We start from the raw sequence: 57,671 nt of genomic DNA, 5'->3' as shown, positions 1-57,671 counted from the left end.
CGGACTTTAAAGCTTTCGTAAAAGCAAATAGCGAACAACTTCAAAGCAATGAAGTGATTAATGGTCATTTCGTTGAGCTTGAAGCAGCATTGGCTGAAATTGAAGATGGTGCAGATGACTTGTCTGATGCATTACGAGTTCAGTTGAAACAGCTTGGTTTAGAACTTTCTACCACTGATCTTGATGATGAAATCATCAATGACTTCGCACAACAAGCTGAAGCGGTTCGTAAAAACTTCTATGTATTCATGGCGACTGAATACGGTACGATTAAACGTGTTGAACTAGAACAATTCTCTAATGTTCGTTCAAACGGTTTACGTGCGATTGAATTGAATGGCGATGATACTTTAATTGGTGTCGCAATTACCGATGGCGAGCAACAAATTATGTTGTTCTCAAATGAAGGTAAAGCAATTCGATTTGCCGAAACTGATGTACGTTCAATGGGTCGTTCTGCCAAGGGTGTACGTGGTATGCGCGTAACCATTGGTGCAGCACAATCAGAAGATGTTGAAGATGCAGATGTAGATTCGGATGATGAAGATACTACAGATTCAGCGTTGATCAGCCGTATTGTTTCATTAGTTGTGGTTCCAGAAACAGGTGAAGTGCTTTGTGCTTCTGAAAATGGTTACGGTAAACGTACCCCTGTAGACGATTTCCCAACCAAGAAACGTGGTGGTAAAGGTGTTATTGCCATCAAAACTTCAGAGCGTAACGGTCAATTGGTCGGTGCAGTGGCAATCGATTCGACCAAAGAGCTGATGTTGATTTCTGATGGTGGTACTTTAGTACGTACTCGTGCATCTGAGGTGGCACAAACTGGCCGTAATGCACAAGGTGTTCGTTTAATCCGTTTAGGTAATGAAGAGCTTCTTGTTGGTGTTGTTTCGATTGAAGCAGTTGAAGAAGATGAAACTTTTGAGGAAGTTGATGCGATCGAAACTGAACAATTAGTTGATGACTCAACAATTATGGATCAAACTGAAAATGAATCGGACTTAAATGAGCCTGAAGAAGACTAAGTTCTAGATCTGAAAAGAGGGCGCTACGGCGTCCTTTTTTATCGGTGAATTTGCTAATACGATATGAGTACAACATGAGACTAAAATATTTTGCAGTTGTTTCACTTCTAGCTTTAAGTGGGTGTGATCAGATTGGTCAAAAGGCGTTAAATGCAATTCCTGACCCAAGTCAAGAGCAAGCCCAAGTAGCACAGGCGGCTTATGATGAGTTGCGTACAGGTAATTTTGATCAGTTATACACTTATTTTGAGCCCGAGCTAAAAGCTAAGTTTGTACAGAATGAAAAAGAATTGCGTAAATTTGCACGTGGCATTCCAAATCAAGAATATTCACGTAAAAACATTGTGGCTAAGCATATTGAAAAAGCCACAGATAAGCCTTCGTTGTATACTGTGACCTACGAATATGGTTATACCAATAAGAACTTAGTTCAGTACGATGTGAGTTTTGACAAGCCTGCGGGCAGTAGCAAAATTCGTGACTTTAATATTTCAGTTTTTGGTGAAAAGAATTAAACAATTGGAATAAAAGTTTTGAGATGAAAAAAAGGACGCCGAAGCGTCCTTTTTTGAGACAAATATTTATGCCGCTTTTTTCATTTCAGCTTCATAAATTTTTTGTTTTTCAGCATCGAATTGGCCTTCCCATTTACTGATCACAAGAACCGCAAGTGCGTTACCAATCACGTTCAATACAGTACGTGCCATATCTAAAATACGGTCAATACCTGCAATGAATGCAAGACCTTCAAGTGGAATACCAACACTACCCAAAGTCGCTAAAAGTACAACAAATGAAACGCCAGGAACACCTGCAATACCTTTAGAAGTAATCATTAAGGTTAATACCAAAATGACTTGCTGTGTAATGGTTAAATCAATGCCGTAAAGTTGTGCAATAAAGATTGCTGCAATACTTTGATACAAGGTCGAACCATCAAGGTTAAATGAATAACCAATAGGAATGACAAAACTTGTGATTGGCTTAGGTGCGCCATAAGCTTCCATTTTTTCCATGATACGTGGTAAAACGGTTTCAGAGCTTGCAGTCGAGTAAGCCAAAATTAATTCATCTTTCAAAATTTTAATAATTGCCCAAACGCTGAATCCACAGAATTTAGCAACTGCACCTAAAACAATGAAAATAAAGAAGAAGATTGCGCCATATACAAGAATAGCGAGTTTCAGCAATGGAACAAGTGAACTAAAACCAAAGTTCGCAACCGTTGCCGCGATTAAACCGAATACACCTACGGGTGCAAATAGCATAATCATGTGCGTTACTTTGAACATGGTTTCAGAAACAGCAGTTAATACATTGATTAACGGTTGTTTTACTTCCTGATCCAATGAGCCTAAGCCGATGCCAAACATCACTGAGAAGAAAATGATTGGAAGCATCTGACCACTGGTCAATGCAGCGAAGAAGTTTGATGGAATCAGTGAAAGTATTGTTTGAATCAAACCATGAGAGTGTTCGCTCACTTCATGTGTTGTTTCTTGATACTTTGAAATATCGACTTGCGTCAATGCAGACATATCAATGCCGGCACCAGGCTGGAATACGTTGGCTGCAATCAATCCGACTAAAATGGCAACAGTGGTAATAATTTCAAAATAAATAATCGTTTTGAAACCCAATTTACCTAAGTTGCTGCCATGGCTTGTGTTTGCAATACCTAAAATAAGCATCGAAACGACAAGCGGAATAACGATCATCTTAATCAAGTTAATAAAGATCGAACCTAGTGGGGTTAGAAAGTTACTAACTAAAGCATCACGATATTCTGGAGAATAGTGTAGGAAAGAACCAACAAGTATACCTAGAATGAGAGCAATCACGATTTGCCAAGCAAGGCTCACCTTAATCTTTTTCATACATAAGCTCTTATGTCAGATTTGGGAGGAAAAAAGCCCACAGTCATCCATGAAACAAATGCTGCAGACAGACGAAGTCAGCCTTGGCAAAAGCTTCTGAAGAATTTGGGAGAAGAAATACTTGAATATTTTGCAGCTAATATGAGAATACAGCTAATATTTTTGATGAATGATCAACTGATTGGTTGTTAAATTATCATTTTTATTTGGAAATACGATTTAAATTTATACTTTTATTTATGAATATAATAAAAATGAGTTATTAATAACCAGTCTTGAAGATTTTCGTTTTTGAAAAAAACGAGGAAAAAATAAAGCAATTGGTACATTGAACAGAATTTATATAGTAGTTTGATTTATAATTGGGCAATAAATTAATCAGCTAAATTACTTATTTTTTAAGCCGAATATAATTTTAAGATTTCATCTAAAGATTGAATAATAAATAAGAAGGAGCCAGTAGGTGTTAAAACAATTTTTAATCATTTCATGTTTAATTCTACCGATTACAGCATGTGAAAAAATAGGAAGTTACGTAGCTGATAAAATAGATGCAGCTTTACCTGAAGAATCAAATTTGCAGCGGCATAAAGCAGAAAAAATCTATACAGCATTGCAACAACCCAATCAAACAGACTTATTAAGTTTAATTGAGCCAGATATACAAGACGCACTGCGGAAGGACTTAACTTTGTTCGAGCAGATGAAGTTAATGATTCCTGCTGATGAGCAAACATCAGAAGTTGAAGTAAAACGAACATTGGCAACGAATAATTTAACTGAAGGAAAAACCACAACTTTGGTTTATCAATTTAGCTATCCTCAATATGACGTCTATATGAGTATCGTATTTGATGGGCATGATGGTGGTGATAAAGTGCGTGGACTTTGGGTTGAGCGTGAAAATAAAAAATTAACGGATACTGCTGAACTAGATGATGCTCTAGTCAATGAACCAACATCTGACGATGTAACCCTTGCAGACCATGTTGAAGCTGCCTCAACAGTCAGCGTAAACACCTAAAGTTAACTCTGTATGAAATGAGGCATTTGCTTGATCTTAATAAATGAAATTTATGTTCTTGATTCTATTTAGGCAATGTAGTCATTTTATTTCACATTTACCATAGAGCTAGGTTCTAACTTCAAAAATTGCTGCAATTGCTACTTAATTTCTCCTTTGATTTAATCGCCAATAAGCAAGACATAAAAATACAGCTGCGACAGTAGTTAAATAAATCAGTTTTGGAATAATGAAATAAGTTGGGACACCCATTTGATTCAGCTGTATAAACATTTGAATGCCTTGGGTTGAGGGTAATAATTGCGCTATATGTTGCATCCAGATTGGCATTGCAGCATGTGGCCAAGCTGTTCCTGAAAGTAAAAAAAGTGGAATTGAGCTAAAAACGATGACATGTCCAGCTCGTTCAGGCATATCTAAATAAGTCGCTAAAAATAGCGTGATCGCAATGATACTACTTAAAAAAATCGGTACGGCAATGACCATACCCCAAAAGTTGCCGCCACGTGGATAATCATTCAACCAAAAGGTAAAGCCGAAAAGGTACAAGCAGCCAAGCGTACCGATAGTTAAGATCGTAAAAAAGATTCCCCAAAATTGTGTGGTACTTGTACGCCAAGCAAGATTTTGTCGATAGGTCGCAATGAGCATACACAGACCAAGCAAAATGGTTTGATGAATAATTAAGGGGGCAACCGCAGGGAAAATATAACTGCCATAACCGGAGAGTGGATTGAACAGTGGTATTTTATGAATGGATAGTGCAGGGCTGAATTCAGAGATATTTTGAAATTTTTTAGTATGTTCTACTAGTGCATTTTCTATTGAAGTTGCGAGACCCAAGCCAATTTTTTGAGTTTTAAGAAAGTTCGCTGCACTTAAATATAATCCGATGCCACCTGTTTCACCCCGCCGTATGCTGTTGGAAAGGTTACTCGGTAAAAGTAAAATACCGTCGGCTTGTTGCCTACGTAACATGCTTTCAGCTTCTGCAAAATTGCCTGTGATAGCACGTATTTCAACGTTAGGACTATTTGCTACAGTCGTAATAATCCGATTGGTGATCATGCTTTGTTCTTCATCGACCACAATGATGGGCAGTGACTCGGCATGTTCGGCTTGATAGGCAATTGGATAGAAAAAACTATATAGAAATACTGACAGTACGAGAGTGGTAAATATAGAGCTATGTTTAAAGATATCTCTAAACGTCTGTATATAAAATTGAAAGAAAGATGTCATTGCACGGCCTCCTTGGTGATTTTTCGAAGAAAGAACCACGCAAGTCCAAAATAGAACGTGCAGTAAATCATCAATGTGATGAGTGGAGTTATCGAAATATTTAGTGGACTACCAATCACCCATTGTTCTGTTTGTAATTTTGCATAAGGTGTATAGGGAATAATGTTTGCCCAAAATTTGGTGAACATCGGTGCATTGTTTAAAGGTAAGGTCACGCCTGCGAAACTAAGTGATGATCCACCGTAGACTGCAATAAAGCCAAAAGATTTTGCTAGGTCTTTGGTTGCTAAAACGACAGTCGAGCTAATAAATGCATAGGAACTATAGAAGAATAGCTGACCGAGCAGAATGATCCATAATGAGCCTTGAATGAACCATCCACGAAATTCGATTAACCAGAACATCCATGCCCAAGTCCATAAACTGAAAATCAGCACATAGCTTAAATTTTTACTGATTAAGGCACGAGATAAACTTTGCGTTTGCGTCCAATTTTGTAACTTACCCGCTTTAATTTCTTGCCCTACAGAAAACGCCACACAGCAACAGAGGAGCAAATGTAAAATCGCAGGGATCATATAAGGTTCTAGGTAGAACTCGTAATTCAGGCCTGGGTTATATAGGGGAGAAATTTTGACATTCGGCGTTGGGGCATCAAGATAAGGAATGTTATTTTCAAAATAATGATTTCCAGTGAAATCGGCCATCGCTTGTAAAGTACTTAATAGCATTGCAGAAGAAATACTGTTGCCAACACTAAAATAGCTTTGATTATAGGCGATACTTATTTGAGCATCCTTCGCTTGCACCAAACGTTGTTCTGCGCCCGCAGGAATGTGTATATAACCCCAAACTTTTGTTTGATTAATTAATTGTTCAGCTTCGTTAACATTGGTAGTAATCGCTTTGACATTTAGACCATGATTGAGTTCTGTAAAGCGAATAATATTTTGGCTTAAGCTGCTTTGGTCTTGATCGATAATGGCAATTGCAAGGTGTTCAGGCTTGCCTTGGGAAAACATGCTGCTAAAGAGAAGTATGATTAAAGCAGGGGCGAGTGTAACCATACACAAGTCCCATTTATGCTGAATCAAATAGCGGAATTCACGTAGCATGCCCATCCACATTTAGTTGTTCTCTTTAATTTTGAACAGCACACTCATACCAACTTTAAGTCCAGGGATTTTTTGAGCTGGTTTAAGCTGAACTTTAAAGCTGCGAATATCATAACCACCCGTTTGGCGCGTAGTCTTAATGGTGGCAAATTCACCTTCAGCTTCAATATGCTCAATTTTGAATTCAGCAGATTGATTCAAAGCTGGAATAAAGCCAGTTAATGATTTGGCTTGATAAACTTGCGCATATTGGTCTTCACGGACATTTAAACTGATCCACAAGCTATCATCTTGTAGAAGGCTCACAACTGGCACCCCCATAGCAACCAGTTCTGAAACTTTGCCATAAATTTTAGACACTGTTCCCGCAGAAGGCGCAACCAGCTGTGTTTCAGCTTCTAAAGCATTAGCTTCATCTACAGCAGCTTGTGCAATTTTGACTTGTGCTTCGGCTGAGCTTTGCTGTTGAGGGGTACTGCCACGTTTTGCACGTGCATATTGTTGGTAGGATGCTTCTGTCATTTGTGCTGATGAAATGGCAGCAGCTTGCATTTCATCACGGCGTTGTCTAGAAATGACACCTTCCTTAAATAAATTTTGCCCACGTTGAAACGTCGTTTGAGCAAGTTGTTGTTGTGCCTTAAGACTTTGCCAATTAGCATACAGACTATCAATATTTTCTTGTTGAGAACCACGTTCAGTGGTTGATAATAAAGCTTGTGCCGATTGAAGTGTCGCTAGGGCTTGCTGTTTTTTTGCTTCAACCTCAGGACTACTAAACCGCACCATGGCTTGCCCAGCTTGCACTTTCTCACCGTCATGGACATAAATTTCTTCGATTCGACTTGGCACTTTGGTGCTGACATGAATGGTTTCAGCTTCTACACGGCCTTGTAATTCAATTAACTTTGGTTGATAACTTTTCCATAATCCAAATGCAATTAAGCCCACCAGTAAAATCAAAATAATCGCAATAATCAGTTTAATCATATTGGATTTTTGCTTTGGCGGCGTAGGCTGTTCAGTACTTGCTGATGCGTGAGAAGGAGAGCTTCCTTTCTTTGATTTATTTACAGGCTCTGTGTTTGCTAATAGGCCATTATCAGTTTTTTCTTCGGAATCAATGGTTTCTGAAGATTGGTTTAAGTCTTGTTTATTCGACATTTTTTCATCAGCTCTTTCATTGTTTTCAGCTGAGGTTGTGTTTGTATTATCAGTGGATTGCTGATTCATATTTTTTTCCCTCAGTCTAAATTAACGAATAAAATCAGTTTGTGCTTGATTGGCATAACTTTGAAACTGGTCAATCGAGCCATGACTCTGTAATAGGGTGGCGAGTGACATCACATATTTATAAGCATTTAATGCCATGTCACTTTGCAATGTATTCAAAGCATTTTGTGCATCAATGACTTGGCTTGCAGTACCCATATCTTCTTTGAAAGACAATTGTTGAATCCTTAGGTTCTCTTGTGCGGCCTGCATATTCGCCAGTATCAAAGCATGACTTTGCTGAGCCGATGTCACTTCGTTATAGGAACTGTAGATGACAGTTTCAATTTCTTGTTTGGTGCGTTCAGTCATGAGTTCAGAGGCATAACGTTGTAATTCTGCCGCTTGTATATTTTTATTTTTGTCGATACCTGAAAAAAGATTATAGCGAGCAGCCACTCCGACAATCCAATTTTGCTTATCATCTAGACTATATTCTCCAAAGGCAAACACATTGGGTTTTTTCGCTGCACTTTGCGCTTTAACATTTGCATTTGCAAGTTGAGTGTCCATCTGTATTTTACGAATCAGACTCGATTGTTGCTGGTAAGTCTTGAGTAGCGCATTGAGATTTTGATGATTCTGCTGATTAATAAATAAAGGTGTCGTTAAATCAGTGATTTCGCTACTCTGTAATAAATTATTGAGCTTAAATAGACTAGAACGCAAATTTGCTTCAGTGTTTTGCTCACTACGTTGTGCATTATTTTTTGCGACTTCAAACTGCATGCGCTGACCTCTACTGATGAAGCCTTGTCGCTCCATTTTTAGAGCATTGTCATAATGTTGCTGCATGGCTTTTAAGTTGAAACGGCTACTATCTAATAATTTTTTTTGCAGTTGCACATTAAAATAAGCCTGAATTAATTCAAAACGTTGAATGTCTTGTTGTTGCTCGGTGTTTAACTCACTTCTTTGTGCTTGAATATTCGCAATTTCTTTGGCACTGCTCGTGAGGCCACCTGTATAGAGGGGCATCATCACTGAAACAGTCGGGCGTATAACTTGGTCATCTAATACCACTTGAGATGAGTCTGGAATCAGTCCAACACCATCACGAATCGGTTGTTGTAATGCATCTTTTAGTGGATCAGCAACATCGCTTGGCAAGGTCTCATCAATTTTATTATTCACCCCCTGACTTAATGTGTGTTCTAAATTATTTTTCAATGCGCCCAAGGGCACATCGAGTTCATTGTGAAAAGCATATGCTCTGACATTTAAGTCTACACGAGGCAGACCTAAGCCTTTCATGGCTTGCGCTTGTAGTTGGGCAGATTGTTGTAAGGCTTGATTGGCCTGGCTGCTATAAGAGCTTTGTAATAGTTCTTGTTCGGCTTGCGCATAACTGATGCTTTGTGCCCCAGCACTATGACTAATAAAACAAGTGGTACACGTAAGTGAGAGATACAGCACGGAAGATAAATTGAACTTAAGTTTAAAAGGCTGAATTTCAAGTAGAGGCATAGTGCTCACTCACTGCTGGTTTTGCGCCATTATAGGCGGTATTTTATATTCACGTTATACGTATAAGTAGTTGTATTGTTTCATATACATATGTAAATTTTTTGTATTGAGAGTAAGACGAACATTTTCTCTGAGCGCATGGCCTAAATTAGCATCAATCCAATCCATAAAAAATATCAGTAAAGCTAATAATTTGAAATATGAGGAAATAAAGCCAATCTTTATTGAAATTTTAACTTTAAATGTTAGACAGCATTGGAATATTTTCAGCTATATGTACTGCAAGCCCTGCCTAGATGTGGTTAAATGCCATCATTTTATTGTGTTTCACTTTGAAAGGAAAAATCATGCGCGCGTACAACTTCTGTGCTGGTCCTGCTGCATTACCAACTGCCGTATTAGAAAAAGCTCAGGCTGAAATGCTTGACTGGCATGGCAAAGGTCTTTCGATCATGGAAATGAGCCACCGTAGCAAAGACTATGTCGCTGTTGCAGAAAAAGCTGAAGCTGATCTGCGTAAACTCATGAATATTCCAGATAACTATAAAGTTCTGTTCCTTCAAGGTGGTGCATCACTTCAGTTTTCTGCAATTCCATTAAACCTTTTGGGTAAAAACAGCAAAGCTGATTATATCCACACTGGTATCTGGTCTGAAAAAGCATTGAAAGAAGCGCAGCGTTATGGCGATATCAATGTTGTTGAAGCTGGTACAATGGTTGATGGTAAATTAGCGATTACAGATCAAAGCACATGGAATTTATCTGACGATGCTGCTTATGTACATTATGCAGATAATGAAACGATCGGTGGTATTCAGTTTGCGAATATTCCCAAAACTGATAAACCATTGGTTGCTGACTTTTCATCAAGTATTTTATCGGCACCTTTAGATGTTTCTAAATTTGGTCTGATCTATGCAGGCGCGCAAAAAAATATTGGTCCTGCAGGTTTGACCATTGTTATTATTCGTGATGATTTACTAGATCAAGCTAAAGCAGAAATTCCAAGCATTTTGAAATATTCTGCGCAAGCGAAAAATGATTCAATGGTGAACACACCGTCAACCTATGCGTGGTACTTATCAGGTTTAGTATTTGAATGGTTACTTGAGCAGGGTGGTGTAGAAGCAATTTATAAAGCAAACTTGGCGAAAGCTGAATTACTTTATGGCTATATCGACACAAGCGATTTCTATGCGAACCCGATTGCGAAAGAAAACCGTTCAATTATGAACGTACCTTTCACTTTGGCAAAACCAGAGTTGGAAAAACAATTCCTGAAAGAAGCAGAAGAAAATCATCTTCTAAACTTAGCGGGTCACCGTTCTGTTGGTGGTATGCGTGCAAGTATTTACAATGCTGTACCACTTGAAGGCGTACAAGCACTTGTAAACTTTATGGATGATTTTGCAAAACGTAATGCATAATTTGATAAAGTGAAAAAAACCGGCTTAAGCCGGTTTTTTTATGCGTATGGGATGTTTAAAGTCGATGTTAAAGCACAAAATTATGTAAAAAATATGCGCAGATGAGCATGCCTAAGATAAAAAATAAGCAGGACATTGGCTCGATACGGTATCGAGATTCAATTTGATGATCGACTTGCGATAAGTTTTCTTCTTGCACGACTTTCATAGATATTCTTTCCGATCTATTTATCGTTAATTCATATTTCTTAAACGCATTTTTAACATAAATATTTGATTAAATAAAGTACTATCTTAGATAAACTTACCAAACTATTTAATTTGTTTAAAAATACTCAACCTAATACATTAAAATAGTTTCAATTTGCATATATGTTGTTTATTTTTCAGGTTTTTTAAATAATTTCATTTAGAAGTTTTGATTAATTTTGTTGTTTATTTTGAATTTAATATTGTGGATAACTTATTTTAAAATGAATTTAAATCTGGTTTTAAATTTAAACGCTATGGATAAATATTGATCAAAAATTAAAATATTAACTTAGTTGTTTGTTTTTATAGATAAATAAAAAACCGCCACATTCTTCAGTATTTTGAATAATGTAACGGTTTTTGAATTTAAATTAGGCATATTTTGCGTAAATATTTGCCTGAATCCATAGATTTCCACGAATATACTGACCGACAGTAAAATCTTTATGCGCAGCATTGCGAGTTGCAACCCGTACAATGACCGCTTCTTGGTTGTCTTCGTGAATCAAGGTCACGTCATAGAGCGTATATTCTTGATCTTTAAATTGCATATGGGTTTTACCCACAATATGCCCTTGGAACCAAGCTTCATCTTCTTGCCCTAATGTTTCACCATAGAGGTAAGCGACCATTTTTGAAAAATCTACAGTGACAGGTGCTTTGTCATCTTCAGACTTTGGCTGCCATGCTTTAATTTGTTCATGGACATCTGCAGGCGCGACACCGTTATTCGCTGCCAAAATGTCATTGAGTGCACGATGATGTTTAATCGATGCGGGATCATCGACGACCAATTGTTCATGATCGGCAACAGGTTCTAGCTCATATGCCCATGCATTAAGTTGCACGCTATATGAGGCATCTTTTTCATATTGATTGTGGTTGACACTGTACAGACTGTCAAAGGCATACACACTGGTATTCGCACCCAGATCAAGGCAGAGCACCGCTTGTGTATTAGATTTGCAGGTAATAATTCGCTCAATAGTCGCTTTGGTTTTATACGGACTATCAAAGCTTGGAAATGCCGTTTTTACCGCTTTAGGTTTATTATTTTCAACAGCAATGACCTGACACAATTGAATGCTGGCTTTGGCAGGACCTTGAATCAGCCATGAAGAAGCATCCATATCACTTTCTTGTGCACATAAGCCCATTGGCATGATTGGCGCATCGAGTGCTTGTCCTAACCATACCGGCACATCTGTCGCGGGGTTACTGGTAAGTAAATTCCAATGTTCGACATGACTGCCAAAGGTTTGATCTTCAATGGTGATAATTTCAGGGCTATTTTGTTTTTTCATATGCACAATTGATGTTGGGTTGGTTTTATATATAAATCGAGGGTAATTTGTGATTTTCAAGTCACTGAACTCATATTTATCATGAAATCAGTAGATATGGATGCTTAATAGCATTTTTTTATGTAATTCAATTGGCTTATCGGGCGCATTTCATTTCTAGACGATTTCAAACGCAGCATTAGTTTTTCTCGATATAAGAGAATGCTTGTTGTATCAATTTGATCAATGCACCCAAATTGTCATGGGGATTTGTTAAACTGATTTATCTTTGATTGTTGATGGATTTCTCGTGCTGCCATTTAAACTGTGGGTGGATGCAGATGCTTTACCACGTATTTTGCGTGACGTGATTATTCGTGCGTCAGATCGTTACCAATTAGAAGTGACTTTTGTGGCAAATCAAAATGTGGGTATCACGCCATCTGTACGTATTAACTCTATTCAAGTCATGAGCGGGGCAGATGCAGCAGATAAAGAAATTATTCAGCGCATGAATGAAAATGATATCGTGATGACACAAGATATTCCTTTAGCTGCGGAAGTGATTGAGCGCGGTGGAATTGCGATTCATCCCCGTGGGGAAATCTACACCACTGCGAATGTGAAAGCACGTTTACATCTTCGAGATTTTATGGATACCTTGCGCGGTGCAGGTGTACAAACCGGTGGTCCAGCGCCGATTTCAGAGCGAGATAAACGAGAGTTTTCCAGTAGTTTGGATCAAACTATTCAAAAGCAAAAACGCAAAACTGCGCAGAAGTAATCCTCTATGCCTTCTAAAGTAAACTTGGGGATGACCTACGCACTGCTGGTATTTATTTGGTCGACCACCCCTTTAGCCATTGTGTGGAGTGTTAGTGATATTAATGCCTTTTGGGCGTTAGCACTGCGATTCTTTTTAGCACTACCACTTGCGATTGCGTTACTTGTTCTGTTTAAAAATACATTGCCTTTAGATGGTAAATCGCTACATAGCTATTTAGCCGGGGCATTTAGTTTTATTGGGTCACAAGTTTTTACTTACATGGCAACCGCATATTTAAGCTCCGGCATTATTGCTTTGATGTTTGGACTTGCACCCATCATGACAGGCTTAATTGGACGTTTCTTTTTTCAGGTCTATTTGAGCCGATTGCAATGGCTGGGTATGGGTATTGCAGTTGTTGGACTCGGTATCATCTGTCTCGGTGGGAGTGATCAACATGTACATCCGATGGGAATCGTTTTGATGCTGATCAGTGTATTTGTATACTGCGCTTCAATTTTTTGGGTTAAAAAAGTGAATGCACCCTTGCAGCCGATGTCTCAGGCAACGGGTTCCATCATGGTTTCAGCATTATTTTCATTGTGTATGCTGCCGTTTATATGGCATCTTGCACCAACAAGTGTTCCTTCAGCCAAAGCACTACTTGGTTTGGGTTATGCGGTAATCATGGCATCGTTAATTGCGATGTTTTGTTATTTCAAATTGGTTCAAAATATTAAAGCGACTACTTTATCGTTGACGACAGTATTAACCCCCATGCTTGCTATGCTCTTTGGTGCTTTACTGAATGAGGAAAAATTATCATTGATGGTTTTACTTGGTGCTGTGATTCTATTATCAGGCTTGTTTGTTTATTTTTATAAAGATTTTCGGGCGAACAGAGAGCTCGCCCACAAATTAAAACATTGATTAAAAATCACTCTTTGTTTTGGGTCAGTGCGATACACTCTGCAAGTTTGACGCGGTCTTGTGGCAGTAAGGTGACAAAATAAGCGCCTGTTCTGTATAAATTGCTTTCCTCTTCACGGCTGTAAACGACTTGTGCTGTTGTAGCAATGTGAAAGAAATTTTCAGGATGGCTTAAGGTGAGGTGGATATAAGTACCTTCTTTGATTGGACGTTCACTGAAAAAACTTAATCCTGTTTCTGAAAAATTGACATGTTCAGGCACTGGTAACATGCTTTGTACAATTGCGTCATACAAAGAGCCCGTTATCAGGTTTAACTTTTGGTTAAATAAGGATAAGATTCGAGCAATTTGTTGATCTTTTTCAGCTAATTGTTCTAATTCGTAGTTGAGTGCATGATCAAATTGATCTAATTCAGCAAGTAGTAGAAAATAGCGCGGCAACACAAAATTTGGATCGTAAGGATCATTCAGTGCAACATCATCAGAAATAATCTGATAGTTAATGCGCAAGGCAGCATCGATACGCGACATTACACGGCGTTCAGTTTGAACGCTTTGATGCTGTAAATTTTCCATAATTATTACCTCGGACTAGATGGTTATGTTTAAACCAATCTCGCTGTATATAGGGTTGAGATACACTCGCGCACGGCGCAGTAACCACTTTATTTCTTTTATTGCTCTGGTGTCTATGATCGGCCTCACCTTAGGTGTGGCAGTCTTAATTACAGTTTTATCTGTGATGAATGGTTTCGATCGAGAACTTAAAACGCGTGTTTTGGGAATGATACCTCAAGCCACTGTTTCTTCAACACAAATTTTAACAAATTGGCCAGAACTTGCAAAAAAAATTGAACAGCATGAGCATGTTCAAGGTGTAGCACCTTTTACACAGCTACAGGGGATGTTGACAGCTCAGGGACAAGTTTCAGGCATTATGGTTAGTGGTATTGAGCCTGAATACGAAAAAAAGGTTTCAATTATCCAAAACCACATGGTTGAAGGCAGTATTGATAGCCTGAAAAAAGGTGAGTTTGGCATTGTGCTGGGTAAGCAGATGACCGATGCCTTAGGTTTAGGTTTGAATGATAGTGTGACTTTGGTACTTCCTGAAGCGACGCCTTCGCCAGCAGGTGTAGTTCCTCGTTTTAAACGCTTTAAAATCGTGGGTATTTTCAGTATTGGTGCTGAAGTAGATTCGATGATGGGTTATGTCGCATTGAATGATGCATCAACCCTGTTACGCTTACCGGATGGTGCACAAGGCGTGCGCATGAAATTAGATGATATTTTTGCAGCCCCACAAGTATCGCAAGAAATTGTGCGTGATCTACCTGCAAACTTTTATGCATCTGATTGGACCTATACACACGGTAATTTGTTTAGCGCTATTCAAATGGAAAAAGCAATGGTGAGCTTACTGTTGTTCCTTATTGTATTGGTAGCCGCTTTCAATATTGTGTCGTCATTGGTCATGGTGGTAACTGATAAAAAATCGGATATCGCAATTTTACGTACTTTGGGGGCATCTCCAGGCACGATTACACGTATTTTTATGGTGCAAGGTACGGTGATTGGTGTGATTGGTACGGTTTCAGGTGCGATCCTCGGTATTATTGCAGCATCAAGTATCAGTAACTTTGTTGGTTGGTTAAACAACACATTGGGCCTGAATATGTTTGATGCTTATTTCATCAACTACTTGCCTTCATATTTAAGATGGCAAGATGTTGCGGTGATTGTGTCATTATCATTAGGTTTGAGCTTTGTAGCGACAATTTATCCAGCATTACGTGCAGCGAAAGTACAACCTGCGGAGGCATTACGTTATGAGTAATCTCATCTTAGATGCCCGAAATATTACCAAGTCTTTCACCGATGGTAAGTCCAATGTCGATGTCATTCGTGGCTTATCGTTACAGGTTAAAGCAGGTGAGTTTGTTTCAATTGTTGGTTCAAGTGGTTCAGGTAAAAGTACTTTATTGCATGTGTTGGGTGGATTAGACCGCCCAACGTCCGGTGAGGTATTTATTCATGGACAGCGTTTTGACACACTAGGTGAAGCAGAGCGTGGCTATATTCGTAATGAACATTTGGGTTTTGTATATCAGTTCCATCATTTGTTGCCCGAATTTAGCGCACTTGAAAATGTTGCAATGCCGCTGATGTTACGCAAATCGAGTAGCTTCAAAGCAGTGAAACAGCAAGCTGAATATCTACTTGAGCGTGTTGGTTTGTCACATCGTATGACGCATAAACCGGGTGAATTATCGGGCGGTGAACGTCAACGTGTTGCTTTAGCACGTGCTTTGGTTGCAAAACCTAAACTGATGATGGCTGATGAGCCGACGGGTAATCTGGATCGTAAAACCGCTGTAAAAATTTTTGAATTACTGACGGAATTGCGTAAAGAGTTCAACATGGCGATGCTGATTGTCACACATGATGAATATCTCGCCCAATCCGCAGATGCCATTTTACATATGCAAGATGGTTTATGGGTAGAAGAGTAAAGCTTTTTCTTGCTGTGATTTAATGGATTAAGATTGTTTTATTGAAGCTCACCTCGGTGGGCTTTATTATTGCCGCTCATAAAAAATAAAAAGAATATGACATGTTGCAATGGTTTTGTATGGGGTGGATTATTGGTATCTCTCTTATGGGAAGCCATGCTTGGGATCTGCACATTTCAACATGGTTGGTCTTGGCTATTTTTGTGTTATGGCAAAAATTCCAAAGTCACTTTATCCCTGATGTTAAACAGATATTTCCTTTAACCTTACAATTAATATTGAATGTTTTGATTGGCATGGTTTTAGGTTTTGGTTATGCCAATACTCAATTGGATGAACGTTTAGCACTCATCCAACATGAGCAATATGAGGCTGAACTGATTGTCTATTTACCAGAAATTAGTCAGCTTAAAGAACAAAAATTACAGCAAACCATTCAAGTTTTAAATTTAAGCTCTCAAGCACAATATTTTTCTGCATCGATAAGTACGCAAATTTTGCAGGAACAACAATTAAAGCTTGAGCCTGGTCAATATTACCGAATGTGGGGCAGAGTAAAACCCAGTCAAAGTTATGCAACACCAGGTGCATTTGATATGGAAAAATGGAATATCCAGCAAAATCTTCATGCAAGTTTTGACGTGAAACAACTGGAATTTTTGACTGAACAGCAAGTGGCATCACTTGGATTTAATTCAGATATACGTCAGCACCAAGCTATTTTGCATCAATTCAAAATAGCAATTGAAAAACAACGATTGAGATTACGAGAGTTTATTCAAAAGCAACCTTTAAGAAATAATGGGCTGATATTGGCTTTACTAACTGGAGATAAAAGCTTATTAAATAAAGGAACAGAGCAATTATTTCAACGTTTTGGTATGAGTCATCTTTTGGCCATTTCAGGGCCACATGTCTTGATATTTGCTATTTTGGTTTGTTGGTGCATTAGACGTAGTTTAGCTAAATGGCTACCAGATTTGTATCTAAAATGGCCTCAACAATATGTATTGGTCTTGCCATTTATCATGTGTGTGAGCTTATATTGTGCTTTTACAGGTTTTGATATTCCCGCCCTACGTACCTTAATTATTTGTTTGGTCGCAAGTGCCATGCTTTTACTTCAACAGCGAATTCGGCCTTTTGCGTTATTAATATTTAGTGCATCAATTTTATTGTTATTTGATCCTTTTAGTATTTTATCCGCAGCTTTTTGGTTGTCCTATGGAGCCTGCTTTATTTTATTAAGGATTTATCAAACCTTACAGCGTAAGCAAATGAATGCAGAGCAGCTTACATATGCACAAAGCATTAAAAATGCGTTAATGATATTAATAGAGTCACAGTGGAAAATTTTTATCGCACTGTTTCCATTAATGATTATTTTCTTTAAACAAATTGCGTGGATTACACCGTTGAGTAATCTATTTGCCATCCCTTGGCTTGGATTTGTAGTTGTGCCTCTCGATATTTTGGCTGCGTTGGCTTATTTCATTTTTGAACCGCTCTCAAGTGCATTATTTCAGCTCAACGATCTTTTTATAGAATTACTGCATGTCGTGTTATATGGATTAGATCGAATATTTTCGCCGGCATTAGATGCTGTTGCAATGAAAAACACGCAGATTTTATTGCTCATTTTGGCTTTAGTGATTGTATTTTTACCACAAGGACTTATGCCAAAAAGTTGGGGCTGGATAGGACTCATATTTGTGGTCTTGCCTATACGCAATCCTGTGCCTTTTCAGCTTTCAGTCTTAGATGTTGGGCAAGGGCAGTCTATTTTTATTCGTTATCATCAACACACGATGATGGTTGATTTTGGAGGATACTATGATGAATCAAAATTTAGTATTGGAAAGAATATAATTCAGCCCTTTCTCAGTGTGAATGGGGTTCGGAAGTTGGACCAAGTTGTGCTGACACATTTGGATCAAGACCATAGTGGTGGTTTCTTTTCAATATATGAGCAGCTTACTATTGGTCAGTTATATACAAATCAACAGGTTGAGCAAATCGGGGCGGTACCACAGGTGTTGTGTCTGCAAGGGCAAGCATGGAATTGGGATAACCAGGTATTTTTTAAAGTATTGTCCCCGAGTAGAGAACAACAAGAAGCGATTCCATTTAATACCAATGAAAGTTCATGCGTACTCTATGTTTCGGTTCGCGAAAAAAATGGATTTAAAAATTTCTTATTGATGGGTGATGCAGGTTGGGAGACTGAATATAAAATTTTGCAAAATTATCCTAACTTAAGCGTAGATGTATTGGTGCTTGGTCATCATGGCAGCCAATATAGTTCAGCTTATACTTTTTTGCAGCATTTAGAGCCGAAACTTGCGATTGCATCGGTTGGGCGTTTTAACCGTTATGGGCATCCAGCTATGTTGACCCAATCACGTTTAGATAAACTCGGTATCCCATTTTTGCAAACCGCAAAGAGTGGAACAATACATTTTGTAGAAAAGGGTAAAGATATAAAACTGCTTGAAGAAAGAGCCAAATATAAATGGTATGACTACAGCACAAAATCCATTACAGCTGATTAGCTTAGATTTTGTTCACATGTCTGGTTCATTCGCTCACGTTCATATTGTTCACGTACATTATGTACACGCTTTTCAACTTCTTCATCACTGACATTGTATAAATTTCGGAGTTGAGGATTAGCTTTGAAGCGTTTATAACTCCAGTGATAATGTTCAGGATAACGTTGGATTAATTTTTCAATTGCTTTGAAAATCACAATAGAGCCATCATTGGCATTGCCCTGATAAATTTTCTCATCAATGGGTTCAATATACATATCAAAACCATGATCCTCATTTCGAATCGCATATAAAAGTAAAGCACATGCTTTGGTCTTTTGAATGAGTTTTGCACTTAAATTGCTGGTCAATAAGGGAACACCAAAGTATGGGATTAATTCGCCACCAGCATGAGGCGTATGGTCAGGTAGAATAACTGTTGTACCGCCTTGTTTTAGGGCTTTAAAAATCTGACGTACACCAGATTCATCTGTCGGGACTAAAGTTGCTTGTTCACGACTACGTGCAGCACGCACAAAGTTATTGGCTGATTCACTTTTTACAGGTTTGTACATGATGGTCATTTTAGTAAATTGAGCAATCCATGCATTCATGATTTCCCAAGTACCAAAATGTGGCACAACTAAGACCAAACCTTTATTTAGACTAAGTGCATCATGTAAATATTCTGCACCATGTATGCTATGGATACGCTGAATATTTTTTTCAGTACTTGCACCCCAAATACTAAAAAACTCAAAGTAAGACATGAGCTCATTGCGGATAGCTTGTTTCGTGAGTTGTTCACGTTCTTCATCAGATAACTCAGGCAATGCAATTTTGAGATTTCGTTGAATCGTCGCGGATGTTTTAGAAATCTTAAAAATGTTGACAAGCCCAGCCAAACCTTTGGCGATAAATTTTGAAATTTGAATTGGTTGACGGCTGATAAATTTTAACAGGTGATAAGTGGTATCCTGTGAATTCTTGTCGGTCATCGCGTTTTAGTCTGATATTGATAGAAGAAAAAAGTAAAATAATTATAGGGGAAAATGAATTGATTAGACAGTTTTCCGCTGTAGCGTGTATATAATGACAACAAATTTTCGTTAGATAAGGTTTTTTATATGTCCGAATGGCCACCAAAACCTGAAGAAAAACAGCCAAATTCTTCAAATAATATCCATCAGCCTACAGGCAATGAATGGAAGATATTAGAAAAAGCAGTGCTTTCTTCTGTGGAAGAGCAACGTCGTGCCCGTCGATGGGGAATATTTTTTAAATTTTTAACTTTTGCGTATCTACTTTTTATCATCGTTGCGATGGGAAAAAGTTGCAGTACAGCGAGTTCTGATCCGACAGCAACAGCAGGTTCGCATATTGCAGTTGTTGATATTGTTGGAACAATTGCTGCGGATAAACAAAGTGTAAATAGCACCAACACAATTAAGTCTTTGAAAAAAGCCTTTGAAAATAAACAAAGTAAAGCTGTTGTGCTCAATATTAATTCGCCGGGTGGTTCACCAGTTCAGTCGGATGAAATTTGGCAAGAGATACAGTATTTGAAAAAAGCACATACTGGTAAAAAGCTCTATGCGATTATTGGTGATACAGGTGCATCAGGTGCTTATTATATTGCTTCAGCTGCGGATGAAATTATTGTTAATCCATCAAGCTTAGTGGGCTCAATTGGTGTAATTATGCCAAATTATGGTGTAAACGGTTTAATGCAAAAACTAGGTGTTGAAGACCGAACCATGACATCAGGTGAAAATAAAGCCATTCTTTCAATGACACAACCTGTTGATCCTGCACAAAAAGCACATGTACAAGCTGTGCTTGATAATGTCCACACGCATTTTATTAATGCAGTAAAAGAAGGTCGTGGTAAGAAATTAAAATCAAATGATCCTGAGATTTTCTCTGGTTTATTCTGGACAGGTGAACAGGCAGTTAAATTGGGTATTGCAGACCGTACAGGTAGTTTGAACACATTAAAACGTGAACTCAAAACTGAAAAAGCTGTGAACTATACAATTGAATACAGTCCATTTGACTCTGTTTTAGGTCGTATGGGAAGTTCAATTGGTCAAGGTTTTGCAACGTCAATTTCTCAGCAAGTCCAATCTGAAAATACCACGAAGTTACAATGAAGCCATTAATTCACTTTGCGCATGCCAATGGCGTGCCATCAAAGGTATATCAAAAACTTTTCGATTTACTTAGTGATGAATATGACGTGATTTATGTGCCTTTGTTAGGGCCAGATAAACGTTATCCAATTGATAATCATTGGTACAGCCTGACTCAGCAAGTGATTGATAGTATTGTACGCCAATCACAAGGTCGAAAAGTGATTGGTCTAGGGCATTCATTGGGTTCTGTTTTAACTTTTCAGGCGGCTTTGCAGCGTCCCGAATTGTTTGAGCAAATCTTAATGATTGATCCACCGATGATTATGGGTAAAGAAGCTTTGGCATTGCATATTGCCAAAATCTTGAAGCTGAAAATGGTCGATGCTATGTCTCCAGCTGGATTGTCGAAGCGTCGCCGTGATCACTGGGAAAGTCGTGAGCAAGCGGCAGAGCTCCTGCGTCCAAAAGGTTTTTATAAAAACTTTGATGAAGATTGTTTTCAAGCCTATATTGATTATGCATTGATGGATGATCTAGAGCGTGGTGGCGTTGAACTGACCATTTCGCGTGATGATGAAGTTCAAATTTTTAGAACCAATCCATCATTGTGGTGGTTGCCACAGGCAAAGCCAAAAATTCCTGTGCAATTGTTAATTGCAGAGCAAGGGCCATTCTTGCCACGTAAATTTCCACAAATGGTTGAGAAGAAATTTGGAGCATCATTTAAAGTAGTATCAGGCAGTCACATGTTTCCTTTAGAAAAGCCCGATGAAACTGTTGAAATCATTAAAATGATGCTCGCAGAATATGCAAAAAAGTGAAACATCGTTCTTGTAGGCAATAAAAAACGCATCCAAGGATGCGTTTTTTATTGCTGACCATTTTGCAAATGATCATTTAATTCATCAATTAAAATTTGCAGAATTGCACAGCATCTTGCATTGGCTGACCACGATATAACACGCCATTTTCAGTGTGTTGAATCGTACCATTACAAATCCATTCAGCGACTTGTGGGTAGATGACATGTTCGAGTACATGTACACGATTTGCTAGGCTACCTGCATCATCATGTACATTCACTTTGAGAACACCTTGTGCCAGAGCTTGCCCAGCATCCAATTCAGCAGTCACATAATGAACGGTGCAACCGTGAAAGACATCGCCAGTTTTGAGTACACGTTGGTGAGTATGCATGCCTTTATAATTTGGTAAAAGTGAAGGGTGAATGTTGATCATTTTCCCTTCCCAATTTTTCACAAACTGAGCGCTTAAAATACGCATAAAGCCAGCAAGAATCACCAAATCAACATCCCAAGCGAGCAATTGTTGATGCATGACATCATCAAAAGCTTCGCGAGTAGGATATTGTTTGTGCTCAATGACTGCAGTTGCAATTCCTGCTTTTTCTGCACGTTGTAATGCAAAGGCTTCAGGTTTATTTGAAATGACCCCAACAATTTGACCTGAGAGATTGGCATCAATCAAGGCTTGTAAGTTGGAGCCGCTACCTGAAACAAGAACAGCAATTTTAATCATGGACGTTGCTTATGCGAACACAACGCGGATTTTTTCGTCAGCGCCTTCAACAGATTCAGCATTATCTGCGATATGACCCATAGTGAAAGCTTTTTCGCCAAGGCCGTTTAACAACTCAACAGTCTTATCAGCATCAGCAGCATCTACAACAAGTACCATACCTACGCCACAGTTAAATGTACGATACATTTCGAATTGTTCAACACCACCTTCTTTTTGAAGAAGTTTGAACAGTTCTGGCCATTCCCAAGACGCTTCATTCACAACCGCTTGAGCCCCATTTGGAAGTACACGTGGTAAGTTACCTGGTAAACCACCACCAGTGATGTGGGCCATCGCATGAACATCAACTTCTTTTAATAACTGAAGAATTGGTTTCACATAGATGCGTGTAGGTTCCATTGCTGCATCAGCAAGCGGACGACCATCAACGATTTGAGTCAAATCTACGTTTTTCACATCTAAAATTTTACGAAGCAGTGAATAACCGTTAGAGTGTGCACCTGAAGATGCAACACCTACAAGAACATCACCTGCTTTAACTTTAGAACCATCAATAATTTTGCTTTGCTCAACAACACCTACGCAGAAACCTGCAAGGTCATAGTCTTCGCCTTCGTACATGCCTGGCATTTCAGCAGTTTCACCGCCTACTAATGCACAGCCTGCAAGTTCACAACCTGCACCAATACCAGTGACAACATTGGCAGCAACATCTACATTTAAGTGACCAGTTGCATAGTAGTCGAGGAAGAATAGTGGTTCAGCACCACAAACCAAAAGATCGTTTACGCACATTGCCACCAAGTCTTGACCAATCGTGTCATGACGGTTCAAATTCAATGCTAAACGTAGTTTTGTACCTACACCATCCGTGCCAGATACGAGAACAGGTTCTTCATAACCTTTAGGAATTTTACAAAGGGCACCGAAGCCGCCGAGTCCGCCCATCACTTCAGGACGTTTGGTACGCTTAGCGACAGATTTGATTCGATCGACTAATAAGTCGCCCGCTTCAATATCGACACCTGCATCTTTGTAGCTTAAACCAGTGTTTGGGGTAGAAGTTGAGTTGCTCATAATGAAGTCTCCGCATTCGCGCGGGGATTATAACCTGAATATACGAAACTCTTATGTTATTTATGCCCTAAAATGCTATCTTTATTGAAATATTTTACTTTTTATAATGATTCATTGAAAAAAGGCGAGACTCTATGGTAGATCGTACTTTACGTCGTATTTTTATCCTCGCAGGAATTGCGTTGATCCTCTGGGTCGTATATCTACTAAAACCTGTTGTTTTACCATTCATTGGCGCTTTTTTAATTGCGTATTTATTTAGTCCATTGGTTGATAAATTACACAATATCGGTTTGCCGCGTTGGCTTTCAATTAGCTGTGTATTCATCGGGATTGGTGTAGTTATTTTTCTTGCGATGTGGTTTTTGGTGCCGTTGGTCTGGGAACAGCTCATGTATGCCAAGAAAAACATTCCTGGAAATATTCATTGGTTGAATTACACATTCCTGCCTTGGCTATCAAATACATTTAATTTAGTGCCAATGGAAATTGACACTGAGCAAATGTCTGCAGCAATTATGGAATATATCCAGACTAATTATAGTGCGGACAGTATTCAAGCCATGATTTTGAAAGTTGCACAATCTGGTCTGAACTTTATTCAAATTGGCGGTACCATCGTTCTTATTCCAATTATTGCTTTCTACTTCTTATTAGATTGGGAGCGCATGTTGGATAGCATGCGTCGTCTGATTCCTCGTAAGTATGAAAAAAGTACCTTAACAATTGTTGGTGAATGTCACGAAGTACTGGGTGCCTTTGTTAAAGGACAATTTTTAGTAATGTTCTTGTTAGGCGTAGTTTATGCCATGGGACTGCAACTTATTGGGCTTGAAGTTGGCATTATCATTGGTATGATCGCTGGATTGGCAAGTATTATTCCTTATCTTGGTTTTGCAGTTGGCATTATCTCAGCAGTTATCGCTTGTTTATTCCAATTTGGTTTAGATTGGGTGCATCTTGCACTCGTACTTGTCGTTTTTATGGTTGGGCAGGCAATAGAGGGCTATATTCTACAGCCATTTCTATTGGGCGATAAAATTGGTTTATCACCAGTTGCTGTTGTATTTGCAGTTTTGGCTGGTGCGCAGTTAGCGGGTTTATTGGGTATGCTAATTGCCTTGCCTGTAGCAGCTGTTATTGTTGTTTTGCTTCGTCATGTTCGTGAAAATTACGAAAAAAGTCAGCTCTATCGGAGTGATGTCGTGGTTCTGAGTGATGCTGCGACAGGTTCAGTGACTGTTGAAACAGAGCAGATAGCAGTCGATATTGAACTCAAAAATCACGAAGTAAATTCACTGCAAGATTCTGAAATTTCGAGTAACATTGACTCATCAGATAAAAAAGATTGATAAGGCCAAAATATAGATATGCGTCAATTGCAGTTAGATATTGAACCACAACTCGATGCCCGAATTGGTGATTTTTCCGGGCCAGGTTGGGGGCATGTAATTGATGGTGTACGCCAGCTACATGCGGGACTGATGAATCGGTTCTATATCTATGGTGGTGCGGGTACAGGTAAAAGCCACTTACTTTCTGCAATTTGTGATTCATATTTAGAAATTGGAAAATCAGCAATTCAAGTTTCATTGCTTGAATTGCTTGATGCCCCAACTGAGGCGATTACATCTTTAGATCGTTATGATTTAGTAGCCTTAGACGATATAGAAGCTATAAGTGGTGTTCCACATTGGCAAAAAGCGGTTTTTCACCTGATTAATTATAATAATGAAGAAGGTGGTCAATTAGTGTTTTCATCACGCGTCGCACCAATTGAGCTGAAGTTAGAGTTACCAGATCTACAATCACGTCTTACTCAGGCTGTGAGTGTGAAAGTGCCTAACGGCAGTTTATTTGCTGATCGCCAAGCTTTAGTCAATTCTGTATTAAACCGTCGTGGCATTCATATGGATCAACAAATTGTTGATTATTTATTGGCACATGGCCCACATCAAGCGTCTATATTATTGAGATCGCTTGAGCAGCTCATACAGATGCTTAAAGGCGAAAAAACCAAGTTGAGCCATGCTAATTTAAGACAAATTTTTGCCCTCATTGATGAATATCGGTAAGCAATAAAAATTCTTGAGTAATTACTCAAGCTGTGACAAAGTACATAAAAATATTTCGATGTTGCAGTGATTTTGCAACTAGAGAATAAAAAGATAAAAAAAATTTAAGGAGATGGATATGCTCAAACAGAGCATAGGCATGGGTATGCTATTGATGGCAGGCCATGCATTTAGCGCAGAAATTACCGTGACTACCACGGATGATGTCGTGAAAGATGATAAGGAATGTTCACTTCGCGAAGCAATTGAATACATTAATAAAGGAATGCCCGAAGCAGGCTATAATGGCTGTGGTGGTAAAGGTGCTATTGCATCTATATTATTGGAAAAACAAAAAACCTATAAATTAGATAAAAAAATTAATCTTACAGCTGAAACCAATATTAAAACGACTTATGACGCTTCTTTTAATGATGACACTGTTCCTGGATTAAATAATGCCATTATTGAAATGACTGGTTCCGACCAAATTTTTCATATTGATGATGAAAAAAATACACAATTTAAAGTTTCTCTCAAAGAAATTACTTTAAAAGGGTGTGGTGTTAGTCAATGTGCTGATTTAGGTGGAATTATATATAACAACGAGCTATTAAGCTTAGAGTATGTCAAATTAATTAATGGTCATGCGCGATTGGGCGGAGCAATTTATAATGTTGGTTTATCAGAAGAGGGTAAAACAGCAGCAAGTCTACTCAATATTCAAAATACCATATTTGAAAATAATACTGCTACAGAAGGTGGCGCTGTTTACGCATTAGCACCAAGCTTTGCTATTTCGATGAGTCTATTTAAAGGTAATAGTAGCACGAGTGGTCGAGCTATTGTCTTTAGCAAATCAGGTGCGACTGGGGAAACTATTACAGCAACAGTTACAAATAGCACTTTTTTTAAAAATACAGGTTCTGCTCTTAATTTATTAGACGGCTTAGCAGTAAATAACGTGAGTGTAGTTAAAAATTCAGCGGGTGTTGATTTTAATGCATCAAAAATTGCGTATCTGGCTAATAGTATAATATTAGGAAATGGTACACAGGATTGCCGCGTTGCGGATGCAACAGCTGATAAATCAGTTATATATAATAATTTAATGGCTAACAGTTGTAATGATTTAGCTACAAAGAAAGTTGATAATTTAAATCAAATTTGGAATGGTACTCAACTATTTGCTGGAAGTGATGAAGGGGCATGTAAGACACTTTCTGAAGATCGTGAGTCACTTTTCTGTCCATTCAGTACCCCAAGTAATACGTTTATTGGTTATTTACGCCCACGTATTCTATTGTCCTATAGTACTTTGTTTTCAAGTCCAATTTTAAATAAAGGTACAACTTCCGCGAATGGAAATGAAGAACATATTTACTGCGAGTCTAGTGATCAACGTGGCAAATCTAGAAGTGCTGATGATGTTTGGTGTGATAGAGGTGCGATTGAAATTGTTGTACCAACAAGTATTTCTCGACTAGGCCAAGACATACATCCAGGTGAAATAGCCAAGTTTAATATTTTAGAACAGCTTGGGGACAGTGATTTAATCCCTAAAGAAGAGTGTGATGCTGTTATGGGCAAAGCGAATCCAACGGGTGAGCCTTGGCAAGATGGTTGTTTAGTTATTAAGCAAAGTACAGTGTCAAAGGGAAAAATGACACTGAACTTGAATGGTGATGTGACTTATACGCCAAATGGTGATTGGCATGGAGCCGATATTTTTGAAGTTCAAATTGCAACGTCATCAACACGTTTTAACACAGAGACTTCAAAAAATTATCTATCAGCAGAAGTTCGAATTTTCCAAGAACCGGTCAATCATATGGAAAATAAATCTGTGAAAACTTCTGGTGGCGCGTTGGGTTGGTTAAGCTTAACTGCACTTTTTGGCTTGATTGGATTACGCCGATATAAAAAGTAATAAGGATGTGTCATGAAAAATTATAAAAAAGGATTATTAGCTGCCATGGTGCTTGCAGCCATGTCACTTATGGCTGCTGACGATAAAATCATATATGTAAATACTTTTGATGATGAAAATGGTGAAAATGCAAATAATTGTTCATTGCGTGAAGCGATAGAGACAGCAAGAAAAAATGCCGCATTTGGTGGATGTAAAGCTGGCAATACAGCAAATGGACAAAACGACATTATTCAACTTGAAGCTGGTGAATACAAACTCAGTTTAGGTGAATTAGTTCCAGAGACACAAATTACGATTCAAGGCAAAAGTCGCTGGAATTTTGATGTTAAAAATAAATTAACAGGAAATTACCCTGCATACGAAGCAATCAAAACCACAATTAATGCCCAAGGAAAATCCCGTATTTTAAATACGGGCAAAACTGAAGCAAATGTTGTGATGCAAAGTGTTCGTTTAACTAATGGATATTCTAATACCCGAGGGGGAGCTGTAAATGTCGGCGGAAGTTTTGTGCTTAGTAACGGCATTATTGATAACTCTAAGGCGGATATTGCAGGTGGTGCAATTTATGCCTCTACGTTAAACACCGAAAAAAATGTAGATTTAGTGAGTACATTAGTGCAGTCAAATCAGGCACCTAAAGGTAGTGTCTTGGCAATGGATTGTGTGGGTAATTTTGGTGATAGTAAGCCTAATATTAGTTTCACCCAAAGTAGCTTTATTGAAAATGGTTCAGCGAATAGTCAAAGTATATTTGATTACTGTGGCCAAGTTACTTCAGTACTGATGGCAAATACCATAGCAAAAAATAGGGCAAGTGCAACAACAGGTAGTATTATCAAAGCGATTGATAATACGGTAAACAATAGTGTTGAGCGTCTAAGTGCTGCATCTTTATTCAGCTTTACCAGTAACACCATTGTTGAAAATGATGCCTACAGTACTTATTACTATGATAAAAATGGTTCTAAATCATTGGCTTTTAATGTCTTAGCATTTAATAAAACCGGTAAATCTTGTCGATATCTGAATAATACAGTACCTGATAAAACCCAAATATTTTACGCGACAGGTAATGCTTTTGAGTTAACAGAAGCATTATGTGATTTACCTGAAAGTGTTTTGACTAGCACCAATAGCTCTATAAAGAATATTGATGTAAAAAATAATGCGATATCGACTTATCTCACACCTTTACAGGAAACATCTGAATATAACCTATATTTACCTTTGTATTATCCACTGAAGACGAATTTAGCTACAAGCCTAATGAATACTGGTCTTAGTAATTGTTCGGAAAATGATCAAAGAGGGCTGGTTCGTATTACAGATGGGACTTTGCAACTTAATCCAGATTCTCGCAATAGTTGTGAAATTGGTTCTGTAGAGTCCATGGATCTTACGGCAGCCGATGTTGAGGAGTTAACAAATTCATCGATAAAGGTCTTAGTAAAAGGTTATCAAGATGAAATTGATGGACTTAAAGCAGATATTAATGATCCCGTATATAAAGAATATAAAATTGCGAATCAAGAAGACTTATCGGTCAAAGAAGCTGAACTAGCTGCATTGAAAAACAATTTAAAATATCGGGCAATTTATTTTAATCCTTTTGAAAAATCGCTACCTCAAGAAGTAACTGTGATTGGCACCCAATCAAGACAATTACAGAAGTTAAATGCAGATAATTATACGGTAAGTGCAAAACCGCTGGGAATTGGTTCAGAAATTACAATCGCATCAGGCCAGGCATCGGTAGTTGGTGGTGATCTAGATGATTTGAAATGTGAATGGGATGCTAAACTTCATAAAGTTGTGATTTATAGAGCGGGTGGAGATGTAACGGATGCAACAGATTTCGCATTTTGCCAATATACTTTGACCGAAAAAACCAATACATCAAATAGTTCTTCAGGAATTCTAAAAGCTGTATTTAAAAATATTGAACCAATTGTTGAAAGCAAAACTTATTCAATTGATCCATCAAGTAATTTGACTTTGAACATTGATAACTTAATGCTGAATGCCAGTGAGGAGGGAGATGGTCCATTAGCTACACTCCCTTCAGGCAAAGCATTGTGGAATAAAGATGTTAATGGATTAGATTTGCCGATTCATTTAGATAGCATTCCTGCGGGCCTGAATTTTACAGCTGAACGCAGTGGACAGTGTCCAGGGAGTTATGTCAAAGAGACCTGCTATGGTGGAAAGCTTTCTTTTAGTGTGAAAAATAATCTGAGCCAATTTGATTACCCTGTCAAATATTCGGTATTTGATTCCGAGGGAGCAAAATCCAATTTTGGTATTTTAACTTTGAAAAATACAGCTAAAAACACCAATACCTCATCGAGTGGTGGTGGATCTTTTGGAATATTAGGTTTAATCAGTTTGTTTGGTTTAGTAGTCTATCGTCGTCGAATGAACTAGAATTCAATAGCAATAAAAAAACCCTCTCACAGAGGGTTTTTTATTGGCAAACATATTAAAAAAGTGTCTAACTTAATGCACTGTAATAGCGGGTTGCAAGTATTTATTAATATACTCATCACGAATAGCTGAGCGTTCATCTGGAGCTGCACTTTGCATACGTGTGGCTAATTCTTTACGCTCTAACGTACTCATTTTTTGCCATGTTTCTCGCATGCGCTGTTTTTCTGCATCAGGAAGTTGAGTAAACCAATCCATACGTTGCTGTAAGCTAACGCTTTGTGCAGCAGGAATTTCTTTCAAAGTTTGGTATTTTTTTATGAGTGCTTGTTGCTCAACATCAGATAATGCATCCCAAGTTTCATTGACTTGAGTATCCGCGTCTTTAGAGAAAATCCAAAAACGATCAAAGCCTGCAAAACTTGTTTGCAAAAAACTGAATGCACAAAATGCAATTGCGATTTTTTTAGCTGCCATGTGGAACTTTGTCCTCACCCAGAACCATTAACATTTCAAGATCTTCCACCATTTGAGGTGAGAGTTTTGGGGTTGAAATCACTTGATTTTGTGGTTTCTCATCTAAAATAGTTGCATTCGGTAATACAACAAAACCAGCGATTGCAGCGGCTAACGCAAAGCCTGACATTTTCCAAAAGCCGTAGCGAGAAGTTTCATGCTGGTGAATTTCTTCAAGCACGTTATTCATGACATTGGCTTTGTCTTTGTGATGCTGTGCGAGTCCATCAAGCTTGGAAGTTACTTGCTTTAAGAAATCATCTTGTTTCATTCGGATGATCCTCCCATATGTGGATTCAAATGTGCCAAAGCGGTACGTAAGCCTTGAATGGCACGGTGGTAATGTGTTTTCACACTGCCTTCGGAACAATTCATAATTTCTGCAGTGGTATGCGTATCGAAACCTTCCCAAGCTCGCAACATAAATGCTTGTTGCTGGCGAACAGGAAGCTCTGCAATGGCATTTTGTATTTCATCTGCAGTAACTGCTTGATCTAAGAAGTCGAATGGATTAGGCGTTGATTCATCAACAACATCTTGCAATTCAACATCATCGTCATCAAGACTAACTTTTCTGAATAAAGAAAATGGTTGAGAACGGCGAGCCTCTTTACGACGCCAATCCTGCAATTTATTATTTAAAATGGTGTAAAACAGGGGATACCATTCATCTGTAGATTTGTCAGCATAGGCTTTATGCAATGATATAAATGCTTCTTGGACTAAATCCATAGCAATGCCATGTTGTCCGTGTGTTGCACTTTCCATCATTACTAAAGCACGTCCCGTTACTTCATTCATGAAGTTTTTCAGGCGAGATTCAGCTGTGCTCTTCAGAACACTACTATTTTGGGTCTCGGACTGTTTGGGTGCTAAATCCATAGGGATGGAAAATCCTGTCATTGGACACCCACCATTATTTCCATATTCATACTTAAATAACGTTGGAAATAATGGTTAGGTTGACAAAAAGAATTATTATTTTTCTAGTGTAATCTATTTTTTTGAATGGTCGCGTCTTAATAAAATAAAGTAACGATTTTACTGACGTTGGCGAACCATCTCAAAAAAGCAGATTGAACCGGCAATTGCGACGTTAAGTGATTCTTGTCCACCAGGTTGGGGAATGGCAACTGCTTCCGCATGTTTTAATGCATATTCAGACACACCCTGGCCTTCATTACCTAAAATCCATACACATTGCTGGCGTAAATTTTTTGAATATAGGTTTTCAGACTGATGTGAGCTGGTAGCATAAACAGGAATTTTGAACTTTGGCAAAATATCTTCAAGGACGATATTTTCATAAGTATGTACTGAGAAGTGCGCGCCCATGCCTGCACGTAAAACACGTGGAGACCAAAGCGATGCTGAACCTTTAGTACATACAATTTGTTCAATACCCGCTGCAGCCGCAGAGCGGAGCAAAGTACCTACGTTACCAGGATCTTGAATATTGTCTAAAATTAAGGTGTCTTCAGTAAAGTTGAGCGCTTCACTTGAGTTGGGTAAGTCAACAATCGCTAGGCAAGCAATTGAAGTACCTAATGTACTGATATCTTTATAAAGTGATTCACTTAGAATAAACACTGTACCTAAATATTTTTCAGCAATTAGGTCAAAATCGGCGTGATTAATCGCACTTTCAGTGGTGAAAATAGATTTAATTGGTCGTTTTGCATCTAACCAAGAGAGAACCAAATGGGTGCCTTCTAAAACAGTTTGACCTTGTTTTTTACGATAGGCATTTTGGTCGATTAAGCCACGCAGATGCTTAATTTTAGGATTGTCTTTTGATTCGAGATAAATCAGGGCCATGGGAAAATATCCACGAAAGTCAGCTGAATAACTGACTTTCGTTAAAAGGGTAAATATTAGTTATGATAAGAGGTGACTAAATCAACTTCATTTTTAGAACCAATAATCACTGGTACACGTTGATGAAGTTCAGTTGGTTGGATGTCAAGAATGCGTACACGACCTGTAGTAGAAGCACCACCAGCTTGTTCCATAAGCATACTCATTGGGTTTGCTTCGTACATTAAACGTAGGCGACCTGCTTTTTTCGGATCTTTAAAGTCGTATGGATACATGAAGATACCGCTACGGCAAAGAATACGGTGAATATCACCCACCATGCACGCAACCCAACGCATGTTGAAGTCTTTTTCACGTGGACCAGTTTTACCTGCAAGAAGTTCGTCTACATAGCGTTTAACAGGCTCTTCCCAATGGCGTTGGTTCGAAGCATTGATGGCATATTCTTTGGTGTCAGCAGCAACTGCAATTGCATCTTTTGTTAATAAGAATTCTTTGCTTTCTGGGTCAAATGTAAAGAATACAACGCCAGCGCCAACAGTTAGTGCCATCATAGTTGATGGGCCATAGAGCACATAACCTGCTGCAGCTTGGTTAACACCAGCTTGCATGAAGTCTTCTGCTTGTGTTACAGCATTTTTAGCTGGAAGAATTGAGAAAATTGTACCTACACACATGTTGATATCGATATTGCTTGAACCATCAAGCGGGTCAAATAATACTAAGAATTCACCATTTTCTTGCGCTGGTGTGAATTCATCTAATTCTTCAGAAGCCAAACCCCCTACATGTGGGTGAACTTTTAAAGCATCGATTAAATAGTCGTTAGAGATAACGTCGAGTTTCTTTTGTTCTTCACCTTGAACGTTTTCGTGTTGCGCGCTACCCAATACGCCAGCCAAAGCACCTTTTTGTAAAAGAAGGTCGATGTCTTTGCAAGTATTACCAATTGTTTCAATAACTTGTGCTAATGCAGGAGTTAGATTACCACTTTGTTGTTGTAAAAATTGGGAAAGGGTGAGATTTGACATGACAGGAAAACTCCAAATATTGATTTATCAAAAATGATAAAAACGTGATTGTGCAACATTTTAGATGAGAACGACGCAAAAGAAAAATCATACTCGACTATTTGCCTTCATTTTACCCTTGCAAGTCTGGTTGAACATGCTATGTTGAAGGAGGTATAAAAATCCAATGACAGGGAGCACAACAATGACCACACAAAAATTTGATGCGACTCCAACCGCAACTGAAGGATTGAATTTAGACAATATTTCTGCAGATACTGTGAAAGCTGCGTGGAGTGGCTATGAGTCGAAGGCAGAATATAAAAAGTTCAATAAGCATGATTTGATTGAATCTATGCACGCTGAAAAAGAAAATTCTGAATCGGTAAAAACAGAAGCCTAATGGACTGGGTTTTGTATAAAAAAGCACTCAATTTGAGTGCTTTTTTATTGCTAGGTCTACCATCCTGAAAATAAACTTATTTCAATAGTGGTGGAACAGCTTCGTAGTTAATTTCTACACGGCGGTTTTCTTTCCATGCATTTTCATCATGACCCGCATTGATTGGCATCTCTTTACCATAACTTACAGCTTCAAGTTGGTTTGGATTAACACCTGTTGTTACTAAAAAGCTTTCAACCGCTTTAGCACGACGTTCACCCAACGCCATGTTGTATTCACGTGTGCCACGTTCATCGGTATGACCTGTTAAAGCAACACGTGAATTAGCATTCGCTACAAGGAACTGTGCGTGCGCTTGCAGTGTTTGAAGATCTTCATTGCTGAGTTCAGAACTGTCGTAATCGAAGTGTACGACGCGCTTTGCTAAATACGCTTTATTAGCTTCAGTTACACCTTTTGATGAGGCACCTGCAAGGTTTTGTGCATTAAGCGCTGCATCTTCACTTAGGCCTGTAGTATTTACAGTGGTAGAGCTAGACGGATTTTGTCCTGCTTGAATATCTGCTGCAGGTTTGCGGCTTGCGCAACCTGTCATGACCAAGGCAGTGGCTAAAACAGGAAGAGCAAATAATTTTACTGCGTTCATTTTCATCTCCATGACGATTCATTATGATGTTTAATAAAAAATTTATGAGCTAAATGCTGAATAAAAAATTATCAATTCAGTTATTTTACTTTGGTGCCCAAGCAGGTTCACGAACTTCGCCTTGTTCACTTGGTAAGTTCATGCGGAAGCGTCCATCTAAAGACATAATTGACAATAAGCCGCGGTTCGCTTCACGTGTTGCATACACCACCATTTGACCATTTGGCGAGAAGCTTGGAGATTCATCCAAACTCGTAGGCGTCAAAATATTGGTCACACCTGAGTTAATGTCTTGTACGGCAACTTTATAGTTACTGCCACTTGGACGATGCACTAAAGCTAATTTTTTACCATCAGCACTTAAAGTGCCACGGGCATTAAATGCACCACGGAAAGTCAAACGTTTTACACTTTCAGCACTTAAGTTGTAGGTATAAATTTGTGGAGAGCCACCACGGTCAGAAGTAAAGATAAATGATTTGCCATCTGGTGCATAACGCGCTTCTGTATCGATGGCAGTATCATTGGTCATCCGTTTTAGCTGACGGCTTTGTAAATCCATTTGGTAAATTTCAGGGTTGCCATGCATAGATGCAGTGAACAACATGCTTTTACCATCGGGAGAGAAGCTTGGAGCACCATTTAAACCACGGAAGCTTGCCACTTTTTCACGGCTACCAGTTGCTAAGTCTTGAATGTAAATCGCAGGACGTTTGGTTTCAAATGATACATAAGCCAGTTTTTTAGCATCAGGTGTCCAAGCAGGGGAAAGGATTGGATCACGTGAAGTTAAAATGGTGCGTGGCTGCTCCCCATCTGTGTCGGCAATTTGTAGGGTATAGCGTTGATCTGGAGTTGCTGCATTACGCAGAACATAAGCGATACGACCACTGAAGTCACCAGGAATACCTGTTAAAGCTTGATAAATCGCATCACTGATCATATGCGCTGCTTGACGTGAACGTGAAGCTGGAACTGTCAATAGTTCATTTAATAAGTATTGCTTTTTTTCGACATCGTATAGTTGATAGTGAATTTCATATGAACCGTCAGCTGTTGTTTTTGATGTTCCTGTTACAACATAGGGAACACCTGCCGCCTGCCAAGCTTCTGCATTTGGAGAATTCATCCCTGCAGTTGCAGCTAAGTTCTTAGACGCACTGGTAAATTTTCCTGAACGATTCAAATCGCTTTCAACTACAGGATAAATATTTGTGTCATTGCTAAAAGGGACAATAGCAATTTTAGGCGCTGCTTCAGGCGCCTTAGTGATTTCAAGATGAAGCTGTGCATGTGTTTGAGTGACTAAAACTGGACTCAAAGCGGTCATAATTGCTAAGCAAAGAAGATGTTTACGCGTCATTTCCATCATTCGCTAACTACTCTAAAAATGTGAGTTATTGTCTGTATTTGGTTGTGTCACATAATGGCATGATTTTGGATTATTAAAAGCATGAAAATATGACTGAACTGTTATAACACTGTGAAAAATGCAGAGATTTTATTCGAGTTCACTGAAGTTTATCTTAAAAGTGGTGCAGACAACATCACATTTTGAACTGGAAATGATAATTCTATATAGTTGAAATTTAATTTTTGAATCAAATATTTAGAAGAAATATGTAGCTCTTGATTAGAATGAATTTTCCAAAGTTTGCCATATTCAGAAGAAATATAAAAAAATCCCCGCAATCAATGCAGGGATTTATCAAAGTTAATTTGAAGATCTAAATGTAGAGGTAAAGCTTTGTGCTTCACGTCTAGCATCAGGGTCGCTTGGCATTGGGTACGGTGCTGCAGCACGAACCGCCGCTTCAATACTGGCTTTCATGTCCGGATCACTCGAGTTTACGATTACTGATCGGACTGAACCACTTTCTGATAATGTCACCCGAGCAGTTGCCGATTTACCCGCAGAGTCAGAAGGTGTGTCCCATGCACGACGGATTTTATTTTCAAAATCTTTCTTTGCAGTAGATGCAATCTTCTTCGCTTCAGCCTTTTTCTGTGCGGCTTCTTCAGCTGCTTTTTTAGCTGATGAAGCTTTGGCTTCTTCGGCTGCACGTTCGCGTGCTTCGGCATCGGCTTTAGCCTTTGCATCGGCGTCTGCTTTACGTTTTGCAGCTTCCGCATTGGCTTTAGCTTTTGCATCGGCGTCTGCTTTACGTTTCGCCGCATCTGCATTGGCTTTAGCTTTCGCATCAGCGTCTGCTTTACGTTTTGCAGCTTCCGCATTGGCCTTGGCTTTCGCATCTGCATCCGCTTTACGTTTTGCTGCGTCTGCATTGGCCTTAGCTTTTGCATCAGCATTGGCTTTTGCCATTGCTGCAGCTTTGACTTTGTCAGCTTCTGCTTTTCTTAACGCATCTGCACGGATTTTTTCAGCCTTGGCTTTGGCATCAGTATCTGCTTTACGTTTTGCTGCGTCGGCATTGGCTTTCGCTGTGGCATCTGCTTTTGCTTTAGCCGCATCTACTTTGGCATCTTGTTGAGCTTTTAATTTAGCCGCTTCAGCAGCTTTAGCCTTTTCTTGAGCGCGTTTAGCATTGTCCGCAGCTTTTTGTTCAGCAAGCTGCTGTGCTTTTGCTGCGGCAAGTGCTTGTTGTGCTGCAATCTGTGGATCCGCTTTAGGTGTTTCAGTCGGCTTTGGTGGAGCAGATGTTGGAACTTCAGGTGCAGGTTCAACGCTAGGTTCTACTGTTTGCGTGATTTGTTCAGTTACATTTTCATGTGCGGTTTCATCAAACTCAGTGACTTCACGTGTTACAGGTTTTAAATCTTCCGGTTTTACCAAAACAGTGGTTATTTTTTTAGGAGGCTCAGGTGGTTTACTCATGCCAAGATAAAGTAAGCCAACCACAGCGACGACATGCACACCTAGTGTGAAACCAATCGCAACGGCTTTTTGTTTAAAAGGCGGCTTTTTGAAATCTTTCATAAATTATTTTAATGGCTCAGTCAGTAAACCTACTTGTGTTAAACCTGCATCTTGAAGTGCTGACATGAGCTTCATGACTTCACCATAGGGACGAGATTCACTGCCGTTAATGAGCACACTCATTTGCTTTTTCTGTTCGTTCGCTTCATTTTGCGAAGCCGTTAAAACAGATTTTAGTTCATCGAGTGTGAGTACATCATCTTGATGATTTTTATCTTTGAGAGTGATCGTGCCATCCGCCTTAAGTGTAACAATCGCAGGGCGATCTTCCGCTTGCATAGGCGTGCCATTTGCCTGTGGCAAGTCGACCTTGACACCAGTGGTGATCATTGGTGCGGTCACCATAAAAATCACCAAAAGAACTAACATGACATCAATATAAGGTACGACGTTCATGTCACTTTTTAAAGGTTTTTTAATGCGCTCAAAGCGTCCAGAACGTTGAATAGCCATTAGTCATTGTCCTGAGTTGAACCTACAGACTGACGTTGTAATAACGCAACCATTTCTTCGGCAAACAGCGCACGATCGTTATAAACGGCTTCGCCTTTGGCTGTAAAATGGTTAAAGGCTAATACCGCAGGAATTGCAGCAAATAGACCGATGGCAGTCGCAATCAGAGCTTCAGCAATACCTGGCGCAACCGTTGCAAGTGTAACTTGGTCAACATCAGCCAAGCCGATAAAAGCATTCATAATGCCCCAAACGGTACCGAATAAACCGACATAAGGTGCAACTGAACCAATGCTGGCAAGGGCACCTAGACCATTTTCAAGATGACCTTGATCACGGCTTAAACCCACACGTAAAATACGTTCAGTGCCTTCAATTGACTGTTCTGATGTCGCACTGCGTTTTTTTAGTTTGAAAAATTCGCCCATACCTTGATAGAAGATATCTTCAAGGCCAACACGTTTCGAGTTGAGTTGGGCATTGTTGTATAAAGTGTTGAGTTCGGCGCCAGACCAAAAGATTTTTTGGAAATGTTCATCATCGGCCTGCGCTTTTTTATAACTCATGTGTAACTTGGCAATCAGATACCAACTGAATAACGACGCTAAGAGCAGCAGGAGCATTACCAGTTGTACGATAGGACTTGCTTGTAAGATGAGGTCTGAAACTTTGAGTGTTGATTCTAGTTGAGTTGCCATAGTTACTACATGTGCCAAATAATTTTTTTAATCTTGTTCCAATTCTTTCAGAATCAGTTCACGTATTTCATCAGGAAGGCGACGGGGTCTCATCTCTGCACTGATACATGCCAATTCTACCTCACCTGATGCCAGCATAATATCACCACGATAAATATTTTGTTGCAACACAAATGACGTAGCCTTACACGAAACTACACTTGCTGTAACAGTAATCAGGTCATCCATTAATATAGGACGTGAATATTTCACATTTATTTTATGAACGACAAAGTTGTAATCTTTTTGATGCCAATAATGGTCTACACCTGAAGCGCGTAGCCATTCTGTGCGGGTACGTTCCATAAAGCGAATATGATTTGCGTGGTAAACAATGCCACCTGCATCTGTATCTTCAATATATACACGAATGTTGAATTCGAATTTATTCGCCATGAGAGTGTTCCGTCTTTATAAAATCTGAAAAATATTGGTCTGCACTTCAGCAAAGAATTAGAGCATTTAAAAATGGCGATAATTCAATGATTCGTCAAGTGCTTCAATGACGGGCAGTTTAGCACCGTGAGTCATCAGTCCAATGGCACAAGGTTTCAACTCACGTAAATCTTTAACTTTCGTAGTTGTAATTATTGATTAAAAAAGAGACTGCTTTTAATTTGTTTGTTCATCTAATTTAAATTTTGCATCGACAAAATCTTGTAGTTGAGCTGCTAAATATCCTGCAATATGAAAGTGAGTTTCTTCCATTTTCTTTTTCTGTTGCTTTGGAAGTAATGCTTTTAAAGATTCATACATATACGTTAAGCAGCAAAAGCCAAGGCCAATAACTAACATGAGTAAAAGTTTATTAGGTAGATCTATCCAGAAAAACACATAAACGAGTATGACTAAAGCAAAGAATGAGAAGCTGAAATACAACGTATTAATTTTTGCTGGCTTAAAGTTTTCCTTGACCAAAGCTTGTACGTCGTCGTGATAGTACGTCCCAATAAAAATGAGGGCAGAAGTATAGTTGAAGCTCAGGTTTTTTATACGATATGCAGAAGGCGATTGTTTAATAGTTAAGATATTATCTTCACTTACTTCTATGGTTTCTTTGCTAAGAATGTTTTCACATTCGACAGTGATAAAATAATTGTATTCTGTGTGGAATAAGCTTTCAAAATCACTCATTTGTTTTGGGCTAAATGAACTGATAGGTTGTTCTCTGGGAATGTGTTCAATGGCACTATCTAATGGTAGGTTTTGAATGTAATCGCTATTAATTTTGTTAATTATTCTATTCTCAAGATTTATCATTTTAGTTTATTGTTTGTAGTGGATTGAATTTATTTTAAAAATTTAAATAAATATGCAGGGAGCATTTAACTCCCTGAAGTCGTTCAGTGAATTATCGTTTACTTATCTTTCGGCTCTGGTGGTGTCATCCCAAACTGTAAATACGCCATGTTGGTGGCAATACGTCCACGTGCAGTACGCATGACATAGCCTTGCTGAATGAGGTAGGGCTCGATCACATCTTCTAATGTGCCTGAATCTTCAGCCATAGCTGCAGCCAAAGCTTCAACACCTGCAGGGCCGCCGTCAAAACGTTCCAATAACATTGAAAGATAACGACGGTCTAAAGTGTCTAAACCATCTTTATCGACATTCAACATATCTAAAGCACGTTGCGCCATTTCTTGGGTCACTTCGCCTGTACCTTTGACTTGGGCATAATCTCGAACACGGCGTAATAAACGGTTGGCAATACGTGGCGTACCACGTGCACGACGTGCAACTTCCAGTGCGCCATCTTCAGTAATCGGTACATCCATTAAGTTTGCTGAACGAGTCACAATATGAGTCAGATCTTTTACGGAATAGAACTCTAAACGTTGCACAATCCCGAAACGATCACGTAAAGGTGAGGTGAGTAGTCCCGCACGTGTGGTTGCTGCAACTAATGTAAATGCAGGTAAGTCGAGCTTGATAGAACGGGCAGCTGGTCCTTCACCAATCATGATATCCAACTGATAGTCTTCCATGGCTGGATATAAAATTTCTTCAATCACAGGTGAAAGACGATGAATTTCGTCAATAAACAGTACGTCACCTTCTTCAAGGTTAGTCAGCATGGCTGCCAAGTCGCCGGCACGCTCAAGTACTGGGCCAGAGGTTGACTTGAGATTGCCACCCATTTCATGTGCAATGATGTTGGCAAGCGTCGTTTTACCTAAACCTGGTGGGCCAAAAATAAGTGTGTGATCGAGTGCTTCACCACGGCCACGGGCAGCGCCAATGAAAATTTCCATTTGTTCGCGGACAACGGGTTGCCCGATGTAGTCTTTGAGTGTGGCAGGGCGGATAGCACGATCAAAGTGATCTTCGGGTTTTTCTGAACCACTGATAAGACGGTCTTGCATATTGAATAAACTAATCTCGTGAGCTGAGCATTTTGATGCTGCATGCACAGCCTCAAATCTTGATTTGTATTTTGCTACCATTGTGTAGGCATTATTTTACTTTTGAAAGATCAAAAGTAACAAAAATCTTTTGTTGAGTTGAGGATACGTCGTGTATCCCAACTCAACAGGCGACATCCATGTCGCCTTTAGCATTGCCAGTGTTGGCTTGCGTTTAATAGGTATTTACTTATTCATCGACTTTAAGGCAGCACGGATGATATCACTGGCTTCGGTGAAGTCACCTTTGGCAGCATTCACTAATTTTTGTGCTTCTAGTGGTTTGTAGCCCAGTGATTGTAATGCAGCTTCAGCTTCTGCAACGGCAGAATTACCGGTAAATTGGATTTGCTCCGAAGTTGAATTGCTTGGTACTGTGCCAGATGACATCGCTTTAAAACGGTCACGAAGTTCAATCATCAAGCGTTCTGCAGTTTTCTTACCCACACCTGGTACTTTGACTAAAGTATTTACATCTTCATTTTCAACTGTATGAATCAGCATTTCGACACTTAACGTTGAAAGAATGCCAAGCGCCATTTTGGGCCCAACACCATTTACTTTAAGTAAAGTACGGAAAATTAATTTTTCTTGTGGGTTACTAAAACCATAAAGCAGTTGTGCATCTTCACGTACTGCAAGATGTGTCCAGAGCGTAACTTTTTGACCTTTTTGTAGTTGGCAAAATGTAGAAAGCGGAGTGTCAATTTCGTAGCCTACGCCATTTACATTAAGTAATACTGTTGGTGCTTCCAATGCTAGCACTTCGCCAATTAAGCATCCGATCATGTCATTTATTCACTTTATTTCAGTTTAGTCTGAGCTATTTGCTCAATTTCAATTTGTTGTGAGATTAGCGTGAAGGCCAGCGAATTACTAGCCTTCACATTTTTTCAGCTTTAAAAGAAACCAACTTTATTCCCTTGTAACTCTTGCGCTAAATTATAGGCTTGATGATCTGAAAACTTAGAGATGATATCGAGTACTTGCATAATATTGTCATAATGCGACATACCAAAATGTGCTCCTGAACGATGCAAAATAGACATCAATCGTTGCTCTTTAAAGCTCAAAGTTTTATTGGGTGTGGTCAGTGGAATAAAGGCATCCAAAATATTTTGCAAACTTTGGTGTGCAATAATTTCCAAACCTGCCTTATGCGGATGTTCAAAGATTTTATCACGAGCCAGTTCTTTTGCACGGTTAATCCCGATTTCAATATCTTCACTGCAATATTGCAATAAACTGCCTTTAAGTTGGCCAGACAAAATTTCATTATGATGACGTGCAAAAGCTGTCGTTACTTCTTCAACCAAACGCTTCATCACACGGCCACGCAAAGCGGCAATTTTCTGCTGCCATGTGGTATCCGTCATTGCAAGTTCGGCAGGAATACCATAATCACCAATCAGGTCAAGGAAAATTGGCTCAACTTCGTTATAACTCAACATATTGAGAATAATGCCATCTTCCAAATCAATCAGGGCATAGCACATATCATCCGCTGCTTCTAATAAATAAGTCAGAGGATGACGGCAATAATGATATTCACCGAGTTGAATTAAGCCGAGTTGTTCTGCAATTTGCTGCAAGATGTCTTTTTCGGCTTGGTAACAGCCAAACTTGGCACGCTGACTGGCAGGCGTATTTCCTTGTGATGCAATGGTTTTGGATAGCCATGGGTACTTTAAGTAAGCCCCTAAGGTTGCGTAAGTTAGGCGCATACCACCATCATTCGGGTGATAGTCAATTTTAGTCAGTAAACGTAAGCCTTGTGCATTACCTTCAAACTGACGAACATCGGCTTCTTCTTCTGGGCTTAAATCTTTTAAAAAGTCTGTATGTGATGCATCATCAAACCATTCGCGAATGGCATATTCACCAGCATGCCCAAAAGGCGGGTTGCCAATATCATGTGCTAAACAAGCGGCTTGAATAATCGCGCCAACATCGGCAGGCGAAATCCACATTGGCAATTCATCTTTAATTTTTTCCGCAGCCAACATGCCGAGTGAACGCCCGATACAAGACACTTCAAGTGAATGCGTAAGTCGGGTGTGAATACCATCGTGTTGAGTTAAAGGATGAACTTGGGTCTTGCGATTAAGCTGTCGAAAACTCTGCGAAAATATAATGCGGTCATAGTCTTTATGAAAAGGGCTACGTGCCTGTTCAGAACTGTGTTTATTGCTACCAATACGAACTGTAGAAAGAAGTTCAAGCCAACGCATTTGAGTCATTTATCATTATTCAATTATTACTTGAATTGAATAATGCCAAACTTAGCAGAAAAGCACTAGTCTGGGGCGACACAACTTGTCTTAAAAGATGTATGAGTGATTTGCCTTAATGAAATGCAAAACAAAACAGAAATTTAAAAATGGGCTGTTAGTATAGATGGGCAAATTTTACCTTTTATGCCATTTTTTAATTTTTAATGAGAATAATTTAAATGTATAGAAAACAATTTCTTCCTACGTTGACTGCACTAAGTTTGGGCGTGACATTTTTTTTTTGTCAGGTTGTACAAGTTTCAATACAGAAAAAAATATAACGAAAGTGCAGCCAAACCAAAATGCTGCTGCATCAGAAAATAGCATGATGCATCATTTACAAACATTTGAAGAAATTGCTGAACAAAATGGTGGCAATCGTGCAGTAGGTACAGCAGGTGGATTGGCTTCCGCACAATATATTCTTGAACAAGCCAAGAAAGCAGGCTTGCACGCGCAAATGTTGCCATTTGAAAATCGAGAAAAGACCGTTGGGCAAAATATTGTGATTGAGATTGAAGGGCAATCCAAAGATACCGCTGTGATTGTCGGCGCGCACTATGATTCGGTGAAAATGGGGCCTGGGATTAATGATAATGCTTCAGGCGTTGCAGTATTGTTAGCATTATTACAAGACTATGCGAAGCAAAAGGTAAAACCTAAACACACACTATATCTTGCCTTTTGGGATTCGGAAGAGGTTGGTATTGCAGGTTCACAAGCTTTTGTGAAATCACTCAGTGAGAAACAGCTTCAAGGCATTCAAGCCTATATCAATGTTGATATGGTGGGAACAAAGAATCCGAATATCATGATTGCCGATGGTGACCATTCATCAATTGCAGAAATGGCGGCACAGTTTAAAGCCAATGGACTTGCACAAAGTGATTATCAGCCAATCTTAGACAGCATGAGCCAATTACCTAAGCACCCGCAGGATGCTGCATTAGAAGAAAGAATGCGTCAATATTTTAAAACCAATAATATTCAGATTAAAGATGATGTAACGACTTTAACAGCAAGCGATACTTTGCCATTTTTAGGGAAAGTTCCCGTTACTTCACTAATTTTATTTAATGAGCAAATGAAAGGTGATGAACTCGAATTTGCACCGTGCTACCACAAGGCTTGCGATACGATTGATGGTGTAGATGTAAACTCACTGAACTTAGCCCTTAATGTAATTCAACATCTATTGTCAGATTTGAATAAATAAAATGTTTCAATTTCAAATTTGAAATGATTTTAGTCTTTTATGAATTTCAGGTTTAAATCTCACACATTTAGACCTGAAATTCATTTTCAAATATGGTTTTAAAGCTTGATTAAAAAGTGAGTTGTTGTTGAAAAATAAAACATTTTTCTAGTTTGAATATTATTCTTAGGATGAAATGAAAAATTCAGATAATTTTGTGTTAATCTGTGCGACTAAATTCAATTTTATTATTTAAAAATAAAAGCATTATTGCCTAAACTTCCCGATATAAGCACTACAATTTCACTTTCACATCTAGCTGATTTAACTAATACACAGTAGAATATGCGCTCTCTCAAGTCACATTGTGGCATGGTCTTTTCGATCATCCCGTGGAGCCAAAATCAGCATGTTTATCGTTGCCGGTGCACCTGCACATTCTTCATTTAAGAAAACTCAACTATTATCACGTTTAACGTCAATTAGTTCTGTTCAATCAATTGAAAGTCAATGGGTTTACCTTTTTGACCAAGCGCTCAACGAGCAACAACAGCAATCCGCTTTACAGCTTCTCAACGATGGTCAATCTTTTGAATTGCACCAAGCAGCAAGTGACGAAGTCCAAATTTTAGTGACGCCACGTGTTGGAACCATCTCTCCGTGGTCGTCTAAGGCAACAGACATTTTTGCCAACTGTAATACACCGGTTCATCGCCTTGAACGCGGTGTTTTGTTTACTTTGAAGGGCGTAAATGCTGTTTCAGATGAAGTAAAACTAGCATTACATGACCGCATGACCGAAAGTGTTTTCAATGCTATTGAAGATGCTGCGGCACTTTTCTCTGAAACTGAACCAAAGCCTTTAAACTCAATTGATATTTTGGGTCAAGGTAAAGAGGCGTTGGTGAAAGCTAACTCTGAATTTGGTTTTGCGCTTTCTGATGAAGAAATCGATTATTTAACCGATGCATTCACAAAAATGGGTCGCAACCCGCATGACATCGAATTGATGATGTTTGCCCAAGCGAACTCAGAGCATTGCCGTCACAAAATTTTCGGTTCTGAATGGACAATTGATGGTGAAGTTCAACCATTGTCATTGTTCCAAATGATTAAAAACACCTATAAAGAATCACCTACAGATGTATTGTCGGCATATAAAGACAACGCTTCTGTAATAGTTGGTTTTGACACACAGCGTTTTTATCCAAAACAAGACGCTGAAACAGGTCACCACGTTTATAAATACAAGAGTCAAGCCGCTCACATCTTGATGAAAGTGGAAACGCATAACCATCCTACAGCGATTGCACCATTTGCTGGTGCAGCAACAGGTTCGGGCGGTGAAATCCGTGACGAAGGCGCAACAGGTCGTGGTGGTAAGCCAAAAGCAGGCTTAACAGGTTTTACCGTATCTAACTTGAATATTCCAGGCTTTGAACAGCCTTGGGAAGAAAACTACGGCAAACCATCTCGTATGGCATCTCCACTTCAAATTATGATTGAAGGCCCATTGGGCGGTGCAGCCTTTAACAACGAATTTGGTCGTCCTGCGTTAAATGGTTACTTCCGTACATTTGAACAAAATGTAAATGGTGATGTAAAAGGCTTCCATAAGCCAATTATGATTGCCGGTGGTTACGGTAACATCCGTCCTGACCATGTAGAAAAAGATGCAATCCAACCGGGCGATCTTTTAATCGTACTTGGCGGTCCTGCAATGTTGATCGGCTTAGGTGGCGGTGCAGCGTCTTCTGTAGACAGCGGTAAGCTGGGTGAAAACCTAGACTTCGCATCTGTACAGCGTGAAAACCCAGAAATGGAACGCCGTTGCCAAGAAGTGATTGATGCTTGCTGGCGCATGGAAGACCATAACCCAATCGTATCTGTACATGATGTTGGTGCGGGCGGTATCTCAAATGCAATGCCTGAACTGGTAAATGACCACGAATTGGGTGCGGTACTCGATCTACGTAAAATTCCATCATTGGAAAAAGGCATGTCTCCAATGGAGATTTGGTCGAACGAAGCGCAAGAACGTTATGTACTGGCCATTCGTCCAAGTTCTTTAGAATTGTTCGAATCGCTTTGTGCACGTGAGCGTTGTCCGTTTGCGGTATTGGGTGAAGCGACTGAAGCGCGCCATTTAACCGTTGAAGATCCATTGTTTGAAAACAAAGCTGTGGATATGCCAATGCAAGTGATGCTTGGTGGTACACCACGCATGAGCCGTTCATATGAAACAATTGAACGTAAAGGCGATGATTTTGATGCTGCTAAAGTAACAGATCTTAAAGATGCGATTTACCGCGTTTTGAAAAATCCAACTGTTGCGTCTAAATCGTTCTTAATTACTATTGGTGACCGTTCTATTACAGGTATGGTTGCACGGGATCAGTTTGTAGGTCGTTGGCAAGTACCTGTAGCTGATGCTGCAGTGACAACAACAAGCCTTGTCGGTTACACAGGTGAAGCAATGGCAATGGGTGAACGTCCACCCGTTGCGTTGTTAAATCCTGCTGCCTCAGCGCGTTTATCGGTTGCTGAATCTATTTCAAACATCATGTCTGCAAAAATCGACCAGATTAGTGATATTAAATTGTCGGCAAACTGGATGGCGGCTGCAGGTCAAAAAGGTGAAGACCAAGCATTATTCGAAGGCGTAAAAGCCATCGGTATGGAAATGTGTCCTGCACTAGGTATCGCAATTCCAGTAGGTAAAGACTCATTGTCTATGCGTACCACTTGGAATGACGAAGGCGAAGACAAATCTGTCACTTCACCAATGTCAGGCGTGATCACAGCATTTGCACCTGTGACGGATGTTCGCAAAACATTGACACCTGAACTTAAAAATATCGAGTCTGTACTTGTACGTATCGATCTTTCTAAAGGTCAGTTCCGTCTAGGCGGTTCGATCTTGGCTCAGGTGTATAAAGCCATTGGTTCGGTTACGCCGGATGTAGATAGCTTCGATGACTTCAAAGCATTCTTTGCATTGGTTCAAGACTGGAACAACCGTGGCTTAATTAAAGCGTATCACGACATTGGCGATGGTGGCTTGGTTGCAACTGTTGCAGAAATGATGTTTGCTTCGCGCTTAGGTGTGGCTTTAGAAGATCAATCCGTTGAATCATTATTTGCAGAAGAAATTGGTGCAGTTCTTCAAATCAGCAAAGCGGATTGGGCTGCATTAGAAGCTGAAGTCGCTGCATCATCAATTAAAGATGCAATTGCAGTAGTAGGTACTGTAAACGATACAGATACTTTAACTGTAAATGGTTTGAGCTTAGACCGTGCTGAATTACAGCAAGCATGGACTGAAGTGTCACATCAAATCCAACGTCTGCGTGATAACGTAGAAACTGCGGATCAAGAATATGCGTTAATCGCTGACAAATCACATGCAGGTTTAATTGCAAAACCAACATTTGATTTGAACGAGCCTATCGAAGCACCGTACATCAATGAACGCCGTCCAAACATGGTGATTCTGCGTGAACAAGGTGTCAATGGTCATGTAGAGATGGCTGCTGCATTCGACAAAGTCGGCTTCAACACTGTAGACGTACACATGAGCGACTTGCTTGCTGGTCGTATCAGTCTTGATGACTTTGAAGGTTTAGTAGCGTGTGGCGGTTTCTCTTACGGTGACGTATTGGGCGCAGGCGGCGGCTGGGCGAAATCTGTATTGTTTAACCCGAAACTTCGTGACCAATTTGAGAAATTCTTCAACCGTGACGAAACATTCTCTCTAGGTATATGTAACGGTTGTCAAATGCTGTCTCAGCTTGCTCCACTTATTCCGGGTGCAGAAGCTTGGCCTCGCTTCCACCGCAATACTTCTGAAATGTTTGAAGCGCGTGCTGTAAACGTACGTGTAGAAAAATCAAATTCTGTATTGCTTGAAGGTATGGAAGGTTCGATTCTTCCAATCGCTGTTGCACATGGTGAAGGCCGTGTGGTTGCTAGTGCAGAGAACATTGCTGCATTGAATGCAGGTGATCAAGTGATCTTGCGTTATGTAGACAGCCAAGGCAATCCAACACAGCACTACCCATTGAACCCGAACGGTTCACCAGAAGCGATTTCTGGTGTGACTTCGAAAGATGGCCGTGCAACAATTATGATGCCACACCCTGAACGTAACTTCCGAGCGATTCAGCATTCTTGGAAGCCTGAAGATTGGGATCAAGACGGTGCTTGGTTACGTATGTTCCGTAATGCACGTAAATTTATTGGTTAATTGACCATAGATTTAAAAAGCCACCTGCGGGTGGCTTTTTTATGTCTTTAATTTATCTTGTTTTAATATTCACGTTTTAGAAGAGCTGTTTCACTTTATATTAAGATATGGCTGATAACATTTATTACACTCTACCTTATGCAGAAAATAATGATAAAGATGATGACATTATCTCTTGTTGGCTTATTGGCAGGCTGCGAGTGGTATATGTGGCGAGAAAATTTGAATCGGATTGATACTGCCAAAGAAATAGGGCAGTTACCGAAACTCAATCGTGATCTAGACTTAAAAGGTCCAGACCTGAATCAAAATGGCATTCGTGATGATGTAGATGAGTATATTATGCGGACTTTTCATCAGCCTGAACAACGTAAGGCAGTTCAACAATATGCCTTTCAGTCACAAGCTGTATTGTTGGTGGATAAAACTGACATGATTCGTGTACGAAGATTAAATTTTGAAGTCGCACGTGCGATTTCTTGTATCTACGATGTATTTCCGCACGAGAATCAAGTCTCATCGAATGTTGTGAAAAGCATTGGGGCTGTCACTAGCAATACCAAACATCGCTTTCGTGAAAAGTTGGCTTTTTCTAAAGCCTTAGATGGTACGTCTATGACCATGCCAAGAGACAATTATTGTGATAAATAACGATTGAAAACAATTGCTAAAATTTACCTTATGGAAAAATTTAAAAACATTGGTTAAGATGCCTCATTATTATGCCACCTATTTGGTGGTTTTTTGTGTCTGCAATTTTTGCAGTCTCCCATACTGAACTTGGTTTAGATTTTGCTTTTATATTTGTGGAAACATGCTAGTGTGTATTTTATGCACAATAACTATGCAAGATTAAAGACAGCAAGATAAAAGAAAGATGGATAACTAAACGCGTTCAGTATCAACACTCATGATGAGGTGATGACATGATTAAAATAGTGGAATATTCGGCAGTTGATAAGTCAGCATTGCGTAAAAAGGGCTGGAAGATTTTTGGTGTAATTGTGTGTTTACAGCTAGTGTTTTTAGTTTTGGGTTATGCGTTGCAGATGTAATATTTAAAACCGCCGTGGGGCGGTTTTTTATGTAAACTAATGCATAATTAAAAAACTGCAAAAATTAATAATGAGCTTTAAACAATTTGTATTATTAAAAGATATAAAAATATTTTTACTTTTAGGCTTTATGTTTCCGTCAACATTGCTAAGTGGGTGCTTTCCTATTTTAAAAACGAAGCATCCGAAAATTAATATAACTGTTATCAATGAGCAAAATGAAAAGTTGGACGATGCAGAAGTATTTTTAAATCTTACAACATGGCAAGGCAAGTCTTTTACTGAATCTACATTTAAAAAAACACAGGACGGAATTGCTACATTTTCTGCAAAGAAAAGTTTGCAATTTATTCATATATTCCCAGCAAAATATAGTTGGTCGATTTGTGTTTATAAAAATGGATATAGTCAAAATAGTTTTGTACCAAAAGGTTCAAATCATCGAACACAAAATTTAGTATTGTTGTTAGATAAAGCTGAAAAAGGTGTAGAAAAACAACAACATTGTAGGAAAGAAAAATCCTAAAATATTGAATTAATAAAACCACCCGAAGGTGGTTTTATTGATTAAACAGCCAATTGAATCTGTTTTAACACAGCCTTTAACGTATTTTCATAATCAAAAGCAGCATTTGTACTGTCTTGATATCGCCATGCCACATAACCATCTGGACGAACCAAAACTGCACCTGATTCATGAATTTCAGATTTAGCATTCCAAGTACCATATACATCACGATACTCACGTGAACCAACTTGAATCACATCCAAATAAGGCAAATCCAAAGCTTCGGCAGCTTGCTTCCAGCCTTTGCCAGACAAGCCCGTAATTAAGGTAAAACGACCTTTGCCTGTGATGTCTAAAGTTGAAATTTTTTGGCCTTTGGTATTAATCAACCATGTATGCGGTACTTTAGCACCTGGACGTGTGGTCGCTTGTAAGTACAGTTGTTGATCTTTTTCAAATACTTCAGGTTCAGATTCACCCATCACTGCATTGGACGTATAACGCTGATTTAGCTCTACACCTTGCGCGTTAAACTCAAAGTTTTTAATTTCTAAAGCATGGAACAGTTTTTGACGAATTTCAGCACCTTGCTCATTTTCAGCGAAGATTCGTTCCAACATTTGTTTTTGCGTCGTCACACCTTGTTCAAAGCCGAAAACATCTTTCATGTATTTATAGTCAAAGCGTGATTGATTGGCACGCGCGACAATTTGCTTGCCAACAGGTGCACGTTCAAGCGTATATGAATCAAGTAGCGATGGTAGTGACCAACCTTTAACTGCGTATGCAAGTTTCCAACCGAGGTTAAAAGCATCTTGCATACAGGTATTTGAGCCTAAACCACTTGATGGTGGATGACGATGTACCGCATCACCACCGCAGAATACACGCCCTTTTGAATATTCAGTTGCCCATGTTTGGTTTACATACCAATAGGATAATTTTTGAATTTCAACATCTTCAACTTCAGCACCGACAAAGGTATTGAGTCGAGCACGAACTTGTTCTTCGGTGACTTGTGGTTCACCTTTGGAAATATCAAAGCCCCAACCCATGATCCATTCATTCCACGGTGTAATGGCACGGAGTAAGCCCATGCCCAGATCACCAAAGCTGGCTTCAGGATTGACAATCCATTGCAAAATGGCAGGGCGGTGTTGCACATATTTGGAAAGATCAGCTTTAAACGTGACATAGACTGTACCTGCGCGAGACATCACCCCTTCAAGGGGTAAATCAAGCTGTTCAAGGACTTTGGATTTTGCCCCATCCATACCGACCAAATATTTGGCACGTAAGCTGAATTCAGTATTTGTAATACGATTTAAAAAGGTTGCTGTTACACCATGCTCATCTTGCACATGGGATAAATATTCAGTATTGAAATTATATATTGCGCCACGTTCAGCAGCATTTTTAACTAATAATGCTTCCATTTTGGGCTGAATTAAATCTACTAAAGGGCAAGGGCTACCTTTGATGTAATCACCGTGACGTTCATCACCTGTACCCCAAGCACTGAGGCGTGCAATTTCTTCACCAACTAAACTGGTAGTTACGAGACTTTCACCCATCTGCTCCCATGGAGTAGCAATTTCTAGAACTTGTTTTTCAATACCTAAATCACGTAACACTTCCATAGCACGCTGATTGGTAATATGCGCACGTGGACTGTTGGCTAACCAATTAAATTGAGTACAAAGTTGAACTTTTACGGCATAATTTGCCAAAGCTAAGCCCAAAGTTGAGCCCGCAGGTCCCGTACCAATGACTAATACATCGGTATCATACGCTTGTGTCATACTTGACTCCGTTTTTTAAGTCCAATTCAGTCTTTGACTGGTGCTTATTGAAGTCTAAGTAAGCAGTTTAGTGAATGAAATATGTATTGGTTTTAAGTCTAGATGTATATAAATTTTCTCTACATACTAAGGATGATTGAGAGAATCGAGTGAATAGGTTTTGAGATGGAACTGCGTCATTTACGTTATTTTTTAACGGTTGCTGAAGAGCAAAGTTTTACCAAAGCCGCAGAAAAACTGTTTACGGCTCAACCATCGCTTAGCCAACAAATTAAGGACTTAGAACAAGAAGTTGGCGTAACTTTATTTGAACGTTCAGCACGTAAAGTTACTTTGACCGATGAAGGACAGGCTTTTCAATTTCATGCGCAGCAAGCATTAGAGAGTAGTAAATTAGCAGTCGCTGCGGCGAGACAAGTTGCACAGCAAAAAAATAATCAAATTCATATCGGCTTTTTAAATGTCGCTGAAATTAAACTGATGCCAACTATTTTGGCGCAACTTAAAAGCACTATTCCTGATATAAAAATTCATCTGCATAGTTTGACCTGCTTAGAGCAAATTCAAGCGCTGAAAAATGCGGAATTGGATATCACCTTTACCCGCTATGAACTACAGCATTCAGATTATGAAAATATTCATTTGATGAGCGAGCAAATTTATATGGTAGCTTTAGAGAGCTTACATCCCTCAGTTCGTCCATTAAAATTACAAGAATTGAAAAATCATACGGTGATTATGTGTGAGAAAAATGCTTCTCCAGTCTTTTATGAAAAGTTAAATGCTCTGATTGCATTTCATCAACTTAGGCATGATCAAATGCTATGGGTGACTAATGTTATGCAGCATCTCAATTTAATTAATATGGGGATGGGTTTTAGTTTTGTCCCAGAATATTTATTAAAATTCTTAAGTCCTCAGGTTAAGATTATTCAAACAGATATAGTGCTGCCGCAGCTTGGCTTATATGCTAGTTTTGCAAAAAATTCTAAAAATATTGCACTGAATTTAATTAGCAATGCTTTAAAGCAAGATCATGCAGTGATAGAGAATATACATGCTTAAACTGATTTATTACGTTCCAGAATCTCACCTTGATGCAACAAAACTTGCGGTATTTGAAGCCGGTGCGGGTGGTATAGGTAATTATGAGCACTGTGCATGGCAGGTTTTAGGCACAGGGCAATTTAAGCCGGTAAAAGGTGCGAGTCCATTCATTGGTGAGTTGGATACTTTAGAGCGTATTCCTGAATGGCGGGTGGAAACTATTGTTCCAGAAGATCGAGCGAGTCATGTCGCGAGAGCTTTAAAGGTGAGTCACCCTTATGAGGAGCCTGCTTTTGAGTTTATTCAAATGGTGAATATAACTTTCTAAAATATAAGGGTGTAGCGGTGTCTTGTTATTACACATTTACTTGTGGGAATAACCTTCGGTTCGACCTACTTTTCTTTCGGGAAAAGTAGGCAAAACCATTGTCATCAGCAGAACTCGTTACATTCCGTCATGTGATTAATAACATCGCAAAAACGATATTTATTGAATCGAGTCCTGCCTCATACAGCTGCTGATGACATTTTCGCGTCTCAAATTACTGCTATACATTATAGAATTTGAATTAAACCTTCTGAATAAATAACTCACGGTCAAAACGATACTGAGGAAAGAACACGCCATCTGCTGCTCGTTCACCAGCACCAATTACCATCACAGGATATTGCTGATGATTCAGTCCGAGTATTTTATTCACCATTGGCTCATCAAAACCTTCCATCATACAGCTATCAAAACCATAGGCACGTAAAGCTAAAACTAAGTTTTCGCATGCTAACGCTGTGGTTTTACTTGCCCATAATTTCGCATCGGCTTCATTAAAGGCAGTCACAGGTAATTGTTTATCGAGTGTGCGTGCAACTTTGAAAGCTACTTTCTTAAAGTTACCTAGTGAGTTGAAGTAACCGGTTTTATAGTTATAGGGAATGAACTTGTAATATTTTAGAACAGCGGCAGGGGCTTCAGGAAATGGAAATTCAGAAATATTACGTTTTGCCATTTCATCAACACGGTCAGTACGTGCGACACAAACAATCAATTCCGCTGCTGTTTTTGCTGCAAGTTGACCTAAGCATGCTTTAACCAATTGCTTTTTCTTGGCAGGATTTTGTACAACATAAAAAGTCCAAGGCTGTAAATTTGATGAGTTTGGCGCGAGTAAAGCTAAATCTAAACATTCATCCAATATTGCGCTTGGAATGGCTTTATCAGTAAATTTACGTACTGAGCGGCGGCTTTGAACGACTTTCTTAAAGTTTTCAACATCTATACCTTCGGGGGCAGGTTCAAAGTAGCGTTTCTTTTCAGTTTTTGTTTGTTCAGTCATAGTTTTATCTTCACGAAAGTGTTGAAATTTTAATGGGGATTAAAAATAAAAAAACCACTTCACTGGTTGAGTGAAATGGTCTTCTTCTCAATCTAAAAATTTAATTAAATTGAGAAAAATCTGGTTTACGCTTTTGCATAAAGGCTGCAACAGCTTCCATCATTTCTGGAGAGCCTACTCGATCCATGAAAATTTCAGCTTCATGGTCAATCCATGCCACGATTTCATCAACATTGTGCTTCATTAAAGCTTTAGATTGCACTAAAGATGCCAGTGGCAAAGCAGATAATTGTGCTGCTTTTTTGGCAGCAGTTGCATAGACATCATCTTCAATACTATTGATTAAGTTGGCAGAAAGGGCTGTTGTACTATCAAATTTTTGTGCTGTGAGCAGTAATTCGGCAGCTTTATGATATCCAGCTTGTTCAACCAAAAGCTTGCTTGACGCACCTTCTGGTGACAGGCCAAGGCTTACAAATGGAATTTGGAATAATGCTGTATTGTCGCTATACACCAAATCACAATGCAAAAGAATCGTTACACCAATCCCAATTGCCACACCGCGAACAGCAGCAATGAGTGGCTTAGAAAATTTGGCAGCAGATTTAAGTAAAATGAATGGTGCGCCTTGTGAAGCAGGTGCTTGACCTTTTTGCGCAGCAGATTTCATGAAATCTTGCATGTCGTTACCGGCACTAAAATCGGCATCTGCACCACGTAAAATGACAACACGCACAGTTTTATCTTGATCTGCTTCATCTAAAGCTTTGGCAATCCACAGATACAACTCTGTATACAGCGCATTTTTTGCTTGAGGACGGTTAATGGCTAAGGTCAGTACGCCATTGTCCAAATTCGCATTCAAATGTTCATGGGGTTGTTGAATACAGCTCAGTGTCATCGTACTATCCTTGCTTAATAGTTTCATTTTGATTTTATGCCCGACATTATGTCGCATATTTCACTTGGCGGCACAACTGCTCAGTTCATAAAAAGTTTGATTTGTTATGAAATATTCATTTGATTATTTGGTTTTCATTGGGCGCTTTCAGCCCTTTCATTTTGCACATTTAGAAACCATTAAAATTGCGTTAGAGCAAAGTCAAAATGTGTTATTGGCATTAGGATCTGCTCAGAATGAAAGAAATTTAAAGAATCCTTTTCTTGCAACTGAACGTGAAGAAATGATCTTGTCGAATTTCTCAGAACAAGATCAAAAGCGAATTAAGTTTGTCCATGTTATTGATGTCTATAACAGTGAGAAATGGCAAAAATTAGTCAAAACTCTTGTTGCAGATGTCGTGGAAGAGGGCGCTAAAGTTGGACTTATTGGACATTTTAAAGATGAGTCTTCGTATTATTTAAATCTCTTCCCTGAATGGCCGATGGTCGAATTAGAAAGTTTAGCAGGTGCGATATCAGCGACACCTTTAAGAGAAGCTTTTTACCGTGGTGAGATTTTACCTGATGCATTTCCTGGTGGGACAATCGCGTTTTTACAAACCTTTCAACGCACCGACATTTATAAACAACTTCAACACAAATTTTTGACTCAGGATAAAACTAACCTGATTTAAAAGCCGTTACTATGCTTATGTCCCTCATAACGCAACGAGGTGATCTAAAAAAAGAAGACTTATAATAGGAGTAGATGATGTGGCAGCGCATGGAAAACTCGGCAAAGCGATTAACCAAATATTTTACAGCATTCTTATGCTTAGCCATGTGTTCGCAACTTTATGCGACAAACTGGACACTGACGCCAAGTAGCCAAATTAGTTTTGGCATTAAGTCAGTAGGTTTGTCTATAGTGGAGGGGCGTTTTAACCAAGTTCAATCGCAACTTGTTTTTGATCCTGAATTGCCGCAACGTGGATTGGCAACTTTGGTCTTGGATGTCGATAGTTTAAGTTTGAGTAAGCCGAGCCTAAAAGGGTTGATTTTAGGCAGTGAGTTTTTTGATGCAGCCGAATTCAAGCAGGTCACATTTAAAAGTACATCGATCAAACCTATTGCTTATGCAAAATATCAGATCTATGGCAACCTCACATTACGTGGTGTGACTAAGCCTGTGATATTTGATACGACCTTAACGCCTACAGCGAACAATGCAAAATTACTGGATGTACGTGCGACAACAACCATCAACCGTAGCGATTTTGGCATGCGTAAAGCATTGGGTGGTGTAGGTGAGCAGGTCACAATTCAACTCAAAGGGCAATGGAAACCAGCTCAATAAATACTAACCTAGGCTGTAAGGTGTGTATGCTCACTTTTCTGCATTTTTAAATGTGCACTTCGAACCAAGACTTCGGTGATTTTTTGTAGTTGTAGCGATTGTTGATTCCAATGATGCCAATAAAGCTCTAGTTCATGCTTAAACTCGGGCAAAATTTCGATTAATTCACCATATTTCAGTCGATTGCCAATTTGATAATCTGGCAGCATACCAAAGCCTAAACCAAGCAAAATTGTTTCTACAAATGCATTTGATGATGGGATGAAATGATGTGGATAGCACTGTGGACTGAGACCAAATTGTTTTTGAATTAAATCTGTATGGAGATGATCTTTGGCATTATAAATAACCGCAGGAGCATGTCTTAGGCTTTCGCGATGAATGCCTTGTTGAAACCATCTATTAATAAAGTTGGGTGTCGCAACCATTCTGTAAGTCATCGAACCAATTCGCACAGCTTGGCAGCCTTTCATCGCATACTGTTCAGTCGAGATGCATGCATTGACTAAGCCAGCCTCTAGTAGGTGATGGGTTTGGCTTTGATCATCGACTTTTAAATGTAATGCTATTTTTTCTTCAATGAGGACATGCTGTAGTGTGCTGAGTAACCAAGTTGCGAGTGAATCATCATTGGTTGCAATATTGACTTGATAGAATCCGTTAGCAGCAGATTTACCTGTAAGCTGTTGTACCAATTGCTGCTCGAGCAAGCGGCTATGTTGTAAATAATGTAATAAGGATTCACCTGAAGAAGTGACGCGACATGGCCGCTCTCGCACGATCAGTAAATGACCAAGTTGCTTTTCAAGCTGCTGTACACGTAAAGTAATTGCGGAAGCTGTTAAGCACAGGCGTTCTGCAGCGAAATCAAAACTACCTGTTTCAGCAACAGCAAGAAAAGCTTCACACTGTTTACTATTAAGCATATTTACACTCCGCTACAATTAAATCAAAACATTTTCACAGCTAAGTTTATTTTAGTTTGAGTGATATTAATTTAGAAATAATCAATTTAATTTTTAAAGTTAGATAATCAAATAAAATCTAATATGTCTGTAAATAATCATGTTTTCTACTTATTTTCATGGTCTTGCACTGGGTTTAAGCCTATGCGTTGCAATTGGGCCACAAAATGCTTTTGTTTTAAAGCAAG

At 39.1% G+C, this 57,671-nt stretch carries 56 protein-coding genes (2 of these 56 cut by a window edge); 26 read left to right on the top strand and 30 right to left on the bottom strand.

Annotated features, from left to right (window positions below):
* On the top strand, window positions 1-1,028 hold the 3' end of the coding sequence (gyrA, locus tag A9J31_RS10570; RefSeq protein ID WP_067765346.1) for a DNA gyrase subunit A. 1,954 nt of this gene lie to the left of the window's left edge; the window shows 1,028 of its 2,982 coding nt (coding positions 1,955-2,982); its start codon lies off the left edge, out of view; it ends in the stop codon at window positions 1,026-1,028.
* A gap of 74 nt (window positions 1,029-1,102) precedes the next feature.
* Window positions 1,103-1,543 carry a DUF3887 domain-containing protein gene (locus A9J31_RS10565; protein ID WP_067765344.1) on the top strand — a complete coding sequence of 147 codons (441 nt, stop codon included), beginning with the start codon at window positions 1,103-1,105 and terminating at the stop codon, window positions 1,541-1,543.
* Window positions 1,544-1,609: 66 nt separating this feature from the next.
* Here the strand turns inward: A9J31_RS10565 and gltP are convergent, their stop codons facing one another.
* Complete coding sequence (gene gltP / locus A9J31_RS10560; protein WP_067765341.1) at window positions 1,610-2,905, bottom strand: glutamate/aspartate:proton symporter GltP; 1,296 nt, start codon at window positions 2,903-2,905, stop codon at window positions 1,610-1,612.
* 463 nt (window positions 2,906-3,368) lie between these two features.
* On the opposite strand from gltP, the gene A9J31_RS10550 reads away from it, so the two are divergent.
* A complete protein-coding gene (locus A9J31_RS10550) occupies window positions 3,369-3,929 on the top strand; it encodes a hypothetical protein (RefSeq protein WP_067765337.1) in 561 nt (186 codons plus the stop codon).
* Window positions 3,930-4,073: 144 nt separating this feature from the next.
* Here the strand turns inward: A9J31_RS10550 and A9J31_RS10545 are convergent, their stop codons facing one another.
* From A9J31_RS10545 to A9J31_RS10530, 4 genes are all read right to left on the bottom strand, one after another.
* Complete coding sequence (locus tag A9J31_RS10545; protein ID WP_067765335.1) at window positions 4,074-5,171, bottom strand: ABC transporter permease; 1,098 nt, start codon at window positions 5,169-5,171, stop codon at window positions 4,074-4,076.
* Window positions 5,168-6,298 carry an ABC transporter permease gene (locus tag A9J31_RS10540; RefSeq protein ID WP_067765332.1) on the bottom strand — a complete coding sequence of 377 codons (1,131 nt, stop codon included), beginning with the start codon at window positions 6,296-6,298 and terminating at the stop codon, window positions 5,168-5,170. Before A9J31_RS10540 ends, A9J31_RS10545 begins: the two co-directional genes overlap by 4 nt.
* Window positions 6,299-7,450, bottom strand: coding sequence for an HlyD family secretion protein (locus tag A9J31_RS10535; RefSeq protein WP_150923021.1), 1,152 nt, complete (start codon window positions 7,448-7,450; stop codon window positions 6,299-6,301). It abuts the gene before it with no gap.
* A 90-nt stretch (window positions 7,451-7,540) separates the two neighbouring features.
* Window positions 7,541-9,025, bottom strand: a complete 1,485-nt coding sequence (locus A9J31_RS10530; RefSeq protein ID WP_067765326.1) for a TolC family protein — start codon at window positions 9,023-9,025, stop codon at window positions 7,541-7,543.
* A gap of 347 nt (window positions 9,026-9,372) precedes the next feature.
* Here A9J31_RS10530 and serC point away from each other — a divergent pair, with 347 nt between their 5' ends.
* The gene (gene serC, locus A9J31_RS10525; RefSeq protein WP_067765757.1) at window positions 9,373-10,452 is read left to right on the top strand and encodes a 3-phosphoserine/phosphohydroxythreonine transaminase; all 1,080 of its coding nucleotides are present in this window, start codon (window positions 9,373-9,375) and stop codon (window positions 10,450-10,452) included.
* Window positions 10,453-10,519: 67 nt separating this feature from the next.
* Here serC and A9J31_RS15715 read toward each other — a convergent pair whose 3' ends face one another.
* A complete protein-coding gene (locus A9J31_RS15715) occupies window positions 10,520-10,660 on the bottom strand; it encodes a hypothetical protein (protein WP_167348722.1) in 141 nt (46 codons plus the stop codon).
* 415 nt (window positions 10,661-11,075) lie between these two features.
* The gene (locus tag A9J31_RS10520) at window positions 11,076-12,008 is read right to left on the bottom strand and encodes a hypothetical protein (RefSeq protein ID WP_067765324.1); all 933 of its coding nucleotides are present in this window, start codon (window positions 12,006-12,008) and stop codon (window positions 11,076-11,078) included.
* A gap of 289 nt (window positions 12,009-12,297) precedes the next feature.
* Between A9J31_RS10520 and A9J31_RS10515 the strand changes: the two genes are divergently transcribed.
* Both A9J31_RS10515 and A9J31_RS10510 read left to right on the top strand, forming a co-directional pair.
* Window positions 12,298-12,771 carry a YaiI/YqxD family protein gene (locus tag A9J31_RS10515; protein WP_067765321.1) on the top strand — a complete coding sequence of 158 codons (474 nt, stop codon included), beginning with the start codon at window positions 12,298-12,300 and terminating at the stop codon, window positions 12,769-12,771.
* Between the two features lie 6 nt (window positions 12,772-12,777).
* Window positions 12,778-13,683 carry a DMT family transporter gene (locus A9J31_RS10510; RefSeq protein ID WP_067765319.1) on the top strand — a complete coding sequence of 302 codons (906 nt, stop codon included), beginning with the start codon at window positions 12,778-12,780 and terminating at the stop codon, window positions 13,681-13,683.
* Window positions 13,684-13,690: 7 nt separating this feature from the next.
* On the opposite strand, the gene A9J31_RS10505 is transcribed toward A9J31_RS10510, so the two are convergent.
* Window positions 13,691-14,260: a PilZ domain-containing protein gene (locus A9J31_RS10505; protein ID WP_067765314.1), complete on the bottom strand. Its 570-nt coding sequence runs from the start codon at window positions 14,258-14,260 to the stop codon at window positions 13,691-13,693.
* A 25-nt stretch (window positions 14,261-14,285) separates the two neighbouring features.
* Between A9J31_RS10505 and A9J31_RS10500 the strand changes: the two genes are divergently transcribed.
* From A9J31_RS10500 to A9J31_RS10490, 3 genes are all read left to right on the top strand, one after another.
* Window positions 14,286-15,521: a lipoprotein-releasing ABC transporter permease subunit gene (locus A9J31_RS10500; protein ID WP_067765312.1), complete on the top strand. Its 1,236-nt coding sequence runs from the start codon at window positions 14,286-14,288 to the stop codon at window positions 15,519-15,521.
* A complete protein-coding gene (lolD, locus tag A9J31_RS10495) occupies window positions 15,514-16,197 on the top strand; it encodes a lipoprotein-releasing ABC transporter ATP-binding protein LolD (RefSeq protein WP_067765310.1) in 684 nt (227 codons plus the stop codon). Before A9J31_RS10500 ends, lolD begins: the two co-directional genes overlap by 8 nt.
* A 101-nt stretch (window positions 16,198-16,298) precedes the next feature.
* Window positions 16,299-18,749, top strand: coding sequence for a DNA internalization-related competence protein ComEC/Rec2 (locus A9J31_RS10490; protein WP_067765307.1), 2,451 nt, complete (start codon window positions 16,299-16,301; stop codon window positions 18,747-18,749).
* Here A9J31_RS10490 and A9J31_RS10485 read toward each other — a convergent pair.
* Window positions 18,746-19,726: a lysophospholipid acyltransferase family protein gene (locus A9J31_RS10485; protein WP_067765302.1), complete on the bottom strand. Its 981-nt coding sequence runs from the start codon at window positions 19,724-19,726 to the stop codon at window positions 18,746-18,748. The two genes, A9J31_RS10490 and A9J31_RS10485, sit on opposite strands and share 4 nt — an antisense overlap.
* Before the next feature lie 129 nt (window positions 19,727-19,855).
* On the opposite strand from A9J31_RS10485, the gene sppA reads away from it, so the two are divergent.
* Together sppA and A9J31_RS10475 are read left to right on the top strand one after the other, a co-directional pair.
* The gene (gene sppA / locus A9J31_RS10480) at window positions 19,856-20,881 is read left to right on the top strand and encodes a signal peptide peptidase SppA (protein ID WP_067765300.1); all 1,026 of its coding nucleotides are present in this window, start codon (window positions 19,856-19,858) and stop codon (window positions 20,879-20,881) included.
* Window positions 20,878-21,684, top strand: a complete 807-nt coding sequence (locus A9J31_RS10475; protein WP_067765294.1) for an alpha/beta fold hydrolase — start codon at window positions 20,878-20,880, stop codon at window positions 21,682-21,684. Before sppA ends, A9J31_RS10475 begins: the two co-directional genes overlap by 4 nt.
* A gap of 88 nt (window positions 21,685-21,772) precedes the next feature.
* On the opposite strand, the gene purN is transcribed toward A9J31_RS10475, so the two are convergent.
* Window positions 21,773-22,402, bottom strand: a complete 630-nt coding sequence (purN, locus tag A9J31_RS10470) for a phosphoribosylglycinamide formyltransferase (RefSeq protein WP_067765291.1) — start codon at window positions 22,400-22,402, stop codon at window positions 21,773-21,775.
* Between the two features lie 9 nt (window positions 22,403-22,411).
* Window positions 22,412-23,482 carry a phosphoribosylformylglycinamidine cyclo-ligase gene (gene purM, locus A9J31_RS10465; RefSeq protein WP_067765289.1) on the bottom strand — a complete coding sequence of 357 codons (1,071 nt, stop codon included), beginning with the start codon at window positions 23,480-23,482 and terminating at the stop codon, window positions 22,412-22,414.
* 134 nt (window positions 23,483-23,616) lie between these two features.
* On the opposite strand from purM, the gene cxpE reads away from it, so the two are divergent.
* From cxpE to A9J31_RS10445, 4 genes are all read left to right on the top strand, one after another.
* Window positions 23,617-24,834 (top strand): chloramphenicol efflux transporter CxpE, encoded by a 1,218-nt coding sequence (cxpE, locus tag A9J31_RS10460; protein WP_067765286.1) that lies wholly within the window; start codon window positions 23,617-23,619, stop codon window positions 24,832-24,834.
* An 18-nt stretch (window positions 24,835-24,852) separates the two neighbouring features.
* Entirely contained in the window at window positions 24,853-25,557 is a 705-nt protein-coding gene (hda, locus tag A9J31_RS10455) for a DnaA regulatory inactivator Hda (protein ID WP_067765283.1), read from the top strand.
* 118 nt (window positions 25,558-25,675) lie between these two features.
* Window positions 25,676-27,466, top strand: coding sequence for a rhombotarget A (gene rbtA, locus A9J31_RS10450; RefSeq protein WP_067765280.1), 1,791 nt, complete (start codon window positions 25,676-25,678; stop codon window positions 27,464-27,466).
* 12 nt (window positions 27,467-27,478) lie between these two features.
* Window positions 27,479-29,896, top strand: a complete 2,418-nt coding sequence (locus A9J31_RS10445; protein WP_067765277.1) for a CSLREA domain-containing protein — start codon at window positions 27,479-27,481, stop codon at window positions 29,894-29,896.
* 72 nt (window positions 29,897-29,968) lie between these two features.
* Here A9J31_RS10445 and A9J31_RS10440 read toward each other — a convergent pair whose 3' ends face one another.
* The 5 genes from A9J31_RS10440 to A9J31_RS10420 all read right to left on the bottom strand — a co-directional run bounded on the left by A9J31_RS10440 (window position 29,969) and on the right by A9J31_RS10420 (window position 33,261).
* Window positions 29,969-30,373, bottom strand: coding sequence for a DUF3106 domain-containing protein (locus tag A9J31_RS10440; protein WP_067765275.1), 405 nt, complete (start codon window positions 30,371-30,373; stop codon window positions 29,969-29,971).
* Window positions 30,363-30,683 carry a hypothetical protein gene (locus tag A9J31_RS10435; RefSeq protein WP_067765271.1) on the bottom strand — a complete coding sequence of 107 codons (321 nt, stop codon included), beginning with the start codon at window positions 30,681-30,683 and terminating at the stop codon, window positions 30,363-30,365. Before A9J31_RS10435 ends, A9J31_RS10440 begins: the two co-directional genes overlap by 11 nt.
* Complete coding sequence (locus A9J31_RS10430; RefSeq protein ID WP_067765268.1) at window positions 30,680-31,294, bottom strand: RNA polymerase sigma factor; 615 nt, start codon at window positions 31,292-31,294, stop codon at window positions 30,680-30,682. The genes A9J31_RS10435 and A9J31_RS10430 overlap by 4 nt, the downstream gene beginning before the upstream one ends.
* A 159-nt stretch (window positions 31,295-31,453) precedes the next feature.
* On the bottom strand, window positions 31,454-32,230 hold the full coding sequence (locus tag A9J31_RS10425; RefSeq protein ID WP_067765262.1) for a TrmH family RNA methyltransferase: 777 nt from the start codon (window positions 32,228-32,230) through the stop codon (window positions 31,454-31,456).
* A gap of 56 nt (window positions 32,231-32,286) precedes the next feature.
* Window positions 32,287-33,261 carry a class 1 fructose-bisphosphatase gene (locus A9J31_RS10420; RefSeq protein WP_067765260.1) on the bottom strand — a complete coding sequence of 325 codons (975 nt, stop codon included), beginning with the start codon at window positions 33,259-33,261 and terminating at the stop codon, window positions 32,287-32,289.
* Between the two features lie 184 nt (window positions 33,262-33,445).
* Here A9J31_RS10420 and A9J31_RS10415 point away from each other — a divergent pair, with 184 nt between their 5' ends.
* Window positions 33,446-33,643, top strand: coding sequence for an NF038105 family protein (locus A9J31_RS10415; RefSeq protein WP_067765259.1), 198 nt, complete (start codon window positions 33,446-33,448; stop codon window positions 33,641-33,643).
* Window positions 33,644-33,719: 76 nt separating this feature from the next.
* Here the strand turns inward: A9J31_RS10415 and pal are convergent, their stop codons facing one another.
* The 10 genes from pal to A9J31_RS10365 all read right to left on the bottom strand — a co-directional run bounded on the left by pal (window position 33,720) and on the right by A9J31_RS10365 (window position 43,062).
* Window positions 33,720-34,289, bottom strand: a complete 570-nt coding sequence (pal, locus tag A9J31_RS10410; RefSeq protein ID WP_067765258.1) for a peptidoglycan-associated lipoprotein Pal — start codon at window positions 34,287-34,289, stop codon at window positions 33,720-33,722.
* Window positions 34,290-34,374: 85 nt separating this feature from the next.
* Window positions 34,375-35,658: a Tol-Pal system beta propeller repeat protein TolB gene (tolB, locus tag A9J31_RS10405; RefSeq protein WP_171256694.1), complete on the bottom strand. Its 1,284-nt coding sequence runs from the start codon at window positions 35,656-35,658 to the stop codon at window positions 34,375-34,377.
* A 345-nt stretch (window positions 35,659-36,003) separates the two neighbouring features.
* On the bottom strand, window positions 36,004-37,227 hold the full coding sequence (gene tolA, locus A9J31_RS10400) for a cell envelope integrity protein TolA (protein ID WP_067765254.1): 1,224 nt from the start codon (window positions 37,225-37,227) through the stop codon (window positions 36,004-36,006).
* Between the two features lie 3 nt (window positions 37,228-37,230).
* The gene (gene tolR / locus A9J31_RS10395) at window positions 37,231-37,680 is read right to left on the bottom strand and encodes a protein TolR (protein ID WP_067765250.1); all 450 of its coding nucleotides are present in this window, start codon (window positions 37,678-37,680) and stop codon (window positions 37,231-37,233) included.
* Window positions 37,680-38,378 (bottom strand): protein TolQ, encoded by a 699-nt coding sequence (gene tolQ / locus A9J31_RS10390; RefSeq protein ID WP_067765248.1) that lies wholly within the window; start codon window positions 38,376-38,378, stop codon window positions 37,680-37,682. Before tolQ ends, tolR begins: the two co-directional genes overlap by 1 nt.
* A 27-nt stretch (window positions 38,379-38,405) precedes the next feature.
* Window positions 38,406-38,813 carry a tol-pal system-associated acyl-CoA thioesterase gene (gene ybgC / locus A9J31_RS10385; protein ID WP_067765246.1) on the bottom strand — a complete coding sequence of 136 codons (408 nt, stop codon included), beginning with the start codon at window positions 38,811-38,813 and terminating at the stop codon, window positions 38,406-38,408.
* 216 nt (window positions 38,814-39,029) lie between these two features.
* Complete coding sequence (locus A9J31_RS10380; RefSeq protein WP_150923016.1) at window positions 39,030-39,677, bottom strand: hypothetical protein; 648 nt, start codon at window positions 39,675-39,677, stop codon at window positions 39,030-39,032.
* Window positions 39,678-39,775: 98 nt separating this feature from the next.
* On the bottom strand, window positions 39,776-40,783 hold the full coding sequence (gene ruvB, locus A9J31_RS10375; RefSeq protein WP_067765755.1) for a Holliday junction branch migration DNA helicase RuvB: 1,008 nt from the start codon (window positions 40,781-40,783) through the stop codon (window positions 39,776-39,778).
* 225 nt (window positions 40,784-41,008) lie between these two features.
* The gene (gene ruvA / locus A9J31_RS10370) at window positions 41,009-41,611 is read right to left on the bottom strand and encodes a Holliday junction branch migration protein RuvA (RefSeq protein ID WP_067765241.1); all 603 of its coding nucleotides are present in this window, start codon (window positions 41,609-41,611) and stop codon (window positions 41,009-41,011) included.
* A gap of 110 nt (window positions 41,612-41,721) precedes the next feature.
* Entirely contained in the window at window positions 41,722-43,062 is a 1,341-nt protein-coding gene (locus tag A9J31_RS10365) for a deoxyguanosinetriphosphate triphosphohydrolase (protein WP_067765238.1), read from the bottom strand.
* A 358-nt stretch (window positions 43,063-43,420) separates the two neighbouring features.
* Between A9J31_RS10365 and A9J31_RS10360 the strand changes: the two genes are divergently transcribed.
* From A9J31_RS10360 to A9J31_RS10345, 5 genes are all read left to right on the top strand, one after another.
* Window positions 43,421-44,311 (top strand): M20/M25/M40 family metallo-hydrolase, encoded by an 891-nt coding sequence (locus A9J31_RS10360; RefSeq protein ID WP_081410319.1) that lies wholly within the window; start codon window positions 43,421-43,423, stop codon window positions 44,309-44,311.
* Window positions 44,312-44,699: 388 nt separating this feature from the next.
* Complete coding sequence (purL, locus tag A9J31_RS10355; RefSeq protein ID WP_067765232.1) at window positions 44,700-48,536, top strand: phosphoribosylformylglycinamidine synthase; 3,837 nt, start codon at window positions 44,700-44,702, stop codon at window positions 48,534-48,536.
* Between the two features lie 162 nt (window positions 48,537-48,698).
* On the top strand, window positions 48,699-49,187 hold the full coding sequence (locus A9J31_RS15885; RefSeq protein ID WP_245668226.1) for a hypothetical protein: 489 nt from the start codon (window positions 48,699-48,701) through the stop codon (window positions 49,185-49,187).
* Between the two features lie 275 nt (window positions 49,188-49,462).
* A complete protein-coding gene (locus tag A9J31_RS15910; RefSeq protein WP_252513551.1) occupies window positions 49,463-49,591 on the top strand; it encodes a KGW motif small protein in 129 nt (42 codons plus the stop codon).
* A gap of 70 nt (window positions 49,592-49,661) precedes the next feature.
* The gene (locus tag A9J31_RS10345) at window positions 49,662-50,117 is read left to right on the top strand and encodes a hypothetical protein (RefSeq protein ID WP_067765226.1); all 456 of its coding nucleotides are present in this window, start codon (window positions 49,662-49,664) and stop codon (window positions 50,115-50,117) included.
* 41 nt (window positions 50,118-50,158) lie between these two features.
* Here the strand turns inward: A9J31_RS10345 and A9J31_RS10340 are convergent, their stop codons facing one another.
* Window positions 50,159-51,901 carry an FAD-dependent monooxygenase gene (locus tag A9J31_RS10340; protein ID WP_067765224.1) on the bottom strand — a complete coding sequence of 581 codons (1,743 nt, stop codon included), beginning with the start codon at window positions 51,899-51,901 and terminating at the stop codon, window positions 50,159-50,161.
* Window positions 51,902-52,066: 165 nt separating this feature from the next.
* Between A9J31_RS10340 and A9J31_RS10335 the strand changes: the two genes are divergently transcribed.
* Window positions 52,067-52,966: a LysR family transcriptional regulator gene (locus tag A9J31_RS10335; protein WP_067765221.1), complete on the top strand. Its 900-nt coding sequence runs from the start codon at window positions 52,067-52,069 to the stop codon at window positions 52,964-52,966.
* On the top strand, window positions 52,959-53,276 hold the full coding sequence (locus tag A9J31_RS10330) for a YqfO family protein (protein WP_067765218.1): 318 nt from the start codon (window positions 52,959-52,961) through the stop codon (window positions 53,274-53,276). Before A9J31_RS10335 ends, A9J31_RS10330 begins: the two co-directional genes overlap by 8 nt.
* A gap of 241 nt (window positions 53,277-53,517) precedes the next feature.
* On the opposite strand, the gene A9J31_RS10325 is transcribed toward A9J31_RS10330, so the two are convergent.
* Window positions 53,518-54,279 (bottom strand): nitroreductase family protein, encoded by a 762-nt coding sequence (locus A9J31_RS10325; protein WP_067765216.1) that lies wholly within the window; start codon window positions 54,277-54,279, stop codon window positions 53,518-53,520.
* 100 nt (window positions 54,280-54,379) lie between these two features.
* Complete coding sequence (locus A9J31_RS10320; protein ID WP_067765214.1) at window positions 54,380-55,180, bottom strand: enoyl-CoA hydratase-related protein; 801 nt, start codon at window positions 55,178-55,180, stop codon at window positions 54,380-54,382.
* Between the two features lie 106 nt (window positions 55,181-55,286).
* Here A9J31_RS10320 and A9J31_RS10315 point away from each other — a divergent pair, with 106 nt between their 5' ends.
* Window positions 55,287-55,856 (top strand): nicotinate-nicotinamide nucleotide adenylyltransferase, encoded by a 570-nt coding sequence (locus A9J31_RS10315; RefSeq protein ID WP_067765211.1) that lies wholly within the window; start codon window positions 55,287-55,289, stop codon window positions 55,854-55,856.
* 89 nt (window positions 55,857-55,945) lie between these two features.
* On the top strand, window positions 55,946-56,518 hold the full coding sequence (locus tag A9J31_RS10310; RefSeq protein WP_067765749.1) for a YceI family protein: 573 nt from the start codon (window positions 55,946-55,948) through the stop codon (window positions 56,516-56,518).
* An 8-nt stretch (window positions 56,519-56,526) separates the two neighbouring features.
* Here A9J31_RS10310 and A9J31_RS10305 read toward each other — a convergent pair whose 3' ends face one another.
* Window positions 56,527-57,444, bottom strand: coding sequence for a LysR family transcriptional regulator ArgP (locus A9J31_RS10305; RefSeq protein ID WP_067765208.1), 918 nt, complete (start codon window positions 57,442-57,444; stop codon window positions 56,527-56,529).
* A 139-nt stretch (window positions 57,445-57,583) separates the two neighbouring features.
* Here A9J31_RS10305 and A9J31_RS10300 point away from each other — a divergent pair, with 139 nt between their 5' ends.
* Window positions 57,584-57,671: the beginning of a LysE/ArgO family amino acid transporter gene (locus A9J31_RS10300; RefSeq protein WP_067765205.1), read on the top strand. Its footprint extends 524 nt past the window's final position; 88 of the gene's 612 nt are visible here — the first part of the coding sequence; its start codon is at window positions 57,584-57,586; its stop codon lies beyond the right edge, outside the window.

The organism is Acinetobacter gandensis (assembly GCF_001678755.1).
Classification (GTDB): Bacteria; Pseudomonadota; Gammaproteobacteria; order Pseudomonadales; family Moraxellaceae; genus Acinetobacter; species Acinetobacter gandensis.
The sequence above is the reverse complement of the archived record's forward strand: the minus strand, read 5'-3'. Positions and strand labels throughout refer to the sequence as shown.

What these genes read in the sequence shown, in the direction of transcription:
- purN (WP_067765291.1), bottom strand. Translation starts at nt 22,402, where the DNA reads ATGATTAAAATTGCTGTTCTTGTTTCAGGTAGCGGCTCCAACTTACAA.
- A9J31_RS10440 (WP_067765275.1), bottom strand. Translation starts at nt 30,373, where the DNA reads ATGGCAGCTAAAAAAATCGCAATTGCATTTTGTGCATTCAGTTTTTTG.
- A9J31_RS15885 (WP_245668226.1), top strand. Translation starts at nt 48,699, where the DNA reads ATGACATTATCTCTTGTTGGCTTATTGGCAGGCTGCGAGTGGTATATG.
- A9J31_RS10325 (WP_067765216.1), bottom strand. Translation starts at nt 54,279, where the DNA reads ATGACTGAACAAACAAAAACTGAAAAGAAACGCTACTTTGAACCTGCC.
- A9J31_RS10435 (WP_067765271.1), bottom strand. Translation starts at nt 30,683, where the DNA reads ATGAAACAAGATGATTTCTTAAAGCAAGTAACTTCCAAGCTTGATGGA.
- A9J31_RS10430 (WP_067765268.1), bottom strand. Translation starts at nt 31,294, where the DNA reads ATGGATTTAGCACCCAAACAGTCCGAGACCCAAAATAGTAGTGTTCTG.
- tolQ (WP_067765248.1), bottom strand. Translation starts at nt 38,378, where the DNA reads ATGGCAACTCAACTAGAATCAACACTCAAAGTTTCAGACCTCATCTTA.
- A9J31_RS10490 (WP_067765307.1), top strand. Translation starts at nt 16,299, where the DNA reads ATGTTGCAATGGTTTTGTATGGGGTGGATTATTGGTATCTCTCTTATG.
- A9J31_RS10335 (WP_067765221.1), top strand. Translation starts at nt 52,067, where the DNA reads ATGGAACTGCGTCATTTACGTTATTTTTTAACGGTTGCTGAAGAGCAA.
- serC (WP_067765757.1), top strand. Translation starts at nt 9,373, where the DNA reads ATGCGCGCGTACAACTTCTGTGCTGGTCCTGCTGCATTACCAACTGCC.
- A9J31_RS10420 (WP_067765260.1), bottom strand. Translation starts at nt 33,261, where the DNA reads ATGTCAAATCTCACCCTTTCCCAATTTTTACAACAACAAAGTGGTAAT.
- A9J31_RS10310 (WP_067765749.1), top strand. Translation starts at nt 55,946, where the DNA reads ATGGAAAACTCGGCAAAGCGATTAACCAAATATTTTACAGCATTCTTA.
- pal (WP_067765258.1), bottom strand. Translation starts at nt 34,289, where the DNA reads ATGAACGCAGTAAAATTATTTGCTCTTCCTGTTTTAGCCACTGCCTTG.
- A9J31_RS10330 (WP_067765218.1), top strand. Translation starts at nt 52,959, where the DNA reads ATGCTTAAACTGATTTATTACGTTCCAGAATCTCACCTTGATGCAACA.
- purL (WP_067765232.1), top strand. Translation starts at nt 44,700, where the DNA reads ATGTTTATCGTTGCCGGTGCACCTGCACATTCTTCATTTAAGAAAACT.
- A9J31_RS10540 (WP_067765332.1), bottom strand. Translation starts at nt 6,298, where the DNA reads ATGTGGATGGGCATGCTACGTGAATTCCGCTATTTGATTCAGCATAAA.
- A9J31_RS10365 (WP_067765238.1), bottom strand. Translation starts at nt 43,062, where the DNA reads ATGACTCAAATGCGTTGGCTTGAACTTCTTTCTACAGTTCGTATTGGT.
- ruvA (WP_067765241.1), bottom strand. Translation starts at nt 41,611, where the DNA reads ATGATCGGATGCTTAATTGGCGAAGTGCTAGCATTGGAAGCACCAACA.
- A9J31_RS10315 (WP_067765211.1), top strand. Translation starts at nt 55,287, where the DNA reads ATGAAATATTCATTTGATTATTTGGTTTTCATTGGGCGCTTTCAGCCC.
- A9J31_RS10445 (WP_067765277.1), top strand. Translation starts at nt 27,479, where the DNA reads ATGAAAAATTATAAAAAAGGATTATTAGCTGCCATGGTGCTTGCAGCC.
- A9J31_RS15715 (WP_167348722.1), bottom strand. Translation starts at nt 10,660, where the DNA reads ATGAAAGTCGTGCAAGAAGAAAACTTATCGCAAGTCGATCATCAAATT.
- ruvB (WP_067765755.1), bottom strand. Translation starts at nt 40,783, where the DNA reads ATGCAAGACCGTCTTATCAGTGGTTCAGAAAAACCCGAAGATCACTTT.
- A9J31_RS10305 (WP_067765208.1), bottom strand. Translation starts at nt 57,444, where the DNA reads ATGCTTAATAGTAAACAGTGTGAAGCTTTTCTTGCTGTTGCTGAAACA.
- A9J31_RS10415 (WP_067765259.1), top strand. Translation starts at nt 33,446, where the DNA reads ATGACCACACAAAAATTTGATGCGACTCCAACCGCAACTGAAGGATTG.
- A9J31_RS10500 (WP_067765312.1), top strand. Translation starts at nt 14,286, where the DNA reads ATGTTTAAACCAATCTCGCTGTATATAGGGTTGAGATACACTCGCGCA.
- A9J31_RS10340 (WP_067765224.1), bottom strand. Translation starts at nt 51,901, where the DNA reads ATGACACAAGCGTATGATACCGATGTATTAGTCATTGGTACGGGACCT.
- A9J31_RS10380 (WP_150923016.1), bottom strand. Translation starts at nt 39,677, where the DNA reads ATGATAAATCTTGAGAATAGAATAATTAACAAAATTAATAGCGATTAC.
- A9J31_RS10475 (WP_067765294.1), top strand. Translation starts at nt 20,878, where the DNA reads ATGAAGCCATTAATTCACTTTGCGCATGCCAATGGCGTGCCATCAAAG.
- hda (WP_067765283.1), top strand. Translation starts at nt 24,853, where the DNA reads ATGCGTCAATTGCAGTTAGATATTGAACCACAACTCGATGCCCGAATT.
- A9J31_RS10360 (WP_081410319.1), top strand. Translation starts at nt 43,421, where the DNA reads ATGATGCATCATTTACAAACATTTGAAGAAATTGCTGAACAAAATGGT.
- sppA (WP_067765300.1), top strand. Translation starts at nt 19,856, where the DNA reads ATGTCCGAATGGCCACCAAAACCTGAAGAAAAACAGCCAAATTCTTCA.
- ybgC (WP_067765246.1), bottom strand. Translation starts at nt 38,813, where the DNA reads ATGGCGAATAAATTCGAATTCAACATTCGTGTATATATTGAAGATACA.
- gltP (WP_067765341.1), bottom strand. Translation starts at nt 2,905, where the DNA reads ATGAAAAAGATTAAGGTGAGCCTTGCTTGGCAAATCGTGATTGCTCTC.
- cxpE (WP_067765286.1), top strand. Translation starts at nt 23,617, where the DNA reads ATGGTAGATCGTACTTTACGTCGTATTTTTATCCTCGCAGGAATTGCG.
- tolA (WP_067765254.1), bottom strand. Translation starts at nt 37,227, where the DNA reads ATGAAAGATTTCAAAAAGCCGCCTTTTAAACAAAAAGCCGTTGCGATT.
- A9J31_RS10510 (WP_067765319.1), top strand. Translation starts at nt 12,778, where the DNA reads ATGCCTTCTAAAGTAAACTTGGGGATGACCTACGCACTGCTGGTATTT.
- A9J31_RS15910 (WP_252513551.1), top strand. Translation starts at nt 49,463, where the DNA reads ATGATTAAAATAGTGGAATATTCGGCAGTTGATAAGTCAGCATTGCGT.
- A9J31_RS10485 (WP_067765302.1), bottom strand. Translation starts at nt 19,726, where the DNA reads ATGACCGACAAGAATTCACAGGATACCACTTATCACCTGTTAAAATTT.
- A9J31_RS10505 (WP_067765314.1), bottom strand. Translation starts at nt 14,260, where the DNA reads ATGGAAAATTTACAGCATCAAAGCGTTCAAACTGAACGCCGTGTAATG.
- A9J31_RS10320 (WP_067765214.1), bottom strand. Translation starts at nt 55,180, where the DNA reads ATGACACTGAGCTGTATTCAACAACCCCATGAACATTTGAATGCGAAT.
- lolD (WP_067765310.1), top strand. Translation starts at nt 15,514, where the DNA reads ATGAGTAATCTCATCTTAGATGCCCGAAATATTACCAAGTCTTTCACC.
- A9J31_RS10565 (WP_067765344.1), top strand. Translation starts at nt 1,103, where the DNA reads ATGAGACTAAAATATTTTGCAGTTGTTTCACTTCTAGCTTTAAGTGGG.
- A9J31_RS10425 (WP_067765262.1), bottom strand. Translation starts at nt 32,230, where the DNA reads ATGGCCCTGATTTATCTCGAATCAAAAGACAATCCTAAAATTAAGCAT.
- purM (WP_067765289.1), bottom strand. Translation starts at nt 23,482, where the DNA reads ATGAGCAACTCAACTTCTACCCCAAACACTGGTTTAAGCTACAAAGAT.
- A9J31_RS10535 (WP_150923021.1), bottom strand. Translation starts at nt 7,450, where the DNA reads ATGTCGAATAAACAAGACTTAAACCAATCTTCAGAAACCATTGATTCC.
- rbtA (WP_067765280.1), top strand. Translation starts at nt 25,676, where the DNA reads ATGCTCAAACAGAGCATAGGCATGGGTATGCTATTGATGGCAGGCCAT.
- tolB (WP_171256694.1), bottom strand. Translation starts at nt 35,658, where the DNA reads ATGGAAATGACGCGTAAACATCTTCTTTGCTTAGCAATTATGACCGCT.
- A9J31_RS10545 (WP_067765335.1), bottom strand. Translation starts at nt 5,171, where the DNA reads ATGACATCTTTCTTTCAATTTTATATACAGACGTTTAGAGATATCTTT.
- tolR (WP_067765250.1), bottom strand. Translation starts at nt 37,680, where the DNA reads ATGGCTATTCAACGTTCTGGACGCTTTGAGCGCATTAAAAAACCTTTA.
- A9J31_RS10345 (WP_067765226.1), top strand. Translation starts at nt 49,662, where the DNA reads ATGAGCTTTAAACAATTTGTATTATTAAAAGATATAAAAATATTTTTA.
- A9J31_RS10520 (WP_067765324.1), bottom strand. Translation starts at nt 12,008, where the DNA reads ATGAAAAAACAAAATAGCCCTGAAATTATCACCATTGAAGATCAAACC.
- A9J31_RS10530 (WP_067765326.1), bottom strand. Translation starts at nt 9,025, where the DNA reads ATGCCTCTACTTGAAATTCAGCCTTTTAAACTTAAGTTCAATTTATCT.